Annotated in this window: 39 protein-coding genes (2 of these 39 running past the window's edge); 9 read left to right on the top strand and 30 right to left on the bottom strand. The window is 42.1% G+C overall.

From position 1 onward, the window contains the following. Both PQ461_RS09565 and PQ461_RS09560 read right to left on the bottom strand, forming a co-directional pair. A protein-coding gene (locus PQ461_RS09565; RefSeq protein ID WP_274303683.1) for a SusC/RagA family TonB-linked outer membrane protein crosses the window boundary here: on the bottom strand, positions 1–1,659 show its 5' portion. 1,386 nt of this gene lie to the left of the window's left edge; 1,659 of the gene's 3,045 nt are visible here — the first part of the coding sequence; the start codon lies at positions 1,657–1,659; its stop codon lies beyond the left edge, outside the window. Positions 1,660–1,703: 44 nt separating this feature from the next. Then, positions 1,704–2,594 (bottom strand): inositol oxygenase family protein, encoded by an 891-nt coding sequence (locus PQ461_RS09560; protein WP_274303681.1) that lies wholly within the window; start codon positions 2,592–2,594, stop codon positions 1,704–1,706. A 207-nt stretch (positions 2,595–2,801) separates the two neighbouring features. Between PQ461_RS09560 and PQ461_RS09555 the strand changes: the two genes are divergently transcribed. Then, the gene (locus PQ461_RS09555) at positions 2,802–3,827 is read left to right on the top strand and encodes a LacI family DNA-binding transcriptional regulator (protein ID WP_274303679.1); all 1,026 of its coding nucleotides are present in this window, start codon (positions 2,802–2,804) and stop codon (positions 3,825–3,827) included. A gap of 8 nt (positions 3,828–3,835) precedes the next feature. On the opposite strand, the gene PQ461_RS09550 is transcribed toward PQ461_RS09555, so the two are convergent. Both PQ461_RS09550 and PQ461_RS09545 read right to left on the bottom strand, forming a co-directional pair. Next, positions 3,836–6,106 carry a GH92 family glycosyl hydrolase gene (locus PQ461_RS09550; protein WP_274303678.1) on the bottom strand — a complete coding sequence of 757 codons (2,271 nt, stop codon included), beginning with the start codon at positions 6,104–6,106 and terminating at the stop codon, positions 3,836–3,838. A 74-nt stretch (positions 6,107–6,180) separates the two neighbouring features. Further along, a complete protein-coding gene (locus tag PQ461_RS09545; RefSeq protein WP_274303676.1) occupies positions 6,181–7,725 on the bottom strand; it encodes a glycoside hydrolase family 28 protein in 1,545 nt (514 codons plus the stop codon). Between the two features lie 401 nt (positions 7,726–8,126). Between PQ461_RS09545 and PQ461_RS09540 the strand changes: the two genes are divergently transcribed. Then, a complete protein-coding gene (locus PQ461_RS09540) occupies positions 8,127–8,993 on the top strand; it encodes a PfkB family carbohydrate kinase (RefSeq protein WP_274303674.1) in 867 nt (288 codons plus the stop codon). Between the two features lie 264 nt (positions 8,994–9,257). On the opposite strand, the gene PQ461_RS09535 is transcribed toward PQ461_RS09540, so the two are convergent. The 5 genes from PQ461_RS09535 to PQ461_RS09515 all read right to left on the bottom strand — a co-directional run bounded on the left by PQ461_RS09535 (position 9,258) and on the right by PQ461_RS09515 (position 19,800). Beyond that, a complete protein-coding gene (locus tag PQ461_RS09535) occupies positions 9,258–11,207 on the bottom strand; it encodes a glycoside hydrolase family 97 protein (RefSeq protein WP_274303673.1) in 1,950 nt (649 codons plus the stop codon). Between the two features lie 29 nt (positions 11,208–11,236). Beyond that, on the bottom strand, positions 11,237–13,309 hold the full coding sequence (locus PQ461_RS09530; protein ID WP_274303672.1) for a glycoside hydrolase family 43 protein: 2,073 nt from the start codon (positions 13,307–13,309) through the stop codon (positions 11,237–11,239). 7 nt (positions 13,310–13,316) lie between these two features. Continuing rightward, the gene (locus tag PQ461_RS09525) at positions 13,317–14,909 is read right to left on the bottom strand and encodes a glycoside hydrolase family 43 protein (RefSeq protein ID WP_274303671.1); all 1,593 of its coding nucleotides are present in this window, start codon (positions 14,907–14,909) and stop codon (positions 13,317–13,319) included. Between the two features lie 134 nt (positions 14,910–15,043). Further along, complete coding sequence (locus tag PQ461_RS09520; protein WP_274303670.1) at positions 15,044–16,681, bottom strand: RagB/SusD family nutrient uptake outer membrane protein; 1,638 nt, start codon at positions 16,679–16,681, stop codon at positions 15,044–15,046. Between the two features lie 26 nt (positions 16,682–16,707). Continuing rightward, positions 16,708–19,800, bottom strand: a complete 3,093-nt coding sequence (locus tag PQ461_RS09515) for a SusC/RagA family TonB-linked outer membrane protein (protein ID WP_274303668.1) — start codon at positions 19,798–19,800, stop codon at positions 16,708–16,710. Between the two features lie 494 nt (positions 19,801–20,294). Between PQ461_RS09515 and PQ461_RS09510 the strand changes: the two genes are divergently transcribed. Next, on the top strand, positions 20,295–21,179 hold the full coding sequence (locus PQ461_RS09510; RefSeq protein ID WP_274303666.1) for a helix-turn-helix domain-containing protein: 885 nt from the start codon (positions 20,295–20,297) through the stop codon (positions 21,177–21,179). A gap of 117 nt (positions 21,180–21,296) precedes the next feature. Here the strand turns inward: PQ461_RS09510 and PQ461_RS09505 are convergent, their stop codons facing one another. Further along, positions 21,297–23,000, bottom strand: a complete 1,704-nt coding sequence (locus PQ461_RS09505) for a tetratricopeptide repeat protein (protein ID WP_274303665.1) — start codon at positions 22,998–23,000, stop codon at positions 21,297–21,299. A gap of 568 nt (positions 23,001–23,568) precedes the next feature. Beyond that, positions 23,569–24,015 (bottom strand): YbhB/YbcL family Raf kinase inhibitor-like protein, encoded by a 447-nt coding sequence (locus PQ461_RS09500; RefSeq protein WP_274303664.1) that lies wholly within the window; start codon positions 24,013–24,015, stop codon positions 23,569–23,571. A gap of 529 nt (positions 24,016–24,544) precedes the next feature. Between PQ461_RS09500 and PQ461_RS09495 the strand changes: the two genes are divergently transcribed. Beyond that, positions 24,545–26,842, top strand: coding sequence for a S9 family peptidase (locus PQ461_RS09495; protein ID WP_274303662.1), 2,298 nt, complete (start codon positions 24,545–24,547; stop codon positions 26,840–26,842). A gap of 240 nt (positions 26,843–27,082) precedes the next feature. On the opposite strand, the gene PQ461_RS09490 is transcribed toward PQ461_RS09495, so the two are convergent. From PQ461_RS09490 to PQ461_RS09410, 17 genes are all read right to left on the bottom strand, one after another. Further along, the gene (locus tag PQ461_RS09490; protein WP_274303660.1) at positions 27,083–30,244 is read right to left on the bottom strand and encodes a M1 family aminopeptidase; all 3,162 of its coding nucleotides are present in this window, start codon (positions 30,242–30,244) and stop codon (positions 27,083–27,085) included. A 3-nt stretch (positions 30,245–30,247) separates the two neighbouring features. Continuing rightward, the gene (locus PQ461_RS09485; protein WP_274303657.1) at positions 30,248–31,123 is read right to left on the bottom strand and encodes an ABC transporter ATP-binding protein; all 876 of its coding nucleotides are present in this window, start codon (positions 31,121–31,123) and stop codon (positions 30,248–30,250) included. A 73-nt stretch (positions 31,124–31,196) separates the two neighbouring features. Beyond that, entirely contained in the window at positions 31,197–31,403 is a 207-nt protein-coding gene (locus PQ461_RS09480) for a helix-turn-helix domain-containing protein (RefSeq protein WP_274303656.1), read from the bottom strand. Between the two features lies 1 nt (position 31,404). After that, complete coding sequence (locus PQ461_RS09475; protein ID WP_274303655.1) at positions 31,405–31,917, bottom strand: hypothetical protein; 513 nt, start codon at positions 31,915–31,917, stop codon at positions 31,405–31,407. A 384-nt stretch (positions 31,918–32,301) separates the two neighbouring features. Further along, a complete protein-coding gene (locus PQ461_RS09470; protein WP_274303653.1) occupies positions 32,302–34,632 on the bottom strand; it encodes a glycoside hydrolase family 31 protein in 2,331 nt (776 codons plus the stop codon). 81 nt (positions 34,633–34,713) lie between these two features. Further along, positions 34,714–37,074, bottom strand: a complete 2,361-nt coding sequence (locus PQ461_RS09465; protein ID WP_274303650.1) for a glycoside hydrolase family 127 protein — start codon at positions 37,072–37,074, stop codon at positions 34,714–34,716. After that, positions 37,074–38,870 carry a carbamoyltransferase family protein gene (locus tag PQ461_RS09460; protein WP_274303648.1) on the bottom strand — a complete coding sequence of 599 codons (1,797 nt, stop codon included), beginning with the start codon at positions 38,868–38,870 and terminating at the stop codon, positions 37,074–37,076. The genes PQ461_RS09465 and PQ461_RS09460 overlap by 1 nt, the downstream gene beginning before the upstream one ends. Then, the gene (locus PQ461_RS09455; RefSeq protein WP_274303645.1) at positions 38,870–39,019 is read right to left on the bottom strand and encodes a DUF5989 family protein; all 150 of its coding nucleotides are present in this window, start codon (positions 39,017–39,019) and stop codon (positions 38,870–38,872) included. The genes PQ461_RS09460 and PQ461_RS09455 overlap by 1 nt, the downstream gene beginning before the upstream one ends. A gap of 3 nt (positions 39,020–39,022) precedes the next feature. After that, positions 39,023–39,409 (bottom strand): hypothetical protein, encoded by a 387-nt coding sequence (locus PQ461_RS09450; RefSeq protein ID WP_274303642.1) that lies wholly within the window; start codon positions 39,407–39,409, stop codon positions 39,023–39,025. Beyond that, positions 39,410–41,152, bottom strand: a complete 1,743-nt coding sequence (locus PQ461_RS09445; RefSeq protein WP_274303639.1) for an SGNH/GDSL hydrolase family protein — start codon at positions 41,150–41,152, stop codon at positions 39,410–39,412. A 182-nt stretch (positions 41,153–41,334) separates the two neighbouring features. Further along, positions 41,335–42,975, bottom strand: a complete 1,641-nt coding sequence (locus tag PQ461_RS09440) for a RagB/SusD family nutrient uptake outer membrane protein (protein ID WP_274303637.1) — start codon at positions 42,973–42,975, stop codon at positions 41,335–41,337. Positions 42,976–42,984: 9 nt separating this feature from the next. After that, positions 42,985–46,194: a SusC/RagA family TonB-linked outer membrane protein gene (locus tag PQ461_RS09435; protein ID WP_274303635.1), complete on the bottom strand. Its 3,210-nt coding sequence runs from the start codon at positions 46,192–46,194 to the stop codon at positions 42,985–42,987. Positions 46,195–46,381: 187 nt separating this feature from the next. Further along, positions 46,382–47,551: a FecR family protein gene (locus tag PQ461_RS09430; protein ID WP_274303632.1), complete on the bottom strand. Its 1,170-nt coding sequence runs from the start codon at positions 47,549–47,551 to the stop codon at positions 46,382–46,384. 49 nt (positions 47,552–47,600) lie between these two features. Continuing rightward, positions 47,601–48,185 (bottom strand): RNA polymerase sigma factor, encoded by a 585-nt coding sequence (locus PQ461_RS09425; RefSeq protein ID WP_274303629.1) that lies wholly within the window; start codon positions 48,183–48,185, stop codon positions 47,601–47,603. A 690-nt stretch (positions 48,186–48,875) separates the two neighbouring features. Continuing rightward, the gene (locus PQ461_RS09420) at positions 48,876–49,760 is read right to left on the bottom strand and encodes an SDR family oxidoreductase (RefSeq protein WP_274303626.1); all 885 of its coding nucleotides are present in this window, start codon (positions 49,758–49,760) and stop codon (positions 48,876–48,878) included. An 85-nt stretch (positions 49,761–49,845) separates the two neighbouring features. Next, entirely contained in the window at positions 49,846–50,805 is a 960-nt protein-coding gene (locus tag PQ461_RS09415) for a polysaccharide deacetylase family protein (protein WP_274303622.1), read from the bottom strand. A gap of 85 nt (positions 50,806–50,890) precedes the next feature. Next, on the bottom strand, positions 50,891–51,640 hold the full coding sequence (locus PQ461_RS09410; RefSeq protein ID WP_274303620.1) for an SDR family oxidoreductase: 750 nt from the start codon (positions 51,638–51,640) through the stop codon (positions 50,891–50,893). Between the two features lie 108 nt (positions 51,641–51,748). On the opposite strand from PQ461_RS09410, the gene PQ461_RS09405 reads away from it, so the two are divergent. The 5 genes from PQ461_RS09405 to PQ461_RS09385 all read left to right on the top strand — a co-directional run bounded on the left by PQ461_RS09405 (position 51,749) and on the right by PQ461_RS09385 (position 55,526). Beyond that, entirely contained in the window at positions 51,749–52,180 is a 432-nt protein-coding gene (locus PQ461_RS09405; RefSeq protein ID WP_274303617.1) for a winged helix-turn-helix transcriptional regulator, read from the top strand. Between the two features lie 143 nt (positions 52,181–52,323). Next, complete coding sequence (locus PQ461_RS09400) at positions 52,324–53,256, top strand: heme-binding domain-containing protein (protein ID WP_274303616.1); 933 nt, start codon at positions 52,324–52,326, stop codon at positions 53,254–53,256. A 2-nt stretch (positions 53,257–53,258) separates the two neighbouring features. Then, positions 53,259–53,738: a hypothetical protein gene (locus PQ461_RS09395; protein ID WP_274303615.1), complete on the top strand. Its 480-nt coding sequence runs from the start codon at positions 53,259–53,261 to the stop codon at positions 53,736–53,738. Further along, the gene (locus PQ461_RS09390; protein ID WP_274303613.1) at positions 53,735–54,778 is read left to right on the top strand and encodes a sensor histidine kinase; all 1,044 of its coding nucleotides are present in this window, start codon (positions 53,735–53,737) and stop codon (positions 54,776–54,778) included. The genes PQ461_RS09395 and PQ461_RS09390 overlap by 4 nt, the downstream gene beginning before the upstream one ends. Beyond that, positions 54,759–55,526, top strand: coding sequence for a LytR/AlgR family response regulator transcription factor (locus tag PQ461_RS09385; protein ID WP_274303612.1), 768 nt, complete (start codon positions 54,759–54,761; stop codon positions 55,524–55,526). Before PQ461_RS09390 ends, PQ461_RS09385 begins: the two co-directional genes overlap by 20 nt. 597 nt (positions 55,527–56,123) lie before the next feature. Here the strand turns inward: PQ461_RS09385 and PQ461_RS09380 are convergent. Beyond that, a complete protein-coding gene (locus PQ461_RS09380; protein WP_274303610.1) occupies positions 56,124–56,885 on the bottom strand; it encodes an aspartyl/asparaginyl beta-hydroxylase domain-containing protein in 762 nt (253 codons plus the stop codon). Between the two features lie 20 nt (positions 56,886–56,905). Then, positions 56,906–57,671: the 3' portion of a type I polyketide synthase gene (locus PQ461_RS09375; protein WP_274303608.1), read on the bottom strand. It continues 6,290 nt past the right edge of the window; the window shows 766 of its 7,056 coding nt (coding positions 6,291–7,056); its start codon lies beyond the right edge, outside the window — the gene reads right to left on this strand; the stop codon is at positions 56,906–56,908.

Here is a 57,671-nt window from a genome sequence, read left to right as displayed (position 1 = left end):
TTGGAAACCAATGTTATCTGCGGGGAAGTTGGTGCTCGAAGCCTGGAAGCCCTCACCTACTATGTTATCCTGGTAAGAATAACCTAATACCGCATTGATGTTATGGTCGCCTAACTGCTTATCCCAGGTAAAGAAAGTTTCTACAGTCTTAAATGTATTGGAATAATCGCTGCGCAATGCAGATCCGTTTTTACCGAATAAGTCACCGATCAGGACATGTGAAATACCTAACCCTGGGTCAGGATTGTTGTAAAAGCCAGCTGTTGGGTATCTGTTAAAGTAACTGCTGTAAAACTCTCCATGCATTGATGATGTTTTCTGGTAAGAAAGGTTCACATTGTATTTTAAACCAAAAGGCAGTTTCAACTCAGTCACGAAGCTACCCATCAATACATTGTATTTAGTATTGTCCTGCGCATTATTGATCATGGCTACAGGATTATAGTAACCAGGTATGGCAAGGTTTTCAAAGTAACTGCCGTCCGCATTAGTAATAGGCGACATTGGCAGGCGCTTGGCAGCCTGTAATAATACAATGTTCTGTAATGGCGTGTTGTTACTGTTACTTACCGAATTTGAAACGTTGATGTTAAATCTCAGTTTATCGTTCCAGGTGTATTGATCAATATTCAAGCGCCCGATCACGCGCTCAAGTGAGCTGGCGTCAAGGATACCTTGTTTTTTGAAGTAGTTTAAGCTACCAGAATAGGTACCATGCTCGCCGCCGCCAGATAGTGACAGGTTATGATTCTGAGAGTAAGCTGTGCTGCGCTCAATCGCTTTCATCCAGTCCACATCCGTACCCCCGTCATTCGCACCTGCAATAGATGTACCGTTCGCTTTAGCGTAAGCACGCAATTGGTCAGCGTTCATCAGATCAAGCGTATTGCTCACTTTTTCGATACCGGCGTAACCGCTGTAGGCCACTTGCGACTGGCCTTTTTTACCACGTTTAGTAGTAACCATAATCACACCGCTGGCTGCACGGTTACCATAAATAGCAGTTGCTGCGGCATCCTTTAATACATCTACAGAAACAATGTCAGCCGGGGCAACAGCAGCAATATCTCCACCAGGGATACCGTCAATTACGTAGAACGGACCACCCGGGCTGTTAACTGTAGAAGCACCACGCAGAATAACTGCCGCAGGCTTATTTGGATCGCCGCTGGCAGTAATATTTAAGCCCGGTACCTTACCTTGCAAAAGCTGGCCAACGTCTGCAATAGCACCCTGGTTAAGGCTTTCTGCCTTAACAGTACTAATAGAACTTGACAGCGTTTTGCGCGTAGCAGTACCGTAACCTACTACCACAATCTCTTTTAAAGAAGTATTGGCATCGGCAAGTTGAATTTTGTAATCCTTTTCTCCGGTAACAGTAACTTCTTTAGCAGTGTAGCCAATAGAAGTAATTACCAGCACCTCGCCAGAAGTAGCCTGGATGCTGAAAGTACCATTTGCGGTGGTTGAAACCGCTCTTGTAGTACCTTTAACTTTTACCGTTGCTCCGGGAATAGTTGCGCCTTTAGAATCAGACACTACGCCGGTAATACGGGTGCCTGGTTGGGCAAAGGCAGTTTGAAAAATAAAAATAAATGATAATACTAAGGCTACCGAGGACTTGAACAAGCCTCCGCCATGTTTTAGGTTAAATCTCATAATTGGGTGTAAATTTTAGTTCATATATATTAGGTTAATGGTTTTTAAAACTTAAGGGTTGCAGGCAGGTATTTCGCAACCAGATCTTCATAATACGGCTTTAGTTCTTCCCAGCTTTTTTGATTTGGATTTTTTGAATACAAATCATATGGATTGAACAGATTAACCCATTTGAACATCTCCTGATCATGATCATTCATTAAATGATTGTACGCATGCTCGCGATGTTGCGAATAGAAGGAATGATAGCGAAGCATGTATAAGCCTGGCTCCGGAATGTAGTTTTTCATCATATGGTAAACATACTCATCATGCCCCCATGACATATGTACATTATCCAGCCCGCAATTCGGCTTGTAGACACCGTATTTAGTATTGTATCGTTCGTCATTAAAATCAGGATTCTCCTTAAAAAACTCCGAGTATACGATTTTATCAGAGAATGCGCAACCCACGGGGAAAGTATCCCCTACTACAGCCCACTGCGGTTCGCCGAAAAGGCACAACACTTTTCCCATGTCGTGGATCAATCCTACCAGTACCATCCAGTCGGGATGGCCGTCGTTACGTATGGCTTCAGATGTTTGCAAAAGATGCTGCATCTGGTCCAGGTCCGTATCCGGGTCAGAATCGTCAACTAACTGATTAAGAAAATCAAATGCGTCCCAGATCGGCATTTCCCTGCGATCAAATTTCAGGAAATCAGCTTTGTGTTCAACCACAAAATCATAGGTTTGATACAGGTGATTGAGACGATAAAATTCCCGGACACCGTCTTTCTCTGTCTCCTGATAGTTTCTGAACTCCTCAGCTTTTTTGTCCTCATTAATTTGTGCGGGATCCGGATATCTTTTTAAGATATCTTGCTCCCATTCATCAAGATTTGCAAGCGGTGATGTACTAACACCATCTGCAATTTTGTTTATAGACTCCATTTCTCGGTTATTGTATCTAACAAACTTTCTGTTTCGAAGAAATTGGTTAGATTAGTAATTGGCTTTCGATTTTAAAAATGATTAATTTATCTGTGAGATTTTCTTTTTAGACCGGGAAAATTTACGTAATCGATTAAGTTAAATGTAAAGCCGACATTTTAACCTATATTTTCCGCTCATTTTATAATTGCTGTAACTGTATTAAGTATGGGAAACGTTACCATCAAGTTCTTAGCCGAAAAACTAAACGTATCTACCGCTACTATTTCAAAAGCACTTTGCGACAGTCACGAGATCAGTGAGTTGACCAAGCAAAAGGTTTTAGAATTGGCAAAAGAATTAAACTACATCCCTAACGCTTATGCCAGCAGTTTACGGCGAAACCGGAGCCAGACTATCGCTGTGCTTATCCCTGAAGTTGCTGATAGTTTTTTTTCGCTCGCGCTGAACGGCATAGAAGAAGTGGCGCTTAAAAATGGCTACCACACCCTCATATACATGACCCACGAAAAACTAGAAAGAGAAAAAGCTATATTGAAGGAACTATCCGGCGGGCGGGTTGATGGGGTGATCATGTCTGTAACTGCAGAAACTGATTCTTTCGAGCATATCCATAATTTCAACAGGCAGTTACCGGTGGTGTTTTTTGATCGTGTATGCCCGGATCTGAATACGGCAAAAATCACGACTAACGATTTTGAATGCGGTTATCTGGCTACCAAACATTTAATTGAGGCCGGATGCCGGAAAATTGTATTGCTTGCCGTATCAAACAGCCTTTCTATTATGTCTGAACGTATCATGGGATTTAACAAGGCAATCAAAGATTTTAACCTGGATGAAAATGATTGCCGTATTGTATACTGTGGCGACGATGCTGTATATAATTATCAATTGATAAAAGATTTAATGCAGGAGACCAATCGCCCGGATGGCATACTGGCAACCGTTGAAAAGCTGACCACCGAAATCTACCTGGCTTGTAATCACCTGTCAATTAATATTCCACGACAAGTGAAGGTGGTCTGCTTTTCAAACCAGGCTTCGGCAGTAATTTTGAACCCCAGCCTGACTACCATTACCCAACCTGCTTTTGAAATGGGAAAAACGGCCGCAACGGTGCTTTTAAAATCGTTAAAAAATGACGGACTGGTACTGGCCGAAGAAAGCATGGTAATACCTTCTGCGTTGAATATCAGAAGTTCAACATCTGTTGCAATACAAATCTATTAAAAAGATGCCTATTGCGTAATAGAGGCGGGTTGATCTTTCGCCTTTACGCCCCAGCTTTTATTGGGTTGATCGCTTAAATAAACATCCATTACGCCGCCTTTAGTAATCACTCCATGCTCGATGTAGTTTGCGGTGTAAACTTTGCCGTTAATTTTGATAGAAGCAATATAAACAGACCGAGGCGACTGCCTGTGCGTAACCACGCGGAACTGTTTGCCAGACGGCAGCTTAATCTGATAGCCGTCAAAAATAGGTGAACTTAACAAATACTGACTTGTAGCCGGGTTAAGCGGATAAAAACCCAACGATGCTAAAACATACCACGCCGACATTTGCCCGGCGTCATCATTCCCACTAAGGCCACCCGGACCATCACTGTATTCGTCTTCCAGTATTTGTTGTACCCTTGCCTGTGTTTTCCATGGCGAGCCCGTGTAATTATACATATAAGGGATCTGTTGCCCCGGCTCATTTCCGTGCCAGTATTCACCACTATCAAACAGCTTATCCATGTGTTTTTCCAGCATCTTCGCCCCTCCCATTCTCTGCGCCAGGCCTTTCACATCCTGCGGTACATAGAAAGTGTATTGCTGTGGGGTGCCTTCTGTAATGTAAGGTTCTTTGCTTGTTGGTTTAAAGGGCTGGTACCAGTGCTTATCCTGGTATCGGCCGCGGGCCATACCTACCGACGGATCAAAAACGTTCTGATAGTTTAAACTCCTTTTTAGCAGCAGCTGGTAATCCTTTGTTTTATGGAGGCCCTTAGCTACCTGTGCCAATGCAAAATCGTCGAATGCGTATTCTAACGTTCGGCTAACCTGTTCCTTTTTATGAAATGCCTCGGGTACCGAATCTTCCATGGGTATATAGCCAAATTTCAGGTAAGAATCCAACGCACGGCGACCTTTTCCATCTTTATAGTCTTGCCCTGCAGATTGTTCAAAAGCATTTTTGTGCATCAGCCGGTAAGCTTCGTTAACGTCATAATCTCTTATCCCTCTCACATAAGCCGATGCTATGAAAGCCGTTCCGTGATCGCCGATCATGGCTGCGGTGTAGCTATTCCAGCAAGGAAAAATGGGTAACCATCCCCCCTGTTGCCCCTTCAGGATCATGGATCGTACGCAATCATTGATCAGTTGGGGGTTCAATATCTCGAAGATTGGCAACTGCCCCCGGTAGATGTCCCACATGGAAAAATCATCGTAGTAGTTCCCTTTACTTAAATGTTCTATCTGGTAATTCCCGGCGAAACGAGGGTAAGTACCTGCAACATCATTAAACAAGCGCGGATGCTGCATAGCATGGTATAAAGCCGTATAAAATATCTTTTTTTGTTTTACATCGCTTGTTTTGACCATGATCTGGCCAAGCGCACTCTCCCAACGCTGTTGATTCCTGGTCTTTAGGGCTTCAAAATCCCAGCCTGGTATTTCGGCTTTTAAATTAGCCAGCGCAGCATTCAAGCTGGTAAAGGATGTACCTACACGAATGCGCAATTGCTCACCAGTTTTTAAATACAATCCCACATATCCTCCAACTTCACCATAATGTACGGTGTCTGTTTTTAATATCTTGCCATCGCGATATACTACACCCTTTTTAAAGCCTCTCTGAACTTCGATTACAAAATAACCGCTGAACCCCGCCGGGTTTCCCCAGCCCTGGTAGATGCGGTGCGCAGGATTGTAACCCCAGATCAAGCCTTTTTGCTGATCAACTTTAATAAAGCTCTCTCCCCTGTCGCTATTAGGTGTTATCAGCAGATACAAACTATCTGCTTTATTAGCCGTAAACTGAAACATGGCACAACGCAGTGTAGCTGTCACCTCCGTTTTTACCTGATATTTACGTAATAACAAACTGTAGTAATAAGGCGTACAAACCTCGTCCTGATGCGAATAATGCGTACGATACTCGGCAACCTTAATTTTTAAGTGGCCGCTTACAGGCATAATGGTAAAGCTGCCATAATCCTGTGTACAGGATCCGCTGAGCCAATGGGTGCCCCTGAAGCCCGTTAATACCGTATCCTGATAAACATAAGGCGGCTGGCATTTGGTTTCTGATTGCCGGGTTTCGGGCGTCCACTGCGTCATGGCAAATGGCAGCGTTACCGCCGGGATGGTGTTGGCATTCAGTTCTGTGCCGACGCCGTGCTTAACCGCTGATTTTGTTGTGGACGGCGCAGTACCACACATGGGCTGTACATACGAAACTAAACCCTGCCCATGTATAGCCGCTGAATTGATAAATACGACCGTTAGTGTTAACAGCACCTTCGCTGATAACTTTTTATGAGAACAGCGAAGGTAAAGAGCAGTCAGGATATTGAATAGCATTAAAGTATTCTTTAGCGATAGAATATGTAGTTAATTCGCTTGATGGATACCTTTTTATCTCCCGGTAATTGAAGTGCTTTGAACGACTCGTTCTTCACATCTTTCAATACCATTACAGGGGTAGTCTTCGCTTTCTTAATGGTAAAATCTTCGAGGTTCAAACCTTTCACATCATCAAAAACACACGCTGCGCGCAGATCAGGTTTCTGGTAATCAAAAGTGGTAGACTTAAACGTTAGATTTTCAGCATGCCTTACATACAACGCCCATGCAGGCAGCTCGCCAAACATAGAAAACTCCGGGTAATCAGCAGGTTTCTCTGGAATAGTGTGCAATGAATCAAGGCTGATAGTCGGTATTTTTTTATCATATCCACCTTCATAAGTCACCTTTATATTTTCTATGGTCACGTCAGATACAGGGTGACCAGGTAAACCAGCTATCACACAAGGAAACACATGGTGTTCGCCCGGTACGGGCGGGCCTTCCATCGGGTAACCCTTATCCGGTTTACCAGCCGGCACCTGCACATTCACATTGCTGATAAATACTTTTTTGATGTAGCTGCTAACGCTATCCTGGTTGCGGTGACCGGTACGGATAAATATGGCGTTACCGGTATTTCTGGCATTGATGTTTTTAAGGGTGATATCCTCCATAAAGCCGCCATCTACAGCTTCTATCGCTATTGCAGAACGGTAGGTATCGTATATTTCGATATTCTCCAGCTTTACGTGTTTAAACCCGCCATGCGATGCCGTGCCAAATTTGATAGCGCTGGCGCTTGAACGCACTTTACAATTGGCCACGTAAATGTTATCGCAGTAATGTTGCCTGTTTTCAGATTTAAAACAGATACCATCGTCATCAGCGTTAAAAAAGCTGTTGGTTACCCTAACGTTACGGCAGTCTACGATATCAATACCATCGTTATTCCAGTAGGTATTGCTTTCTACCTTCATACTGTCTACCACCAGGTTTTCGCAGTTACGGTAATCCTGTACCCAATCCAGCGCATTTTTCATGAATACATGCTTAATTTTAATGTTACTGCAATTCCTGAAAAGGACAAGTTTTGGGCGGTTCCTTTCCTCTGGTTGTTTTTGCCGCCACGGATTATACTTTTGCCAGGTAGCATCCTGCAAGGTACCGGCTTTTAATAATCGAAGCAGATCTTCCAGAATCAGGTCGCCCTGGCCATCTATGGTTCCCGGGCCGGTAATTGAAATATCATGCTGACCGTCTGCCGCAATTAATGGCAGCGCATTTCCAGAACTATAATCTAATCGTTTATCACTTCCCAGCAGTACTGCTTTTTCGCTTACAAATAAGTTTACGCCAGATTTGAGGTTAATTGGTGCAGTTAAAAATCTCCCGGCAGGAATAACCACTGTGCCTCCGCCTTTTGAACTGGTTTCGTCAATAGCTTTTTGAATTGCTTGCGCATTATTGGTTTTACCATCGCTTTTTGCGCCATAATCAACAATACTCACTTTGGTTTGCGCATTTACGGCAAAAGGCAGCAACAACATCAGGGAGATGTTAAAAAATTTCATAGTCGGTATATTTCAGGTTTACTAATTTTTTGCATCCGGGCTTAGTACGGAGGCAAATCAGTTTGTAAAATTGGAATTTTTTCCGGGATATGCCGTTTCTTCTGTAAATCAATTTACGAAACCGATTAAGCAAAAACTTATGAAGCCCTTGGGGAATGAATCAAGAAGCCCGTATCTACCTGTTTTATAGCTACTCAAGTACGCTGTTTTATCTTTCTTATCAATTTTTATCTCACAAACGTTACAGTAAGCTTTCAACTGATAAAGTGTATTTTATTATTTGGTAAGAAGCAAAATGTACAACGTTCTCTTTTTGTAAATCAACTTCTTCCTGATCGTCAATGAAAAACTTAATAAACAAATGTATATTTGTTGTTTTTTATTTAACATCTCCCCCTTTTATGTTCGATATATGCTGTATTGGCCACATTACGTTAGACAAAGTGGTAACTCCTTCGGGAACTAAACATATGCCTGGCGGTACTGCCTACTACTTTGCCAACGCCCTGCAGCATATCGATGTTAATTTTGGCCTGGTTACGGCAGTTGGCGAGACCGAGCTGCCTGAGATCGATCAACTGAAAAAACAAGGTACCCAGGTAATTAGTTTCCCCAGTGATCATTCGGTGTATTTTGAGAACACCTATAGCTATAACGAGGATCACCGAACCCAACGTGTATTGCAAAAAGCAGCGCCTTTCAAACTGGAAGACCTGAAAGACTTAGATGCTAAGATATTTCATCTGGGAGCGTTGCTGGCTGATGATATTCCTGCCGATGTGATCGCGTATTTAGCAGGTAAAGGAAAAGTTTCGATAGATGCGCAAGGGTATTTGCGCGAGGTACGCGATCAGCAAGTGCATGCTACCGACTGGCCGCAGAAGATAGAGGCGCTGAAACATGTATCGATACTCAAGGTAAACGAACATGAATTGGAAGCCCTTACCGGTATGACAGATATTGAGGAAGGCTCCAAACAGCTGGCAGAGTGGGGAGTTGACGAAGTGGTGGCTACATTAGGCAGCAAAGGTTCAGTGATTTACGCTGAAGGCCGCTCTTACGTGATACCCGCCTATAAGCCCGCTGTAATCAATGATGCCACTGGCTGCGGTGACACATACATGGCTGGCTATCTTTACCAGCGGATAAAAGGTGCCGACGTGGAAACGGCCGGCAATTTTGCAGCGGCCATTTCAGGAATCAAGGTGGGTGGCTTCGGCCCGTTCAAGGGTACTGAAGAGGACGTTATCCGCTTTATACAACTTTAAGTTGCCTTTATTTTCTGATCTTATATTTTGAAAGGTTTAAAAATAGGTTACCGCATTAAGATGCGGTAACCTGAAGATCGAAGTTCCCGCCGCACATCTTCATCCAGGCGTCATTTCGTTGTAGTTTACTGAAATGCAGCTTGCCGAACTCATTGCTCCCAACGTCTATATAAAACCATAAAAGTTTTTTGGACGGCCAAACAATTAAGTAAGCCTTTAATGATAATCACCTCGATACAATATTGTAAACCGTAATAAAACAACTTATTCTATAACGGCAACAAAGCCTCCACGCGGCAGACAATCTACCTTAATATCTTGATCTTTAAAAACTTGCACAGCGGCTGTTTTGAATGATTTATCATTGTCACCATCTTTTATAACGCTCATTTTTGCATGCTTTTGTTTTACAAAATCCAGCTTAAACTGTAACGTCTTAGCATTATTTTGCCCATTTAAACCACCGATGTACCATTTGCTACCCTGTCTTCTTGCTATTACGACATGGTCTCCCGGATAACCGCTTAGAAGCCTGGTTTCATCCCAGGCAACCGGAACCGTTTTAAGAAAGTTGCGTGGGGCATCTGGCAAATTATAAAAAGCCTCTGGACGGTCAGCAAAGTTTTGCAAACCCGATTCAAATACAACAGACAATGCCAGTTCGTGCCCATAAGAAGTAATATGCGGATGCTGACTATTTGAAAACGTAACAGGTGTATAATCCATTGAGCCGACAACGTTACGGGTAAATGGTAACGTTGTATTATGAACTGCGGCTTTGTTGGTCATTACAGAGTTATTGTTATACCACTCGGCACCATACACCGCTTCAACTGTCATTAAATTAGGATATGTTCTGGCCCAACCACGCGGAATAGTAGCACCATGGAAATCAACCATCAAATGGTATTGAGCAGCATCTTTCAAAATATCCAGGTAAAGTTTCATCATATCTTGCTGATCGCCTGCAAAAAAGTCAACCTTGATGCCATATACGCCTATTTTATTAAGCCATTGAAACTCTTTTATCCTTTTTTCTTCTGTGCGCAACCTATCAAACGGTGTAGCATCAGACCAATCAGTGGTTCCGGAATTGTACCAAAGCATAGGCTTTATGCCTTTTGATTTTGCGTACTTAACGGCATCCTCAACATTGCCGCCGTTACTCATAACATCCCATTCCCAGTCTATCAATACATAAGGCCAGCCCATGTTTTTTGCCAGATCTACATATTCAATAACTTTCTTGTAATCTTTTGAGCCATGATTGTTAGCCCAATAAATCCAGGAAACAGCTCCCGGCTCAATCCAATCTGTATTACTTAATTTATTAGGCTCACTAACATCAGTAATTAAGGTAGACTGTACGATGGTAGCCAGCGAACCTACAATCAGCGTGTGCCATTGTGAAGACCACGGAAGTGACGATAAGTCACCTTGTTGCTGGAAATTTTTGCGAGGTTCGGGATAGGTAACCTTGTAAGTATTAAAGTCATTGTTATTAGTAAGCCTGGCGGCGCAATTAAATTCGCTGTTATTGGCTTCTGATATTAAGTACCAAACAGGTTGATTAACAACCTTGAAAAGAGCAGGGTAAGCCCATTGCTGGCTCTTGTCTCCTTTACCAGTTGTGCTGTATGGATAGAAACCCTCATATCCCGGATCATAAGTCTGCATCCACCTGTCAGTTTTTTCAGGAATATGATAGGCCGTGTATTCGTCCCTAACGTTAATTGGTTGTTCAGACCATTTTGGCATCTGATACCTGAATGCAATGCCATCATTATAAACACGAAATACAATATTGAGTTGCTTACCATTTGCATTAACAAAACTGAGTGTACTTTCATTAGCCGCATTACTACACAACCGGCGTTTGCCGGTAATCATTTTATAATTAGCCGATATAGCTTTGATTACTCCGGCACCTTTTAAGTTAATGTTCTTGAATTGTTCTTTATCCGTTGAAATACCTAACTCGTTATCAGAAATAACCGGTGTATATTTCCCTTGAGATTTATAGTAGATGCTGAAATGAGCCGATGCTACAGAATCATTTCCCTTCTTGTAATGATCTTCGATAATTACTTTGATATTTCCGTTGGGTGAAGTAAGCTTATAGGGTTGTTTGTCTTGTGCAGATACGCTTATGTGAAAAAGCATACTTAGTGTGCATAGCGAAATAATGAATTTTGATTTTATCAATACTTTCATAATCAGGTATGTTAATTAAAGTTTTCGATTTAGTTGATTTGCTGCCAGCTAAAAACGGTGCCGTCTTTCATGCCTGGTAATGTACCCGGCCAGTCAGCCGAATACAATTCTCCGGTTCGAGGATCAAGCCCTACATAGCGGTTAGTTTTCATTGATAAAAGCATACATCGCCCTCTTAGCATATCTTGCCAAATGAACAGACTTGCAGCCGATTCTTCTTTCAAAAGGCGTACATCTGCCGATAAGCCCTGGCCGGTAATGGTAACAAAGCCGGTTCCATTGATAGCCTGTAACGCCACTTTACCGTTTCCACGATCAAGTACCTTAAAGGCATAAGCCGAATCATTTTTGAAAGATCCAGATACCTGCCCGGGACATAACACACCGTGCGGATTGGCCCATACCATTGTGTTGTTAGCCAGATTAGCGAGTGTAATAATTTTACCAATCGGAATATTTTTTGACCGGTCGGCTAATGGCTCTTTTATTACAAAATGACTAAAGCTGGCATAGCCGCCTTCTTTACTTTTAGTATTGTAAGCAAACAGCGCATACCTTGTGCCCTGAAAAGTTTTTAACTGGTAAGGCAGGCGTATACTATCGCCAACACTTTCAAATGTCTTGCCGTCTGTGCTGAAACTGAGTTGGGCAATATCCTCATCAAAATTCCCAAAAGCACGCAGATAAATTTGCGGTGCATTAAGCGGCTTATCAATTGTTTGATGTTTGTATTGATCAAACATCCTTAAAATATAGTGACTGCCTTTTCGCAATATGCCTACCCATGCATAAGGGATGTCCATTAATCCCAAACCTGCGATATCACCGTCATGCATGTTTTTGCCGTTCAGTTCTACAGTGGCGTAAGATTCCGGGCCGATACATCTTTGCGTAAGCGTATTTTTTGCCCATAAAAAATCTTTTGCAGGCATGGTGTGTAATTTAAGTACACCTGCCCCAGATTGCCATTCATTGTTAACCGGGTTGTGGTTCCATTGCCATGCAGAGGCCAGCTTAGCTGAAGTAAAGTCGTCATTACGCTGATATGGCGCATGTGGCAGTTCACCTGAGTCAACTTTAGGTTTAAACCACGTATGTGGCGAGCGCCCAAGATTACCTTCAATGCCAAAAAACGGCCAGCCATCTTTCCAGGTCACTGGCGACAAAAAGGTAGTTCGTCCCACAGAACGAAAGTCCATCATAGAAAAGCCCCACCAATCGCCATTTGGAAGATCAACGATACCTCCCTGGTGCATAGGTACAGAGCCCAACAACTGACTGTTTTGTTTAAAGATCATAAGGCTATCAGTTGACGAAGGCAAGGGCGTAACTAACGAAGCATTCTTTGTAAACCAGCCAAGCGTAGTCCCCATCGTTTCCTTAGCGCTTATTACTGTAGTTTCGTAAGGGCCGTATATACTTGATGACCGCGCGCACTGTAAGCGGCCGTTATCTGCATTGGTGATGTAATACTTGCCGTTGATCTTGTAAAAATGATTTCCCTCTCCCATAGCGTTACCTCTTGGAATAAGTACTCTGTCGGTATTCGGAACAAAGCCGCTCAGATCGGATTTTAATTCGATCATCTTTATCTCGTCTACTCCGTAAACGATGTAGATCTTACCATTCTCAAACAGGGCAGACAGATCATAAATATGGCGGCCCAGATTGTGCTGCGTCCATGGTCCCGCTGGATTTGTAGCCGTAAAAACCTGTAAACCATGATGGTTGATGTTTGAAAAAATATAAAAAGTGCCGTTATGATAACGTATACAAGGTGCCCATATACCCTGTCCATAGGCTTCCTTCCCGTTTTTAAGATCGAATTCATCACCGAGTTTGAAACGTTGAAGTGCGTAACCGATCAATTTCCAGTTCACTAAATCTTTAGAATGTAATATGGGCAAACCTGGTACACTGTGCATAGTGGTGCCTGTCAGGTAAAAATCATTACCTACGCGGATCATATCCGGATCAGAAAACTCATCGTAAAAAAGTGGATTGGTATAAGTACCGTTGCCATTATCTGCCGTCCATGATTGCGCATGCAGGGTGCAAATACTTAAAAGACACCCAATGATAAATGCATAAAGTCTTTTCATAACTATTTCAATATTTATAGTGCAGGTAGTCGACGTCTAAATATCCACTATCAGTTTTTGGGTTGTAATTATAAATTGCCAGCCTGTCGCCTCGGTATGATCCCCATTGTAATTGGTAAGGCTCTCCTATGGGCTTAAATATTTTGCCATCTGTGCTGTAAGTGTAAGTACTTAGTCCATCTAATCCCCAAACAGACCGCAGCCATAAATACTTCGTCTTTATTACAGCGCCTTCTATAGATTGCCCTTTAGCTGTATAAACCAATCTTTTGATACTGCCCTCGCATTCTATGCCACAGGTTGAATAATTAGGGTTACCAAAGTGAGATAATCCGGCTTTCTGGCCATCGGCCATTCCACTTATATCGATTTTTATAGTGGCCTCATTTTTCACCGTACGGTATGATCGTTGTGTTAAAGTGTTTCCGGCATGAAGCAGGTCATCCTTTAAAGGCTTAAACGCGTAAAGACGCAACCAGCCTTTGCGTGCTGTTAATGACCATTTATTTTTTCGCGGTTGATAATTCCACTCCCATTGAGGCTGAAGTGTTAGGCTTGTAAATTCGTCACTGCTTTGCGGTACTACCTTTGGCGTATTGGCAACAGGTTTTGCAGCAGACCAAACCATTTCACCGATACCAGCCGTATTTGGTTTACCTATCACTGGCCATCCATCTATCCAGGTTACGGGCAGCAAACTCAGTATCCGGCCAGACCAATCTCCTGACCCGTGATGAGTTAGGAAATACCATCTGCCCGAAGCGGTTTGAACCAAGCCACCCTGATTCGGCTCATTGTATTGCGGCTGCCCTTCGCTCAATTGCCTTGGCTCTTCATACGGCCCCGAGATATTTTCTGAACGCTCCATCATTAGCACGCGCACATTGTTTCGTACTTCACTGAAAAGATGATAATAATAGCCATTGATCTTATATAACTTATTAGCTTCACTACCATTTGATTGATAAATAACCCTGTCAGATTCTTTGACTAAAGATTTACCATCTGCCGTCATTTTGAATATGTGAATTTTATAGCTATCGGCAAAATGCGTCCCTATCAGGTACCCTTGCCCATCATCATCCCAGAAAGGGCAGCAATCGTCCCATCCTTTTTCTGCCCATACCCGGTGCAATGGTGTCCAGGGGCCTTCGGGCTTTTCAGCGGTACTCATAAAATAACCTTCATCAGGATCACAGAAATAGATCCAAAAACGATGGTCATGGTAGCGAATAGCGCCTGCCCATATACCCTTGCCATAACGATCCATTTGCTTATAACTCATGGCCGGAGATATAACAGAAATATCATTTACAACGTGGCCCAAAATCACCCAGTTCACCATGTCTTTAGATTGGAGGACAACAAAGCCCGGCGAATACTGAAAGGTGGATGAAACTGCATAATAATGAGCACCCACCCTTATACAGTCAACATCGCTGTAATCTCCAGGCAAAACCGGATTGCGGTAAGTGCCATTGCCCTGATCACCCCAGTTTTTCCAATCACCCCATACTGGCGCAGGCTGAGCAGTTTGACTATGTGCATTTAAATAGAATAAAGCACATATGAATATGATGAACGCAGATTTTCGGAGCATTTACTTCAAAGGTTTTGTGCAAATTTTACTAATAGTTAATATGCATTTAGCAATTAATTTTAACAAAAGAGACGACAGGCCTAAGCCTGCCGTCGAAAAACAAATCAATATAAAAAAAACTAAAAAGATGCGCATTAATAGCCAGGGTTCTGAGTTAAATTCTTATTTAAATCTCGTTCAGATTGTGGTATAGGCCACAATTCATTTTTACCGACAATAAAATTTCGTTTCTTGTAGATGTAATAACCATCGGCATCAACCGGAAATGCGGTATAACTTGACGGCGTGTTCGTCAGTTTCATGCCGGTAAACTGGCGATTGTTCTCGGTACCTAATATACCCCAGCGTAAGCAGTCATAATAGCGCAATCCTTCAAAGGCAAACTCAATGTGGCGCTCGCGGCGGATGATCGTCCTCAACGCACTTGGGTCTGTAGTAGTAACCGCCGGCATATGTACTGCCGAGCGACCGCGAACTTTATTAATAGTTGCATCTAACAAAGACTGATCAATTGCTGCACCCGACTCTAACTTTGATTCAAGGTAGCTTAACAACACCTCTGCATAACGGATAAGCGGAAAGTTGTTGCCCGAGTTAAAAGCGCTCGCAACATTTGGGTCATCTTCCAGGAACTTGTAAATGCAATAGCCGCTCCACACGCCAGGATATTCATCAAGACGGTCTGGTTTGTTAGTGCCCGGAGTGGCAGAATAGGTAGTCCCCCTGAAACTTGTACGGCCAGGTATCATAATGTTGAAATCCAATCGTGGGTCGCGGTTATTGTACGGGTTGTTTTTGTCGTATAATGGCGACTGGTCTATCGTTTTTCCATCAATGCACTCATAATCTTTTACAAGTTCGTTAAATGGCGAATACTGATGCCAGCCACCCCAGGTTTCAGGGGTTAGATATTGAAGTAAAACGTGGCTGTAGGTATCCTTGATGTATTGCATGGAAAGAATCACTTCGTGACTGAGCTCTCCGGCATTAAGGAACAATTCACGATAACGCGGATCAATGATATAATAATTCATATCAATAATTGCCTTATAACTAACAGCAGCATCGGCCCATTTTTTCTCAACCATTTGCAAACGCCCCAGAATAGCCAGTGCTGCAGCGGCCGTCATGTGTCCTTGTTGTGCATCCGGCACGTATGCAGGCAATACAGCTGCAGCGGCTTTTAATTCGCTTTCGCAAAATGCCCATATATCTGCCTGAGAAGCCCTTGTTACGCTGTTTGCCTGATCAGTAGTTAATAAATGCTGTACAAGCGGTACCCCTCCAAAGTATAGCCCCAGGTTGAAATAATCATAAGCCCTTATGGTGCGTACTTCTGCAATCATCACATTTTTGGCGGTCGCATCCATACTTACCTGGCCAATATGATCAAGAAAGTTATTGCATCTCCCAATTTGTGTATAAGCCTGTGAGTAAAAGGCCCCAACAAAGCTGTATGAAGAATTCAACGTACCATCGGTGAAATGATCCGGGATTGATTCTTTCTCAGAACCATCACCTGCCATCAGGTCAAGGTTTACCATTGATGTACCACTCCAAAAGTTGTAGCTTGTCCAGCCAGAACCCGAATCATACACCCCGTTAAGCGCCAACGTTGCATCGTTAGCCGTTTTCCAGAACGTAGCGTCGGATATAGAAGATAATGGTTGTTTATCAAGTAAGTTTTTCTGACAACCCGAATTAACGACCGACAACAGACAAACTGCCATAATTGTACCGATCGTTTTTTTGTTGTAAAATCTCTTTCTCATATGTATATTGATTTATAATGAGTTGCTTAAAATTTAACATTTACACCAAAAGTATATATCGCTGTAATGGGGTAATAATTTGGTGAATCACCCGAACCCTGCATGTTTTCAGGATCCCATCCTGGATAGAAATGATTCCAGCTGAACAGGTTTTGTCCTCCGGCAAATACCCTGATCTTACTGATATGAAGCTTCTGCGTTACGCTGGCAGGTAAGGTATAACCAATCTGTGCATTCTTTAAACGAAGGAATGTACCTGATCTGTTCCAGAAAGAGTTGGTCTGAACGTTCTCACTGCCCTGGCTCAGATTAGTAATTTGCGGATACTTAGCATTCGGATTTGGGTTTGCAGGTGTCCATGCATTGTCGACCTGCCATTGTTGGATGTTGCCACCGTTGTAATAAGCATACGCCATGTAAGAACCCATCTGCTCCTGATAGCCACCTAAGCCTGCAAATAAGACAGAAAAATCGAAGCCCTTGTAACCCGCATTGATATTTAAACCGTATGAAGTTTTAGGATTTTGAAAGCCGATAATGGTTCGGTCATAAGCATCAACCTTTCCATCAGGCACGCCGTTTGGCCCGCTGATGTCTTTAAACTTTATTACACCTGGTTTACCTGCAATAGGCTGCGCAGGGTAATTAGCAACATCGTTAGCATCCTTGAAAATACCGTCAGCAACATAACCGTAAATTGGGTTCAACGGCTGCCCCAGGAAGAAGTTAGGTATCACATATTGCAGGTCGCCCGCTATTTTAATTACCTGCTGTTTGTTGTACGAGAAATTAGGAGAAACCGCCAGGCTGAACTCACCAATTTTGGCATTGTAAGTCAGGTTGGTTTCAAAACCTTTATTCCTTAAAGATCCGGCGTTTACTATCGGAGAACTAAGCCCAAGTGTGCTGGATACAGGAATATTATATAGGATGTCTTTTGCAGTTCTTTGGTATAAGCCTAAAGACCCGCTTAATTTTCCATTCCATAAACTAAAGTCGAGACCAAGATCAATAGATGTGGTAGTCTCCCATTTTATATCCGGGTTTGCTGCCGAGGTGACTGCTGCTCCTGGTGCTAAAGTCCCGCCAAAATTATAACCCGTACTTGTGCTGATGCTGTACTGATAAGGGTAATTAGATGGTATATTGGCATTACCAAGAGAACCATATGATGCTCTAAGTTTCAATTCATCTACCCATTTAACTGCATCTTTAAAGAACGGCTCTTCCGAAATACGCCATCCTGCTGATGCACCCGGGAAAAAGCCGAACCGATGGCCTGGTGCAAATCGTGAAACACCGTCTTCGCGTGCATCCAGTTCTAAAAGGTATTTTCCTTTGTAATCATAGTTTAAACGACCAAAGTAAGACTGGAAAGCATACTCATTTGCAGACCCGCTGTTTTGCATGTTTGTAGTAGCTCCGGCATTTAACTGATATAAGAGGTTGTTAGGAAATTTATCACGATAGGCAGAAAATGAATCGTCACGGTGCTCTTCCTGAGAATAACCTAAGAGTAGCGTAAAATTGTGCGACTTAATTGATTTTACGTATTTGGCAAGCGCATTTAAAGTAACCTCATGCCCATCATAAAATGACTCGTTTAAGTTATTTGGTCCAACGTAGGTGTTTTTGTCTAAATAAATATCAGGCACATAGGTAGTATTTACACCCGTATAATAATGATAACCGGCGGTACCGCTTAAAGATAGCCCCTGAAGTATATTCCAGGTTAGCATGGTATTACCATAAAAGTTTTTTGCCCTGAAATTGTTAAAACCGGGGGCGTCCAGCCAGGCCTCGGGCGAATAATTATCCTGGTGCCCGTAAGTTCCGTCGGATTTACGCCCGGCGTAAATGTTGGGTTCACGAACGGCAAAACCAATAATGTTAGTGATACCGCCATAGCTGGATTGAGGTTGATTTTGAATTTGATTGAAACCCGTAATACTGGTTTTCATAGTTAGCTTATCTGTCAATTTGCTATCTATGTTGGCAAGGATATCGTATCGCTTATTATTAGTGCGTGCAGTAATACCATTATCATTACGATAGGTGGTAGAAAACAGGTAGGTGTTTTTATCCGTTCCACCTGAAAAACTCACATTATGATATTGCTGAAAACCTGAACCTGAGTTTAACAGGTCCTTAAGATGATATACATTCGGATAATTATCCGGATCTGTACCGCTTGCATATTTGGCTACCACATCCGGCGTTGCACCGGTAAGCTGTGCATAGGTGGCTGAATTTACAAATTGCGGCAACTCGGTAACTTTTTGCCAGCCTACGTAATTATTATAAGCAATTTGATTGGCTCCGGCTTTACCGCGCTTTGTTTGGATTAAAATAACGCCATTGGCAGCACGGCTACCGTATATGGAAGCAGAAGCAGCATCTTTAAGCACCGAAATACTGCCGATATTATCAGGAGCAACATCGTCAATTGAGCCGGCTATACCATCAATTAATACCAAGGGGCTTCTGCCCGAGTTAAACGTACCAATACCACGTACAGTAACGCTGGCGCCACCGCCACCAGGCTGGCTCCCCCCCTGCTGAATTTGTACACCGGAAGCCAAACCTGCAAGCGCCTGCGAAGTTTGTGTGATTGGCCTGTTATCCAATTGATCTGATGTTACAGTGGCTACGGACCCGGTAAGGTTAACCTTTTTCTGTGTACCATAACCCACAACTACTACTTCGTTGAGCGCCCGGTTTTCTTCCTTAAGTTGTATATTAACTACTTTTTCACCATTTGCCTGTACTTCGCGGCTGGCGTAGCCCATATAGGAAAATACCAGGGTTACATTATAATCCGCAGCATTGATCGAATAATTTCCCTGATTATCAGTAACAGCGCCTGTTGTGCCATTTTTAATTTTTATAGTTACCCCGGGCAAACCAAGGCCATTTGCATCGGTAACCTTTCCGGTAATGACAACAGCCGCATTATTTTTTGACTGATGATTGAGTTTGTTAAATTTTATGTTTGCAGCTGAATTGTTTCCCGATGCCGCGATGGCTGGTGTTATTGTAGCATGTAATAGCAATGGCACACTACAAGTCATCATGAAAAACTTACTCCAGCTTTTATAGATTGGTAAATTACTATTCATAAATTAGGGTTGTTTTATCGTAATTTTTAGACAATAGATCCCACTTCACCCTTTTTAAGGATGTTAAATGGATGAACAGAGCATTGAAAAAGTGTTTTTAGCCCTTTTTACTTGAAATAGTTGTGTTTAATTTCTCATGGTTTTTAATTTTAGGTCTTCTTAATAATTGGTTAATTAGGATTTTGCCACTAAGTATCCTTCTCATTGATACCTGGCATTTGTATTTATTGATATCTGTTTTCCCAAAACTTTGGTTAAGCCTGCACATAATACCATCCGCACACTAATTATTATGCGTAGCTACAAGCTTTACATGAGTTTATGAAAAATTACAATTGGTTATCAGATAAAGCTTAGTAAAGCAGTTGGCTTTAAAAGCGTTATACAGATCAAATCTATTGTGTAGATACCCGATAGATTTATCCAAATCCAACTTTATTTTTAACAAAACAGATATTTTGTGATATTTTTATCTTAATCGAAAATATTTTAAGATGATAAAACGAGTATTACGCCACACATTTTCCTTATTAAATACAGATCATGTAAAACTTGACAGGCGCTGGAATTATAAGAATGTGATCAGCCCTTATCATCGCATATATTATATTGATGAAGGGGAAGGCGAAATATCTAATATGGAAACGGCACTGAAATTAGAAGCCGGTTATTTATACATTATACCAAGTTTCACCTTGTGTAATCTGACCTGCCAAAGTTATCTGAGCCAATTTTTTGTACAGTTTTTTGAAGAATCATCAGACGGTATTTCAATGTTTGCCAATAACAGGTCGCTGTTTAAAGTAAAAGCTAATGAAATAGATGTTATAAATTTCAAGCGACTGGTGACTATTAATCCGGGTAGAGGTATCAACCGGTCTGATAATCCAAGAATATACGAAAAAAATGTTTTCTATAAAGAGTATCAGGATTTAAACAACCAGCAGAATATGGCTGATTTTTTGGAAACCCAGGGCCTGCTGCTTCAGCTGGTAGCGCGGTTTGCTACGGCAGAGGTTTTCAAACAAAAGGAGGTGCGTTATATACCAGTTAAAATTTTGGATTCCATCAGTTATATTTCCGTAAGCTTACATTTACCTCTTTCAGTTTCGTTACTGGCAGAGCGCGCCAATCTTAACCCCGAATACTTTTCCCGCCTGTTTCAGGAGTTTACCGGCATACGCCCTTTAGCTTATATTAATGAAAAGAGAATAGAAAGGGCACAATACCTGGTTGTAACCAGCCCAATGACTTATTCTGAAATTGCTGAACAAACCGGCTTTGAAAGCCTTTCCCATTTTTCGAGAAACTTTAAGCAGATCACAGGGCTTTGCCCACGAGCTTATAAGCAACAGATTTATTCAAATCGTCCACAGTAAGAAATAAGTCGCTTTACAATTATTAGAGTTGGGGAGGAATCGCATTATAACACATTTATTTTTTGCAAAAAAGCCGGGCAGGTCATTACCCTGCCCGGCAGCATCATAAAATGATAATTATTTTTTTGCTGTTTTATTCTCTTTACGGGCAAAATATGCTTTAGCCTCCCTATTGTCCGGAGATGCTGCAAGTGCCTTTTGAAAATCCTCTTCAGCTTTGCTATCGTCTTTGGCAATCAACTCATTATACGTACCTAAATAAGCATAAGCCTCACCAAGGTTTTTTTTAGTACGTTCATCAGTTGGATTGGTATTGCCCTTAAGTGCTACAAACTGCTCATAGAAAGGCTTAGCATAAGCTTTCATATTACTGCGGTCATTTTCTTTTAAATCATTTAAACGTGCCCGATATAAGAAAACGTCTGCTACCGGCCTTGATGCTGTTTTTTGTTGCACATAACTAAAAGCAGAATCCCCTTTTGCAAGTAATGAAGAGTCTGGCGGCACGGTTGTTTTTTTGTTCAAATAATCAAAATACTGATCACTGTAACCATAATAGTAACTCATACCCACACGAAAATAATCATTAAGCTTACCATGATGCGATTTGGCAATATATTTTTCATAAGCGTCGCCTGCTGCCGCGTACTTCTTCTGACCATATAGCATAGTGCCAATCTCTGCATAAGCATCAGCCATTGTACTATCCATTTCAGCTGCTTTTGTTAAATTCAATATGCCAAGCGAGTCCTGATTATTCTTAAATTGAAGGCGTCCGAGATATAAATAATCACGGGCAATTATTCTTTTTGGTGCAGCTTCTGTAATGAACTTATTAATGGCTTCCAGTCCTGCCGGATAGTTTTTGTTTTCATACGCAGCATAACCCAGATAGCGATATATCCGAAGGTTACTTTTGTCAGATTTTGCCAATTCATTGGCAACCTGTTCAAGTGTTTTGTAGTCGCCTGATTCAATTAAAAAGTCGGCATATCGCATTTGTGATTCCGGGGAACGGTCGGTAAGGTCAAGGTATTTTTTGTAGAAAGCAGCCCCTTGCTTTACTTTTTCTGATGCTACTTTAGGATCAGACTGCGCCCATCTTAAGCTTGTTTCAGCAAGTTCACGATAAGCTGGCCCATAATTAGGATCAAGAGCAATTGCCTTATTTAATTCTTCAATAGCACCTTCAAAATTATTAGCCTGTTTCCATAACGAACCTATGGCAACATCAATCTCCGGCGATTTGGGATCTAAGTTTTGTGCCGTAGAATAACTACCGTATGCCTTTGTGTTATCAAGTTTGGCATGATATGCATCACCTAACGTGATATAATATTCAGCATCCTTAGCACCCCACTTTGCTGCTTTTTCTAATGTTGATAAAGCCATATCCACATTAGGGCTTGGTTTCATTAAATAGGCTTTGGCTGTATAAATGTATGGCTGGTCGGATTTGCCTGCATAAGTTGCTGCCTGATCAAAGTTTTGCATAGCCGCAGAATTGTTATTCTCTGACCTGGCAATCTGGCCTAAACCAACATAATTTAAAGCCGACTTATTATTTGCCGTTATACCTTTAGTAAATACTGCCTTGGCAGAATCGGGATAGTCTTGCAATAAATAAACCCAGCCCAGGTAAAAATAATTTTCATCCTTACCCGGATCAGCAGCGGTCATTGATTTAAGCATGGTTTTAGCTTTTTGATACTGCTCTGCCTGGATGGCTTTCTGTGCATCAGTTAATTTTTGTGCAGATGCGATGGTAGTCATGGCGACTGCACCAAGTGTCAGGACACTTGTTTGGGAAACAATCTTCATAATTAATTAAGTAATAAATAAAATTGGAACGATAGCAATATATGAGTTCAATCAACCTTTGAGGCTAATGAGATAATTGCAGAAATAGAATATTGGGGAAAGATGATATCAGATCCGGAGCACACAAAGCCTTAAATAACAGCTTTGCTTTTGATCTGAAATGAATACGAAACTTTTTAATCGGGCAAAAAAGCATGATAACAACAATGCAGCTGCTGCCATACAAAAGAAAATCAACCCTGAAAATTGCACATGGGGAACATGCTGAGCAGAAAGCCGCTCTTCAAATGATTTTTCTATTTGCCGGGTGTATGAATAAGGTATTTTGCCGATTTCACCAGCGGCCCTATTCTCAGAAAGGTGTGTAATTTTTGAAATTATAGCAGCAGACGGATATACGTATTGCGTAAATTTTACAATTACGAATATCGCTACAAACGAAAGAATAAAATATTTAAAGGTTTTACTCCTGATCATTACACTGCTTAATGCCTTAACACAATTATAAGCAATTGTCAATTTAACAACAAACCTTAAAAAATATTATTGCCCTAATGGATAAGTGTTATTACGGTAAGTTATTGTAATGAAAATTCAGGGATACTTTCTCTATGACATGCCTTTCTATTAACTTATTTATATCGGCGTAACCAGTTGTATGCGGAACATCTAATACTATATCTAATGCATACAAATCGAATGTATAGTTACTTACACCGCCATAATACTTGGGGCAGGGGCCTTCGTAACCTAAGGTATTATTTGTACATAGACCCTCTGTTGCGCCTTTGGGAGCTGTGCCTTCTTCTACCCATTTGGTTTGTGGCGGAATGTTAAAAACCAGCCAGTGTATCCTAAAATTATCTTCGCTTTGATTATCCCTTAAAACCAGGAGAAGGCTTTTTGCCTCTTGTGGTACTTCGTCAAAAGTTAGCGGAGGTGAAATGTTTTCTCCGTCGCAGGTATACTTCTCTGGAAATTTTTGTCCGGCTGCAAAATCACTGGTCAATTTCATGGGGTATATTTTATTAATCAAAGTATGTAAATCAATAATTGTTTGTTATGGTTAAACATTAAATTGATATAATTAAAACCTGAAATATGATAAGCTGTTACTTTAAATGCACTTAATACTTTTACCATGTCAATTCTTTTTACTACCCCTATTGTAGCACTTATACTTGCCATTGGCGCTTATTTAATTTACCGCCGAACAAAGCGAAAAGATTAATCATCTGATGCTGCATGCATCGGTCAGCTAATCTAAGATTATGAAGCAGAAGGATATCTTGTGATTTAATCAACAAGGGCTTACTCAGTCAATATTTAAATCTACATTAAGTTAAGATCAATTTTTTCAATTATATCGTTTCTTCTACTGCAATCGAAACCCTGCAAATCCATTAATTATTAAATATTTTTATGGATTCTGTTTCAGCATTGCTTAAAATGATCAGAAGATTTGATAAATGCTTGCTATAATAGGTTAATTTACTAATATAGAAGCTTACATGCCATTGTTACTTTTAATCTTATTTAAAGCAATGGGAAATTACCGGCACATCACTGCAATACTTTTACTTGTATTAATAGCTAATGTTAGCTATTCACAACAGCATAAAGTTCAACCCTATTGGCCAACACATGCAGAAGTACTTAAAAACTATAAGGCGGCTGATGCGCTTGACTCTGCTTTAAAAAAAATACCGGTAACCACCAGTCTTAATGCTAACTGGTCAGCAGGCGCAAATCAGTTTTGGTATCGTAAAAGATTATCTGATAAAAATGCAGCCTATATATGGGTTGAGCCTGAAAAAGGCAATAAACGCCTGCTTTTCGAAAGCGAACCTTTAAGCCAACAAATCAATAAAATGACAGGTAAGGCCATAAACGGGAGCACGCTGAAGATTGACGATATGTTTTTGAGTGCTGATAAAAAGCAGGCGATTTTCAAGACTGATGGAAATTGGTTCGAATATAATTTAGGTACCCTACAATGCACCAGTACCTTAGATACCTTACATATAAAATATGATAATGATAAACCATTGCAAGAGCGCCATGAACGTTGGGAAGGCGCAAATGCAGACTCTGTATCGCCAGATAAACAATGGATTGCACTTATAAAAGGCGGCAACATTATTATTAAATCAAGAAATTCTTCAACAGAGATTAAATTAACTAATGATGGCAGCCCGGAGAAGCCTTATGGTGAATTAACATGGTCGCCTGACAATAAACATTTAGTAGGCTATCTTATCGATCCAAAAAAAGCAAAGCCTGTTTATTACTTGCTTAGTTCAGTACCAGGCACTACCCGGGCTGCATTAAAATCTCATGATTACGAGCAACCGGGGGATGAGTTTACCTCTTATCAGCAATATCTATTTAATATTGAAACTAAAAGTGCGATAAAGACAGACTCGGAAAAGATAGATTTTTTCGGTGCGCCGAAACTTCATTGGCGTAATGGCAACCCTCGTTACTTTACTTATGAGAAAGTAGACCGCGGGCATCAGCGTTTCCGGGTTATAGAAGTAGATGTTACAAATGGCAAAACACGAAATATTATTGACGAAAAAACCAAAACCTTTATTTATGAGCAAAGGCTTTATACATATTATGTTTCAAAGGCTCACCAAATAGTATGGATCACAGAACAAGACGGCTGGCGCCATATTTATTTAGTAGATGAATTGAGCGGCAAACAGAAGTTGATTACTAAAGGAAATTGGGTGGTGCGTGATATTGATAGCGTGGATGTTTTAAAAAAACAAATATGGTTTAAAGGAAGTGGAAAAAACGCTGGAGAAGATCCATATTTTATACACTATTATCGCATCAACTTCGACGGTAAAAACCTTGTTGATCTCACTCCTGAAAAAGGAAATCACAATGTTGTGTTGTCTCCGGATAGAAAATTTTATATCGATACTTATTCTGAGGTTAACCTGGCACCTAAAATCCTGTTAAAAAATACTTCAGATTTAAAAACTGTTATGGAATTGGAACAGGCAGATTTAACTAACCTGCTCGCCACCGGACTGAGGCTGCCAGAGGTTTTTGTGGCTAAGGGCAGAGATGGTAAAACGGATATCTGGGGAGTGGTTTACCGCCCTGCAAATATGGATCCGGCTAAAAGCTATCCTGTAATTGAGAACATTTATGCAGGTCCGCAAGACTCATTCGTGCCTAAAAGCTTTTATGCCGTTAATGAAATGGAAAGTATGGCGCAGTTAGGTTTTATTGTAGTGCAAATTGATGGTATGGGCACTGCTAATCGGTCAAAAGCCTTTCATGATGTATGCTGGCATAATCTTGCCGACGCTGGCTTTGCCGACCGCATACTATGGATGAAGGCGCTTGCTGCAAAATATCCGCAGGTTGACATCAGCCGCATAGGTGTATATGGTACTTCGGCCGGAGGACAGAATTCTGCCGGTGCATTATTGTTCCACCCTGAATTTTACAAGGCTGCTGTATCGGCCTGCGGATGTCACGATAACCGCATAGATAAACAATGGTGGAACGAACAATGGATGGGCTATCCGGTAGGCCCACACTATGAACAGCAATCAAACATTACCAATGCAGGCAAGTTGCAGGGTGATCTGATGCTGATTGTTGGCGAAGCAGACACCAATGTTCCGCCCGAGTCTACCTACCGTTTTGCAGATGCCCTGATCAAAAACAATAAGATGTTTGATTTACTGGTTGTACCAGGCATGGGGCATAGTGATGGTGGCCCTTACGGACGTAAAAAGAAGCGGGACTTTTTTGTAAAACACCTGCTTAATGCAGAGCCGCCTGCACGAAACACAAATGAATTAGCGCAAAATTAGATTAAAAGCGAAAGCTTGACCAACAGGCTTTCGCTATGATAGCATTTTGCTTTTACCCCTCCCCCTGCTTAATGCTAACCGGCATTTGAAAAACGCACTGTAAGTGTCCATTCCTGACAATTAACAGAACTAAACAGTTCAAACCTTATCAAATAATGAATATATGACAACGTACGACTTGTGACCTCCTTTGTAAACTTGTTATCTGATAAAGTATGTTTATAAGTATTGGCACCATCTTTACATGAACATTTTCCTGATCAGAGCTTGTTGCCTGGGATTGCTCACCATACACAATTCATTAATGAGGTCTGTAGATGTAGGCGCCAAGCTGGGATAACGATGTTTCATCAATAAGTTCTTTAACGCCCTGTTAGTTTTTTCTTCGCCGATCAAATTACTCACCTGATGCATGATCAGCAGCCCTTTATCATAATAAAGATGAGTGTCTTCCGGTCTTGCCTTATACAGTGGCGGTTCCTTAATGAATCCGCGTTCAGACAGATATATTTGTTGATGAACTGCTAACTTTTCAGCCACGGCTTGTGGCCCGAGTTCATGTTTTGCCAACATAAGCTCGGTATACATCGCCAAAGTTTCAGTCAGTAATTTTGAACCTTCACGTTCATCTGGAGCCAACTGCCCGTTGCCCCACCATTGGTGCGAAAGTTCGTGTGCGGCCAGTTCGTTGATCACATCCTGTCCACGGTCGGTATGCAGGTTATCATGAAAAAGCATATGCTCCGTCATAAAGATCGTTGCCGGATAAGCCGTGCCGGCAAAGCCGTCAGTAAAGGAAGATACTTCCGCAAAGCGGATGGTTTTATAGGGATAGGGCCCGAAATTAGTTTGGCAATAATCTAATGTATGAGCTGCATTTTCGATGAGGTGCGCAACATTCTCCGGATGCTTGCTGTCATAATATACGGCTATCTCTGTTCCTTTGTATTGTATTTTTTTGATCTGATAGGCGGCCGCCGACAGTCCGAATCTGAAAGGTATCGGCATTCCGGATAGATATAGATAATAAGAGCGGTTACCAGACTGCCATTGCTTTGCCAGATTCCCGATACCAACCACTGATTGCCCTTGTGGTACCGAAACCGTCATGTCCAGATCAATGAACTCATTGATAACTCGCGGCGCTTCTAACCTGGTTAACGGGGTTAAAGCACCTAACTTTCTTTTTCTTCTTTCGGCAAGGGAGGATATTTCCTGATCGGCTTGATAGCCAAAACGTGGAAAATAATTGCTGATACGTAAGAACGTGCCGTTATGTACAATTGCATTAAACGATTGATGACCGGTGAACCCGTTCCATCGGTAAGCGAATGAAAATACTAAAGTTGCACTGTCACCCGGCATCAGGTTATCTTTCAAAGATACCAGGCCAGTGTGTGTATTTAAGGGTTGTTCAGGCCCGCCTGCGCGGTAAGTAATTGCCTTAACATCTATGTCTTCATCAAAATTAATCAGTAACCTGTTTATAGGAGTCACACCTTTGTTTTCCAATAAATAGCTACCCCAAACCCGGTAAGCGTTGCGGCCGGGTTCCAGGTCAATTTTTGTTATCACCCGGGTGATAACCGGCTGGTTAATGCGTGACAGCTTACGGTAGGCCCGCTCATATTTTTCACTTTCGTCCAGCTTTTGTTGCTCACTTACCGGAGGTACTTTACTATAAATATAAACGCCTGTAAATACGCACAAAGCAAGCGGAAACAGGAGATAAAGCACCTTTAGCTTAGTGAGACGCTTAAGGCCATAACTCATCATTAGCCAGGCAAACGTTATCAAGCTTGCACCATAGATTACCCTCCACAGAAAACTCCTGAGATAGGCATCCCATCCGTTCATTTCACTATACCTGGCTGCATAAGCAGCCGTAAAGCGCAGTAACGGATGTGTAACGCCAACGCTTTTACCTGCAGCGGTGGTCAGTAAAATCATAACTATGCAGGTGATGAGGAGCCCCAGCCATTTCCGGTTGATAAAATGCTGTATCATCAATATAACACCTGCACACATGATTAAGGGAACATCGATAAGCCAGTAAAGCATAACATATACCCGCCAGTCTATCCGCATGTATTGATACACGACTTGAAAAACAATCCCGGTGAGAATAATCAAAGTTGTTAACACAATAATTATTATTGCGAGCGAAATCCACTTGGAAAGTAGTAAATGGTTTTTACTTACCGGGGTACTGCTTTCAATCAAATCAAAACGTTGGTCAGTACTCCGCCAATACAGTTCGTGCGCATAAAACAATGTCACCAGCAGCAGCAAGCCCGGCAGATTATACAGTATCCTGTTGACGATAAGGCCGCTGGTTGCATATTGTTCGGGTAAACGGATACCCTGATCTATGCTGCCATAAAACTCCATGCTCATGTAAAATACCAGGCCTATGGTGATCATAACCAACCCTATGCTTTTGCATAATGGCCCGGTGGCTTGTTTGATCAGGCTGGTAAGTACCATCCTTGAATATCTGACGCCATAGGGTTCGCTTGTCAAAGCCTGATAGGCAGGTAACGAGTTATTGGATTTTTGAGGTAAAATCTTTTTATACTTACCTCTTTCGTGCAGCGTAAAATTAAATTTAAGATAAGATAAAAACAAAAGCATCAAGCTAAGTACCGTATACATAAACCTGTTATACAATAGGTTACCTGACAACAACATCACAACATTGTTCTTTTGCGTAACTGTCCACAAATTCGTTTGCTGGTAAAATGCGGACAGGCCAAATGGATCAACCTTCGCGGCAAGCTCAAGCGCTTTAGCTGATTGTGGCAGACTACCCGCCATCATGGGCGACCCAGAATAGGTCAGGATGATGAGATAACTGATATAAATAAATAACCCGGAAATAAAGATCATCAGTTTATTACGGGTAAGCCACGCTACCGAACTGATAAATACCACGCAATAGAAAATATTCGGTAACGCGATAATTAACATTGGCTGGATGTAAAACCAAAGATTAAAAGACCGGTAAGGAACCCTGTCTCCGTCAGCAATATGGCCCGACATAAAACCAGCTACGAGCAGGATAATACAGATCGTAGTTAATATAAAAACAGCACCAAACCGGCTCGACAGATAGGACGCTTTACGCATAGGCGTTGCATAGAGAATGACATCAAACCGCGCATCAACTTCTTTAAAAAGTATTTGAGAAGCAAACAAGGTAGTGATAAATATCCCGGTAAGGCTAAGCAAACCGATCATTTGAGCTACGCTGTATGGGGAGTTACGATAAATATCATTACCTGCACTAAATGACATTTTTAAACCGACAACAAACCCTGATGCGCAAAGTAATAATAGGGCAATATAAATGCCGGGCTTCTTAAAATAAGCGCCCAGTTCAAATTTCAGTAAATTAAACATGCGTTAGTTTTTGGCAGTTAATAAATGGAAGTATACATCCTCTAAAACTGGGTTTACTCGTTCAAACCCATTATTGGGCTCTTTATCATCATAAACATGTATGCGGAGCCTTCCCATAATCAGTTGTGAGGATATAAGGCGAAACTGCTGTTCATATACAGCTTTATCCGCTTTATTAATGGTTTTCTGCCACACCTTACCTTCCAGGCCTTTGATAAGTTCAGCAGGCTCGCCCTGGGCAATAATGCGTCCTTTATGCATTACGGCCATCCGGGGACAAAGATTTTTCACATCCTCTACCAGATGTGTAGAGAGAATAACGATCCTTTCTTCACCAATCTCACTAAGCAGGTTATTCAAACGGTTACGCTCCTCTGGATCCAACCCTGAAGTAGGTTCATCAACGATTACCAGTTTAGGATCGCCCAGCAAAGCCTGAGCCACCCCGAATCGCTGACGCATGCCGCCGGAAAAAGTATGCACCTCCTTATTCCGCTGTTCATAAAGATTTGTCTGGGCAAGCAAGGCCAGCACCTGCTCTTTTCGGGAAACAGCATTGGTGAGTCCCTTTAGCACAGCGATGTGGGTGAGCAAGTCATATGCGGACACTTTGGGATAAACCCCAAAATCCTGTGGTAAAAAACCGAGTTGCTTTTTTAATGCTGAAGGGTCCTTCAGAACGTTTGTATCATTAAAGTATACCTCGCCTTCATCAGCTTGCTGCAAACCGGCCAGTGTCTTCATCAGAGATGATTTTCCGGCACCATTGGGTCCTAACAACCCAAACATACCATTACCTATCTCCAGCGAAAGACCGTCCAATGCTTTTACGCCATTGGGGTATATTTTACTCAGGTTTTTAATGGAAAGTGTGTTCATATTTAAATTTCAAGACATAGTAATGGCCGTCCCTGGCTTTGCCGGGGGCTAACTAATTGGTTATAAGCAATGATTAATCTGCGACGTACTCCAGTATGTCGCCTGGCTGACAATTAAGAGCCTTACAAAGGGCTTCAAGGGTATCGAAGCGTATACCTTTTGCTTTACCCGTTTTTAAGATCGAAAAATTAGCTGGCGTCATATCCAGAATCTCTGCCAGCTCCTTACTTTGCATTTTGCGCCTGGCCAGCATCACATCTACATTTACTACTATGGCCATATCACAGAATGAGGTCGTGTTCGCTTTGTAAATGATATCCTTCTTTAAAAATAGCAGCCATAAAATAACTGAATACCCCCAGCAGCATATGCAGGATAACCAGAATTTGCAATGGCGATTCCACATCATATACTATTGAAATCAGTAACATCGCCAAAGCCGGTATCACCAGGTTGCCGAGATAAAATATTCTCAGTTGACGAATACCGTAGGCCGTAAACAGCTTTGTTTGTGTAAACACATGAAACACGTTACCTACCAGCAGAAAAAACAAAGCATACAAGCCCAGCAGTAAAAGAAACATGATGATGTATCCGTTGTTGTACTCGCCCAACAGGTAGGGAATGTGTGTAAAAGGATAATCAATCTCAAAACGGCGACCGCTATCAATCAAGTTCAAAGACCAACCGGTATATAATGAAACTGCTGAAAGCAGGAACGATAACAGATATCCTACTGCTGCTATCCTGCTGACGACCGAAAGTATTCTGGCGATAAAACGAACTATCTTCATATTATTAAAATATACTGCAATAGTACAATTAATTATTGTAAAACAATAATTAATTAAGAAACAAACGATTTAATAGCGACCAGCGATTAGCATATGATGCTTCAGAATGTTTTCATCAGATTTTGATGATTGCAGCGACGGCAATTATACAGGATTCTGAGCGGTGGATTTAATTAACTTAATATCAATGTACTCTGCCACCAACTTGTGGGATTATTAAGCATCGTATTACAGGAACACTAATATGACGTATGCATGCATTGTATCTCTACAAATAAGGGGTGTCGAAAGATTCGGTCAATTAAGGGTTCACAATTACTTTTAGCAGTTTAGTGAGACCTAATACGAAAGGGCGCATAGGTCTCGCTTCGATGCCTTAGCACTTTAGAAGGCCACCGTTTTAGTTTTTCCTGTATAAGCTACTGTTTTGTAGGTGTTACTGTCTTCATTCATGTCTTTCAGCGCAGGGGCTATGGTTACCCTGAACTTACGGCTTTTGAGCAAGCCCGGGAAATCACCATGACGGTCGCCAATCGTTAGCTTTTTCTGCTGGTTATCCCAATGAAAGGTGATGGTACTGTATTTACCCTGCTCATAGTTGTAGCTGTCGTTCTCGTCTTCATACAAGGTAAAATCGCCATCCGCACCGGGATAGATCCGGATATCGAGCGCATCCCACTTCTTTTCGGCAGCATACTGAACTTTTGGCCCCCATGGAATAATCGATCCTGCTTTTACGTAAAGCGGTACTACATCAATAGGCGCTTGCTTTTCTATCGTTTTTCCGCCAGAAATTTGCTCGCCTGTCCAGAAATCAAACCATGATGAGTTGTCTGGCAGATAAACCGATCTGGATTTTGCTCCCTTTTCAATCACCGGTGCCACGAGGAATGATTTACCGAATAAAAACTCGGTATTCAAGTCCAGCACTTTTGTATCAGCAGCATAATCAGCCGCTAACGGACGTAAAAAGGATGCGGCTTGGTTCGTCACACTCCACCCGGTGGCATACAGGTAAGGCAGCAGGCGATAGCGCAGATTGATACATTTTTCCTGTGCATCAAAGGCCCAATCGCCTCGTTTGCCAAACTGGTAGATTTCGCGTGGTATATCCGTTCCGTGCGAGCGCATCATCGAAGTAAACGTCGAAAACTCCATCCAGCGGACATACAGCTCCTGAAAATCCGGGTTCATGGCTCCCCCACCCTGTCTGAAACTGCCTGCAAAGAAACCGCCGATATCCACGTTCCAGTAAGGCAGGCCGGTAAGGCCAAAATTAAGTACTGCCGGGATCTGCCTCCGCAGGTTTTCCCAGTTAGACCCTAAATCGCCGCTCCAGGTATCCGAGCCGAAACGTTGCTGCCCTGCAAATGCAGAGCGGGTTAATAACATCACCCGTTTTTGTGTTGATGTTGCGCGTTGATGTTCATACACCCCTTTGGTATGCTGAAGCGGAAAAGCATTTAGCCAGTTGCGATAAGTACCCAGGTAAGTGGGCTGATCCCAGTCGCTTTCTTTAATATTGATATGATCAGGTTCGGTTGAATCGAGCCACCATGCATCCGGACCAAGTGAGAATATGCCTTTATTCAGGTAAGACCAGTAAATATCCCTTGCCTCCGGGTTGTACACGTCATAAGGTTTTGCACCGCCGTTCGGCGGCCAGGTATCGAAGTTGATCAGCATATGTTTCTTGCTGAACTCTGCATACTGCGGCGTTTTTGGGCCGAAGCCGGGCCATGAAACGATGAATAAGTGTGCATTCATCCGGTGTATACTATCGATCATGGCTTTAGGGCGGGGATATGTTTTCGGGTCGAAAGCCATCGCATTCCAGTTGCTATCCGGACCCCAGTATTGCCAGTCTTGCACAACGCCATCTATCGGAATTTTTAATGCCCGGTATTTTCTGGCCACTTCTACCAGTTCAAACTGGGTTTTGTAACGCTCGCGCGATTGTATAAAACCAAAGGCCCACAATGGTTTCATGGGTACCTGCCCGGTTAGCGTACGCATTTCTGCAACCACGCCGTCTGTGCCGCGACCTGCCATCACGTAATAGTCGATGTTATCGCCGCGCTCAGAATCAAAAGAAGTTTCCTGCTTGTTATCGTTAAAAGTAGTAGGCGAATAATTGTCCCAATACAATCCGTACCCTTTAACAGACTGAAAGAAAGGGATACAAACGCGGGTATTCCCTTGTTGCAGAAACACTTTTTCGAAACGTTGGCTCAACTTACCGTTTTGCTGCTGCCCTAAGCCATAGATCACCTCGGTAGTATCTAATTTAAAAGCCTGCCTCACTTCAAAAGTTGCTTTGCCCTTGTCATCTACTTGCGTAAACTGCGCGCCATAATCTTTTTCTGATAGCAGCGGCTGACCTGCGGATGTTTCGAACCATACTTTACCCGTTGCAAGGTTTAGATTAGCAGTTAACTTGCTGCTTTTAATAGTTACTACATTACTATTACGCGTAACAGCTAACGGAACATTCTCCGGCTGTTTAATTACCGCGAGGCTGTTCTTTGTAAAATGATGCCCAACAGGAAACTTTTCTACCCGGGCAATAGCCGGCGAGTAGAATACAATGTTCACAGAAACGCCGTCTATTACAGCTTTCACACCTTCTTTAGATTGCTGATAGTTCTGCGCAAAAAGAACAGAAGGCATTGTGATAAAGGTTACGAATAACCATTTATAAAGATTTAATTTCATTGTTTATACGTTTAGATGTATGTTAATTATCAGGCCCCTACCTATGTTGAATTTTATCTTAATAGTTTTACACTATAAATTTTATCTTAATAGTTTTACACTATAAATGGGTGCAGTTCTTTTGCCACCTGTTGCAACGAATTTCACTTCCAGTACCTTGTTAGTTTTTGCTAATCCATCCGGCAGTTTAAATTCTTTGGTAACTACCGCCTCGGCAGCATTATCCGCTACATTAATGTGTGCGATGTTTTGCCCGTTAATGTACACCTCAAACTGCCGGTCACGGTCTTTGCCCGAATAGCTGATCTGTAGTACGGTAGTTTGTGCATTACCCCCAAGCTTGTAACTAAAGAAATCACCTGCATCGCGCCAATGCCTGTTGTTAATAATTCCTGTGTTTGAATTTTGCGAGTTAAGTGCGTGGTCAACTTCGGGTTGCTGTTCACCGGCATTCACACCATCTACTATCCTCGAAGCAAGGCGGGTACTTAGCTTGTCTTCAGCTTCCAGTTGCTGTTCGCGCTGTGAAATGGAATCAGCTTTGGCCACGGGCCAGTAAAGCATATAACGCGCATCGTGAAGTTTATAAAAAGGGATCAGTTTCAGGTTTTTGTATTTCGCCTGGTATATCAGCGGTGAGATGCTGAAGTTTGCATTACTGCCTTTTACCGGTGTCAGCGCGGCAGAAAGATCGCCGCCTTTATCAACGATCAACGGCGCCTGGGTGAAATCATACAGTTTACCCCTGGCGATATGTCCCCAGCGGCTGTCGTCTGCTTTCAGGCCTAATAGATCGGTCGTATCGGTTGGCGCGGCCAACACAATCGGCCCATGCAGAAACGATACCCATTCTGAATGGTCCGGCAGGTATTCTACAGAATTCTTCATGGGTAGGGCAATAGTTACCACATCGCCAGTTTTCCACAAACGGTTAACGGCCAGGTAACCTTTAATCCCGTTCTGTGCTTTTACGCTTTTGCCATTAACCTTTATATCAAAGCCGTTAGCAGCCCATGATGGTTTGCGTACATACAGGTTAAATTGTTGCGGCTTTTTAACCGTTACCATCAGTCGGGTGCTTTCGCGATCTGGAAAATTATTCTCCTGCTTTAAGGTTATTCCATTACCGCTCCAGTTCAATACCGATGGGATGAACAGGTTGACATAGATATCTTTCCCCTGGTGTGCATAGATCAGCTCGCCATACTTGCCGTGGTTTTCCATACCGGTACCTACGCAGCACCAGAAGCTTTCATCGGCCGTGGAATATACCCTGTAATGCCTTGGATGGATCGGTGTAAAGTAAACGAAGCCACCTTCTACCGGATGCTCTGATGACAGAATATGGTTATACAACAACCGCTCGTAAAACTCCATATACTCCGGCGAGTGGTCATCCAAAAACAGCATTTTGGTCAGCTTCAGCATGTTGTTGCTGTTGCAGGTTTCTGGCCCCTGTTCAGATTCGAGCATGGGCAGGAAGTTATCAGAAGGGTTGAAATGCTCGCGCACACTGTTGCCGCCAATGGAGATGGTACGTTTATCAACTACGGTTTTCCAGAAAAAACGGGCAGCAGCATGATAAGCAGTATCCTGGTTGAGTTCGGAAATACGTTCAAATCCTATAATCTTTGGGATTTGGGTATTCGCGTGCAACCCGGTAAGTTTGTCCTGGCGTTTCTCCAGCGGTTGCAGAATCGCCTGATGACAAAATCGCTGTGCCAGTTGCAGGTATTTTTTATTCCCGGTAATATCAGCAACATCTGCAAAAACTTCATTCATGCCGCCGTGCTCGGTATTCAGCATGCGCTGCATTTGCTCAGGCGTTAACCCGGCGGTTTCTTCGTCTGCCCAGTCTGATAATTTAATCAGCACTGCTTTAGCTTTTGCATTATGCGCCAGCAACCAGCAATCACGTAAGCCCGCGTACAGTTTATGCATATTGTACCAGGGCACCCACTTTTTGTTGAAGCTGCTAAAATCGCCGTTCTTCACCTCGGCCCACATAGCCATCCCGCCCGGTACACCGCCTACATAGCCATTCTTATTATTCTGCTGGCAGCGGGCCAGCTCGTCTACCATGTAATTAAGCCTTTTTAAACACTGTGGGTCCCCGGTAGCGGCATACATCTGGGCCAGAGCGGTAAGATAATGCCCGGCAGTATGCCCATCCAAACCGCTATCTTCCCAGTTGCCATAGCTTTTAGCTTTAGGCGCTAAACCGCTTTCCCTTAAAAAAGGAGCCAGCAGACGATCCGGATCAAGCTTCAACATATAGTTGAGATCGGTTTGCTGGGCAACCAAAAACGGGCTTGATAATAGCTTGACATCTTCTAACGGGAATAATTCGATTGGTTTGCTTTGGGCTGCAACCCGCGAATTGATCATTCCGCACGCCAGCGCGAGCATCAAGCCATATCCAATTCTTTTTCTATTTTTCATTAGTGAATATTTAGGTTCTCAGATTTGTAAATCAATATATTTTCAAATGCCAGCAGATCCATATCCGTTTTCAGGAAGCATGATACTGCATCGTCAGGCGTACAAACAATCGGCTCGTCCATTACATTAAAGGAGGTATTGATCAGCATAGGGCATCCGGTTACAAGATAGAAAGCTTGCAGCAAATGATAAAAGCTTCCGTTAAGTTCGTCCACCGTTTGTACACGGGCAGAATAGTCGACATGTGTAACCGCCGGAATCGTAGTTCGTACTTCGTTAAGCGTATTTACCCCAACTGCAAAGCTATCGTCTTCATCCCCATCTAACTGCCCTTGTGATACAGGTGCGGTGAATAACATATACGGACTGGCAACCCGCAGATTGAAATATACATGGCAATACTTTTGTAGAACTGCCGGAGCAAAAGGCCGGAACGACTCGCGGAACTTAATTTTAAGATTCAGCTTTGATTGCATACCCGGATCACGCGGATCAGCCAGTATACTTCTTGCACCTAATGCGCGCGGCCCAAACTCCATACGGCCCGAAAACCATCCAACTACCATCCCTTCGGCAATTTTCCCGGCCACAGTTTTCAGGTAATTATCGGGGTTAAGCTTATGATACCTGATGTTTAACTTATTAAGCGTTTCCTCTATTTCTTTCACATTAAATTCCGGCCCCAGCAACATTTGCTGCATCTGATTTTCATTGCCGGCTTGCCGCTTATTTTGCAGATGTTGATAATAGACGAACATTGCCGCACCTACCGCTCCGCCTGCATCCCCGGCTGCGGGTTGTACCCATATATTTTTGAATATCCCGCTTCTGAGCAGTTTGCCGTTGGCTACACAATTTAATGCGACACCGCCTGCCATACATAAGTTTTCGCAGCCCGTTTTCGCTTTTATATCCCATGCAATTCTTAGCAATATTTCTTCAGTGACGTTTTGTATTGATGCCGCCACATCCATGTGAAACTTCGTGATGGTTTCATCTTTCTGCCTGATCTTGTTACCAAACAGCTTCACAAAGTTTTGATTAACCATGGTCAGCCCGGCTGCATAATTGAAAAAATTCATGTTGATGCGGAAGGAACCATCAGCTTTCACGTCCACCAGACATTTATAGATGAGTGAGCTGTAAACAGGTTTTCCGTAAGGGGCAAGCCCCATCACTTTATATTCATCGCAATTTACCTTAAAACCCAGGTAGTAAGTAAAAGCAGAATAAAGTAAGCCAAGCGAATGCGGAAAATTAATATGTTTAATCCGGCTGATGTTGTTTCCGTGGCCAACAGCAATAGAAGAAGTCACCCATTCCCCGGCCCCGTCAACGGTTAAGATAGCCGCCTTTTCAAATGGTGATACAAAAAAAGCAGATGCTGCATGCGAGAAATGGTGTTCGCAAAATAACAATGCCCCTTCCCTGTATTTCCAGTTTTGATCTATCTGTTGCAGGGCCTTACTGATATTTCCCTTGGTAAACAATTTATCTTTTATCCATATAGGCATTGCTTTCAGGTAAGCCCTTAAGCCGTACGGGGCAAATGCAAAAATGGTATCCAGCAAGCGTTCAAACTTCAGGAAGGGCTTTTCATAGAATACCACATGATCTACTTCTGTTAAGGCAATACCTGCTGCAGAAAGGCAATACTTAATTGCCTCTTCAGGAAACGACGCATCATTTTTAATGCGGGAAAAACGTTCTTCCTGCACAGCAGCCACAATAGTCCCGTCTTTTATAAGACAAGCAGCGCTGTCGTGATAATAAGCAGATATGCCCAGAATATACATTAGAAAAGAGAGTAGATAAAGGTGGACAATGCGGTGCTTTGGGCAACAAACAAAAACAGGCTGAGCAGGATTATCAACGCCAGAAAAGGCCACATCCAGTATTTTTTCCGCTTTCCTAAAAATATCCAGAATTCGATCAGCGTATTCATTACTTAATATTGTTTAGTCGGGTCAATAGGTTCCTGCGGATCTGTTATCCAGTACGACTGGGCCTGCTCATTAAACTTTAACTGCAAAGGATCTTTTTTAAATACTTTATTGAACAAACTTAGCGGCGTAACCACCAGAAAATAAAGCAACGTCAGGATCACGGTGGTGAAAACCCGGGCAACCGCCCGTCCACACCGTTCTATCAGCATGCGCGGACCTGCCAGTATAACCGGCGAAAACAGCGTGATCAGTAATAGGCAACACAGTGCGCCTACCAGCCACAGGTTAACACTCCCTGTTCGGTACCGGTTCAACATAGTTGCCGTTGTTATCCCGAAAGAGATACCCAAGCCGAACCGGCGGTTATCATTCCATTTCTTCGTCTTCATTTACCTGTAATTATTAGCCACCTGTGGCTCCCCCATTTTCTCGTAATACCCGGCTATCTCCATGCGCAGATTTTGATTTCGCGGTTGTGCCGTCAGTTCCTTTTTTGCTTGCACCAGCCTAGTCATTAGCTTCAGCATGGGCTCATAATCGGCATTCATGCCATTTTTTGCTTCTACTACTTTCAACCAGTTCATCGCATCTGCGGGCTTGTCCAGCTTCAGGTAAAACAGGTACAGGCTCTGCGCGTTTTTGTAAGACGGGTCTATCTGATAGCAGCGTAAGAAATAATATTCAGCTTCCTTTACTTTTCCCAAATCGTAATTAAGACGGGCGGCATACATGTAATAAGTGGTATTGTCAGGGTTCTCCAGCATTACTGCCTCTGTGGCTTTCAATGCCTGTAACTTATTGCCTGTAGACATACTGCCCTGAAAAAGCTGATCCATCGCCGTTGCCCATGATATGCGGTTTACTGAAAGCTGGCCTGCCAGCCGCTCTTCTATTGATTGCCCTAAATTGAAATCTTTAGAAATAGGTTGGTTAAAAGGCCAACCGGAACGCAGCATCATAATCTGGTAACTGCCAGCCAGCGAATCTACTTTGGTAACGGGCATATTGGCCAGCAATGCTTTAAAAGACATCTCCCGCGCGGTATCTATACGAACGACGCCTATTTTCTTCAGGGCTTCATAAAAGCCGTCTGACAGAAGGGCATAGCCTAAGAGATTGGGATGAACATGTTCCAGCAGGGTTTCGTTACCTAAAATACCGTTGGCAGAATGCGCTTCAAAAAGATTACGGGCGTTCACTACGTAAACACCGGGTTTGCCTGCCGCCTGTATAATCACCTGGTTAATGGCTTCCGGCGCACGGAACCGCAATTCATCAAAATCTTTAGCCAGTAGAAAATGCTTCTTCGCTTCTGTATAATCACCTTTACTTAAGGCATCGGTGCCAGAGTTAAACTCCCGGTTAGCAGAATAACGGTCTGTTGAAGAAGTGCTGATAAATGGCTTCAGGTCTTTTTCATTACTCACCAGGTTGCTGATCAGTAACGGAATGTGCTTTTCAGAAAACAGCGTGGTTAGCTGCTGCATGTTGGTTTCAAACTGCGTGATACCTTTTTTATAGTCGTCGCCATTGAAAGGCATCTGCTGTTTACCCACCATCCGCTTCATCAGGTTTTCACTCAGATTAACCCCGTTTGAAGGTTTGCCGCCCGAGCGTATGCTGAACAAAAGGTTCTGCACCAGTTGCACTGTTCTGAAATGGCGCAACCACACCAGTGAATTAATTAACCCGCTGTTGCTCCCGATACGGCTGGTAGAACCGACACCTAAAGCGCCATAATATTCATTGTGCCCTACGTATACCAAAACAGCATCAGGCTGGTAATTCACTACCTGACGCGCGAAGTTTAGTACCGTATAAGAGTTAACCGCGGTTAGCGCCAGGTTAATCACCTCAATTTTATGATCGGGCAATGAATGCATTAAACGGTAAGCCAGCCACCGGTGGAAAGAACCATTATGAAAATAGGGATACCCGGCAGCGGTAGATTCGCCCAGTACAAAAATCCTTAAGGTTCCTGGTTGCTTCTCCTTTTCAAAAGGCTCGTAGAATCCTTTGGTAGCATTGATGGTATCAGAAAAAAATGGATCAGACGCGTACCTGTTCATCACCAGCTTTGAATGGTCTGTAGGATATTCCACAAACAAAGAGGTATCATGGCCATATGACATTAACCGTAAACAAAGCTCTATTAAACCCAATAATATAATGGGAATAATAAAAGTAATTACACTGAATATCCTGTTTTTAAATTTTTGCTTCGACACGGTCATGGTTGCATCATTTTAAAAGCATATGGAAGACTAAGCCTCCATATGCAATTTTAAAAACCAACTAACAATCAACTTCTATTTTAATAACCAGGGTTTTGCTTTAAATTACTATTGGTATGCAAAGCATTGGTTGGTATAGGCATTAATGTTCTGTATGCACCGTTGGGCGAGTGTGATAACCAGGATTTTGTAGTAAGGCATCCAAACCTGATCATATCCTGCCTACGGCGCCCTTCCTGGCTAAATTCCCATCCCAGTTCGTCCAGAAAGCGCCCGTATTGAATATCCGAAACAGACTCATGAGTAGTGGCCAGGTGGTTTCGCAAGCCATAGTCATAAACGGTAGGGCCAGCCAGTTGTGCCGCTGTAACTGTTGCTTTAGCCGGATTATTAATAAAATTCCGTTGCCTTACCTGGGTAACTAAAGTAGCAGCCGTATTGCCGTCTCCGCTACGTAATGCAGCCTCGGCTTTCATCATCAGCACATCTGCATATCTGAAAAGCGGAAAATCATTGCTCATGCCCACCAGTTCGCCACTTTGTATCTGGTATTTACCCAAGCGGAAACCGTGTACTTCCTGAGAGGAATCTACACCCGGCAATTCATTAATATAAGCTAAAGGCTTACCGCTGAATTTATCCATGGTACCAAGTAAAATGGCACCGCTTGCTGTATATTGCTGGCCTTGTATCCAATTACTCTTAAGCCGGTTATCATCCGGGTCAAACGTGTTTATAAATTGTGGTTCGGCACATATCCCCCCCCACGGCGAATTCTGAAAATTATAGGTAGCCTGATTTTCTGGCTGTAAGGTTTCCATATGCAGTGTCCAGGCGGTAGAGCCATCTGAGGTATACAGATTATCAAATGGTATCGCAAAAACAATTTCCTTTGATCCCTGATTTTGGGTGGCGAACACGTTAGCCTGCACCGCCTCCAGGCTAAATAATCCGGAGTTGATGATCTGATCGCAGGTGCTGATACAATCTGCCCAATGTGCAGTACCCGTATAAACCTGTGCATTCTGGTACATTTTCGCCAACAATGCCAGCGCAGCCCATTTATTAAAACGGCCGTACGTAGTTCCATCATTCTTCTGGCTTAACAATGGCAGGTTGGTTGTAATTTCTGAAACAATGAAATTATAAACATCGGTGCGGTTGCTTTGAGTGGGCAGATATCCGGCCGGAACATCAAACTTGGTGATAATAGGCACATTACCGAAAAAATCACACAAAGCATAGTAAAACGATGCCCTCAGCACTTTTAGTTCGGCTACCACACTGTCTTTGCCGGTTGTAATTGGTATCAGGTTGTTTTGTAATTGGTAAAGCAGCCTGTTACAATTTGTAATACCTGCATAAGCATTTGTCCAGATGGTATTGCTGTTGTCATCATCAGCCGTCCATTTAAACTCGTGCATACGGCGGTAAATACCACCATCAACCCAGCCATTCGGTCGTGCAGGGATTACTTCTTCATCGCCGGCCAGTTCGTTTGTCCGCCAAATTGCGTTTGCACTGCGGCCCAGTTCAAGGGTACGCCAATTGGTATAAGGCACGCCTATCAGCGAAGCAACATCGCTTGATGTAGGATTAAATTTGCTGGATATAATGGTAGCAAAGTTCTCGTCATTTAGCTTAGTGCAGGAATATCCTATCATAATCGTAAGGATAGTCGCAATAAAAAGATATACTTTTTTCATTTCAATTCTCTTCATAATTAATACTTAAAAGGTTGCTGAAACACTAAGGTTATAGATACGCTGCGATGGATACACATCCCTTGCATCTACACCAGGCGTTAAGCCACTGACGTCAACTTCCGGGTCGTTTCCTTTATATTTTGTAATAATGAAGGTGTTGAGCGTAGAAAATGCAATACGTGGGTTATGGATATATTTAGATCTCAGGTTTCTAAAGGTGTAGCCAATATTTATGTTATCAATCTTCCAGAAATCACCATTTTCTATATAATAGCTATTAAATTCCTGGGCTACGTTTTTGTTCAATACCGCAACACCATAAATTTTGTCATAAGCGCTTGCCATCCGGTTATAATTCATAATGCCCGGCAGTTCAAAATCAGCACGTTGCAGGTTAGCTATCTGGAAGCGGAATGCACCACGCATAGTGACGCTGAAGTCCCAGTTTTTGTAATTAAGTGTATTGTTCCAGCCTGCATAGTACTTAGGCAAACCATTGCCTACTACTTGCTTGTCTTCAAATGCATGCTTAAACTGGCTGTAAGGGACTACCGTACCGTTTGGTTCCTGGTAAAGCCAGTAACCATCATTGGTGATGCCCACCACTTTAAAGGCATAAAAATCGCCTATGTTTTGCCCCACCTGTACAATATGTGTAAAGGTTGTTGCAGGCGGGCCGGTAGAACCAGCTGTAAAATATGGAAGAGTTGCCTGGTAAAGGTCGTTTGAAAGACTTATCAGTTTATTAGTATTGGTTGAAAATGTTACAGTACTTGTCCAACTGAAATCCCTCTTTTTAACCGGTACAAAATTGATGGCCACTTCCAAACCTTTATTGTTCATTGTACCTACGTTGGCTTGTGTAGTTGGATAAAGATTAGGCGGGCTTGGTACCTGATAGTTATAAAGTAACCCGGTAATTCGCCTGTTATATAAATCAATGGTACCACTGATTCTGTTTTTTAGCATACTAAAATCTAAACCAAGGTTGGTTTCATGCTTTTCTTCCCAACGCAGGGCCGGATTGGCATTCTGACTTGGTGAGATAGTTTGTATCCACTGGCCGTTATACAGAATGTAATTACCGTAACCTAATAAACCTACCGCAAGGAAGCCGGCAGAAGGCTGATTGCCGGTAACTCCGTAACCTGCACGTAATTTCAGATCATCAAAAAGCTGCTGATCTTTCATAAAGGCTTCTTTGGTGATGCGCCAGCCGGCCTGAACCGAAGGGAACTTACCATAAGGTTTACTTGCGCCATAAAGCTGGCTTGCACCGTCTATACGTAAACTGGCCAATAACAGGTATTTCTCCTTGTAGTTATAAGTACCGCGCGCAAAATAGCTGATCAGGTTTGACTGAGATCTACCACTGTTGATATAATCCTGTCCTGTTTTTTGAGCTGTACCTAACTGGATCTGGTTATAGCCAAAAATATCAGTTGGAAATCCATGATTTGAAATTGTTGTTCCAAAGTTATCATTGTCCTGGTACTCATAACCAGTAAGTACACTGAAACGATGATCGCCGAAAGATCGTGCATACTCTGCTGAAAGATTAAGAAAGCGGTTAATGCCTTGCCCCTGATAAATATTTGCAACACCGTTTTGGTTGTCGCGCAAAGTGGAAATATTTTGATGATTTTGGTAAGAAAGGTTTTGATACCCACTTTTAGTGTATGATCCGGTTGCAGCAAGCCTTAAGCCTTCTATAGGCAGAAAAGAAATAGTTGCATTGTACCTGCTGTTATAGGCGCTGTTGGGAGCATCATTAGTATAAGCATCAGATACAGGATTTTGATATTCGAAGTTATTTGGTTCCTGATAGTAAGTACCATCCGGCATTTTTACAGGCGCTGTAGGGTTCATGCGCATGGCCTGACGATAGTCATAATAGCTGAAGTTTAAACTATTAAAGTTAGTCTGTATCATCCCCAAATTAAATTTGAGTTTACCATCGAACATGGAATGATTGATATCTGCACGCCCCGTTAATTGTGCATGATTTGATTGCAGGAACATGCCGTTTAAAAAGCGGTAGTTGAAAGATGCGGTATAATTAGTCTGGCTGTTACCACCGCTAAAACTTGCGTTTTGTACAGTAGATACCGGTGCGCGTTTTGTGATAGCATCAAGCCAATCAGTTGATGTACCTTTATCATAAGACGGGTCACGTAGCCCTGCTTTAATCTGATCACGGTAATCCTGCGCTGTAAGTAACTTAGGCCGCCTGGTTATTTGCCCTATACTCACGTTACCGCTGTAATCCACATGTGCATTAACCACCCCCTTGCCTGATTTGGTAGTGATGATGATGACACCATTAGAGCCTCTTACACCATAAATGGCCGCAGAAGAACCATCTTTAAGTACAGAAATTTCTGCGATATCTTCTGGTGCAACAGTTAAAAGGTCTCCGGGAACGCCATCGATAATAACTAAAACACCTGTATTTGCACCATTAATGGTATTGGTACCACGCAATTGGATTTGCGATTGAGCGGTTGGATCGCCTGATGGATTGGTGATATTTAACCCTGCTACTTTGCCTTTTAAAAGTTCGGCAGCATCAGTAACAGGCCCGGTCACAAAGTTATCTGCTTTCACTGTGGCTACCGCGCTGGTAACGTCTGCCTTTCGTTGCTGGCCATAACCGATCACCACTACTTCACTCAACGATTTCAGCTGTGTGTGCATTTGTACGTTGTAAACGGTACGCCCGCCTAATATCTGTACTTCCTGCGTAACAAAACCAATAAAAGAAAAAAGCAAATTACCCTTACCATCCGGTACATTGATCGTGAATTTTCCATCCACATTGCTTTGAGTCGATGTAGTTGTTCCCTGTAATTTAATAGTTACACCAGGCAGGGGCTGGTTGGTATCGTCCGTAACTACACCGGTTATCTTTACATCGGCAGCTTGGGTTTTCTCTACTACCGGCTTGCGATAAATAACAATCAGGTTTTCTTTTATTTCATAGCCTAACGGCTGGTTGGCAAAGCACTCTTTCAATACATTATCCAGCGGCTTATTCTTGAATTTTGCTGTAACGTTATTGGTTTCAGCCAACATCTGGTCTGTAACCAAAAAATGGTAGCCGGTTTGCTCCTGGATGTGTTCCAACACCTGTGCCAAGGGCATCGCTTTTGCTGAAAGGGTTAGCCGCTGGGCATTGCCGGCAAGCGATACCTGCAGAAAAGCTGTCACCATTAAAACGTAGGTCAATTTCATTATAAGGAGGAATTTTCGGACACAACAAGAGCTCGTATGCCTTTTGGAAGCATAAAGTTTCATATCTTTGATAGTTTGGTTTAAATTGGTAAGTAATCCTATAAAAATTAAGTACTGTAGAACCAGACATTCAGGCCCGAGATGTTCGAGCATCTTGGGCTTCTTTTCCGTTCTACTTCTGGTAGAATCATTTCATAACAATTATCCTCCTTCCTTCTATCTTAAAATGAACGGTTCTGGTTAGTTCTAGTAAATGAAGTACATCTTCTATTTGGGCCGACCGTGGGATTGTGCCTAAAAAACCCTCATCCGTAATCGTGCGCCTATAATCAATTTCTACGTTATACCATCTGGATATTCTTCGCATAATACTCCGTATATCCTCATGATTGAAGTTGAAATTTCCGTTCTTCCATTCTATTGCTTCATCAGCGACTACCTTCAACAATTTGATGTGACGACCTACGCAGGCCTGCTGCCCGGGTTTCAGCATTTTACTTTGCATTCCCTGACTAACTTTTACAGAGCCTTCTAACAGTGTTGCTTTTGCAATGGGTTCATCAGCATAGGCGCTTACGTTGAAATGTGTACCAAATACCTGCACCGTCATCTTTTCAGATACCACCTTAAAGGGCCTGCTTTTATCTTTTGCAACCTCGAAATAGCCTTCTCCATGAAGTTTTACAATCCGTTCGTGGAAGGGAAACTGTACCGGTGTCTCTAACTCAGTAGCGGCATTTAGCCACACTGCAGAGCCATCTGCAAGCACAATTTTATACTGCCCGCCTTTAGGCACTGTTACTTTTACCTGCCTGGCATAGCCGATTTTTTTAATAGTTTGACGAAAACGCACTTCTCCGTCTTTCACCTTTACAATAGTGATACCGCCATCCTCTGCCAAAACACCGTCGGGGACATGTTCAAGTGCAATTTTCTGTCCGTTGTCCAGTGTCAGGTACGCCTGGTTTCTGCCCGGTTCAATGCGTATCGGTTTTACTGCTAATTGTTGTTTTGTGGGCGCTTGTTCCCGACGTTGATAGAATAAGACACCAATACCGATAAGTGTAAGGACGGCGGCAGCTTTAAAAAGAAGAGAAACGATGGGATGTTTGCGTGAGCTTGTTCCCGATTCATCTAATCGTTGTTCTATGCCACGTTTCAGCCTGTTCATGAGCACATCGTTTTCTTCGTCTGTCTCATCAACGTCAATGGTATAAGCGGCAAGTTCATCAAGCACATCAGCAAGCTGATCCGAAGGAATGCTCTCCAGCCACTTTACAAATTCGGCATGCTCCTCCGGGGTAAAGTTGCTATCCCTGAATTTTTGTAAGAAAAGTGCGATTGCCCTCCGTTTCATATCATGAATGACGAAGCAAGGCAGGGAAAGGCCCCCTTGGTCAGAAAATTTATTTGAAAAGAATAAAGAAAATTAAAATGACCAGATCCAGCTGTATCCTGATATAACTGCGGATGAAATTCAAACCCTGATAAAGTTGCTTTTTAACAACTGATTTTGATATTTCCATGTCTGCAGCAATTTCATCTAATGATAGCTCCTCTTCCGTTCTCATCAGCACAATCTGCCTCCGTTTATTAGGCAATAGGTTAATAGCTTCACGCATGATGTGCAGATACTGGTTAAAAATGATGCGGCTGTCGGCCCCGTCAGCAACTGCTTCTTCTTTAGGTAATATTTGCTGATAAACACGCGCTTTCAACTGCTCTTTTCTTAGATGATCTAACAGCATGTTTTTTGCACATTTGAAGATATACGACCTTATGCAGAGCACTGTGTCTAACCTTTCCCGGCTCTCCCACAGTTTAACAAATACCGACTGTGTGATTTCGTCTGATATTTCTGTATCTCCGCATACCAGGAAAACATAGTTGTAAATACTTTTAAGGTACCTGGCATATAACGCCGAAAAGGCATGCCTATCGCCTTTAGCAATGGAGCTACTCAGCATTTCATCATTTAGCTGCCGTTTCATAGGGGTCGTCTCTAACGTGTAAAACTATAAGTGTTTTAAACACACTTATTCAATAGGCCGTGCGGCTTTACTTATAATTGGTACAGCAATTTAAAACAAAAAAAATCAATACTGCAAAATTTGCAGCAACAAAAATTGATTTACCACCAGCGACGCGCCTGTTATTCCATTTTTATGGTCGGTCCTGTCATGGCCAATCCGGATACACATTCCACCAGGTCAGCTATAACACAATTAGCCAATATGACAAAGGAGAAAAATCCCATAATATCTGATTTATAGTATTTTATTGAACTTTGGTCTTACAAACAAGCCCGATAAAAAGCGGCTTCTGAAGTGGTCGTTGTCATCATTCATTCGGATATCTTGAAGATTTATGACTGATAATTGACACAAGACACTCAGATCTTCTGCAACGCCCCTGCTAACAAGTCTATTCCTTACTTTATTGGTCTATTTGTCAATAGCTATGCTTGCAAGCACATACGTGCAGCTGTTAAAATGGTAAGCCCTTACCTAATTACCACATCAAAAGCAGGACTTACCTTAACGTTATTTTTAATAGGTACAGGATTAAAGAAAGGTTTTAGCAGGTGTTGGATTCAACCCCCTCCTGCTAAGTATTATGCTTGGATTTTATCTCTGGTACAGCATTATATGCCATTATACACTGGGCATAACTATGTAGATTTATTCTTTCACCTGTTTATTAACGTTTGATTCGATGTACTCTTTGAAAGTTACTGTCCTTCTACCTAATAAGCGTTCTAAATCGCCTGATCGATGTTCAAATTCACCTTCGTCAATTGCTACTACCCAATTTGTTAGAAATTCTGCAACATGGCGGGGCGTTCCCTTTGCTATCAAACCGTCAATGTATCCCCCGGTTGTGATAGTAGTAAATGGAACAGGCTTTCCTTGTATTTCTGCAAGAATATTAGCGATGTCAGCAAAGGAAATAGCTTCACTCCCACCTAAGGAATAGGTTTTATTCTCGTGTCCCGGTGTAGAAAGTATTTCAGCATGGGCCTCAGCCAGTTCATTTCTTGTTGCTGGTGCCATTTTACCGTTAGCCGCCGGGACTCTTATGCCATTTTTATGCGGGCCCGAACCATAATAAATATATAACAAGTCTGTAAAGGGCGGGTGATATAAGATGGTATAATCAAGTCCTGATGATTTCAGCACTTGTTCAGTAAACAAGTCGGAGTCTGTAATCCCAGGCATAATACGGCCCGAACCTTCTTTTCGCATAATTGACATATAAACCACATGCTTAACACCAGCCTGGCGGGCAGCAGTAATTACATTATAATGTTGGGTGGACCGATCTGAAAAAGCAACTGCGCTGGTAAGCATTATTTTATCAACGTCTTTAAATGCATTAAGCAGAGAATCATAATCGAGGTAATCACCAATACGGACTTCAACACCTTTGGTAATCAGGTCATCAAGCCCATCCTTTTTTCGGGCTAATCCGATGATCTCGCTTGCAGGCACTCCTTTTTTTAATAGATGTTCAATTGTACCTTTTCCAATAACACCTGTTACTCCTGTTACTAATATTTTTGACATGATAAATTCAATTGGTTTTTAAAAATGACAGTAAATAATATTAATGCCTAATAAAATTAAAGGCTGCACAAAAGCAGCCCTTAGTTTATATATAAGATTGTTCGTGTAAACTTGTTGGATCTTTTAACGTCATTTCGGCTATTTCGTCTTTGCGCTTAAAGGCGACACCGGGATGTTTTTGCATGTACTTGATCAATTCCGTTGCAGCTTTTACCATCTGCGGCGTACCACTTACACGATCATGAAAAGTTAAGGATAGTTGCCTGCGACGGGTAGCTGCTTCTTCGTAAAGCTGATCAAATTCCATCTTGATTTGCGTGATATATTGATCAGGCGAAAAATTCCGTAACTCAATCATGCCTAAATCATTATTACGTACGGTATATGGAACAACAGCAAAATCTTTCTGATTGACTTTTATAATAAAAGGTTCGTCACGGCCCAAGTCGTCAATATGATAAATACATCCCAGCTCTTGTAAAATTTTCAGCGTGTTTTCACTACGGCGAAGGAAATTGGCGTTATAACCTATTGCTGTTTGTCCGGTTACTTTTTTTATCGCATCTAAACCGTCTTTGATGAATTTCTTTTCCTCATCGTAAGACATGTCGTACTCATCTTTCCAGGTCATGCCGTGGCCCGATGCTTCGTGCCCGCGGTCTACAATCTCCTTAGCCAAAGCAGGATTTTTTAAAACAGCGGAACCTACCATGTGTGTGGTAACCTTGATGCCTAATTTATCCCAGTTGTCCAGCATGCGGGGAATACCTTCCTTATAACCATACTCGTACCAGGTGGCTGCAGGTAAATCCTTAAAACCGGGCTTCATATTGGGCGGAAATGGACTTGGTGCGTTATCTGGTTGTCCGCCTGCTTCAAACAGCATGGTAGCAGATACCACCAACCTTGAGCCATCTGCCCATTTTGATCGCGTAGGTGCATAAAGTTTACTTGGCTTTTCAGCACTTGCGATTTGATTTGCTCCAATAATACCGGCCATTGATAGCAGGCCGGTTTGTTTTATAAAATTTCTTCTGTCCGTCATAACAATAATAATGTTAATGCATTGGGATTAAATTCCTCTACACTGTTCCGTTTATCGCGTGGTGCAGAGGAATCGGCAATGCTATCTATGAAAGAAAAGGCTGATTAAATTTTGCAACGGCTGCTTTAGGGTTTGCAAAGTAGTCTGCATACTGCTGGCCAGCTTCGCCTACAAATATTTCATAACGGTCTTCGTTAATGCCATTATAAATATCCTGGGCTGCTACTTCCGGTGGTAAACCATGCTGCTCACCACCCATATCCTTAGTGGCATCTGTATTGATCAGTGAAGGCATTACCTCAAAGATTTTAATATTGGTATCTGATGACAAGGTTAAACGCAATGCTACAGAATGAGAATGTAAAGCTGTTTTAGCATCTGAATACGTTGGCAAAACCACCAGCGGATGGAACGCTACGTTAGACGTTATGTTCACCACGGCTCCCTCAGGCTGCTTCTTTAATAACGGCAACAACGATTCTATTAACCTAACCGGAGCAAAGTAGTTGGTCTCAAATTCCTGTCTTGCTTTTTCAACCGCATTGGCGCCTTCCCCCAGTTTATAAACAAAGCCTACACCGGCGTTGTTAATTAATACGCTAAGGTCGCTATAACCAGCTTCTAATTTTTTAACAAGGTTGGTAACTGAATCTGCATCGGTCACATCACTAACGATGTAATCTATGCCTAATTCTTTAGCGGCTTTTTCCAGTTTTTCTGCATTACGGCCGGATATGATTACCCTGTTACCTTTTTCTTTTAAAAGTTTTGCGGTTGCATAACCAATTCCTGAACCACCTCCGGTTACCAATACTGTTTTCTTTGTGATTTCCATGACTTTTATATTCTAATATTAATCTTTAAATTTGCTTGCGACTTGCAAGTAAGCAAAGGTAAATTAATTAACTTGTAAATTGCAAGTATTATTTATAATTTTATTGTCATGAAAGAAATTCAGCATAGATCAGAATGTCCGATATCATTTTCACTTGATTATATAGGCGATAAATGGATATTATTAATCCTAAGGGATTTGATATTTACTAATAAATGCAGTTATGGGGATTTTCTGACTTCTGATGAAAAGATCGCCACCAATATTCTTGCAGACCGGCTTAAGCTTTTGGAAGCAAACGAATTCATAAAATCTGAAGTATCACCAGAAAAGAAGAATAAGTTTATTTATAGTCTTACAGAAAAAGGTATCGATCTGATCCCGGCAATTGTCGAACTGATGATCTGGGGCTCAAAATATAATCCCCCCGGTGCTAAAGAAGTCATCAAAAAAATTAAAACAGATAAAGAGGGTACCATACGCCAACTTAGAGAGAAATTATTGGCGAAGGTTAAAAGTAATGCTGACTCAATGCAATAGCTTTTAAGCGGCTTACATACACCGATACAAATATTCGACAATCAAATTGCCGGATTCAACTGCTTATTTGCCTTATTCACCGCTTTTCTCTTTTAAAGTAATTTGACTACCCGGTACTTTACTTCAAGTTATTTAAATATAATATGAAAAAGTTTCTGTTGATTTCAGCATCTGTAGTTGCAGCGGTGTGTATCTGTTTGCAGTTTTTCAGGCCCGAGATAGGTAATCCTCCGGTAACCGGAGATTTGGAAGCGCCACCAAATGTAAAAGCGATCCTGGTAAGGGCATGTTATGACTGCCATTCTAACCAAACCAATTTGCGTTGGTTTGATAAATTGCAACCCGTTTACTGGCAGGTTGCCGAACATGTACGCGAAGGCCGCAAAGGCTTAAATTTCTCCAATTGGAATAAGCTATCTCCTGCTGATAAAAAGGGCAAACTTTGGGAAGCAGTAAACCAGATTGAGCAAGGAGCTATGCCTATAAAAAGCTATGAAATTGTGCACACCGAAGCTAAAATTTCCAAACAGGATCTTGCTGTACTTAAAAATTATTTAACAGGCTTTGTGCATGATATACCAAACGACACAGCCAAAATTAATGCGCGGGATAAACAACTTAAAACGATACCTACTAACAACCAACAAACAAAATTACCTGAAAGCTTAAATGGCATTTCTTACATTCCTGATTATAAAAACTGGCAGGTAATTAGTACGTCCGACAGGTTTGATAACGGTACTATGCGCGTTATTTATGGAAATGACATTGCTGTAAAGGCTGTTAAAGAACACCATATTAACCCATGGCCCAACGGAACCATATTTGCCAAGGCAGCTTGGGACAAGTTGGAAGATGCTAAAGGCAATGTATCTACAGGTGCATTTAAACAGGTAGAGTTTATGATTAAAGATGCCGAGAAATATAAATCAACCACCGGTTGGGGCTTTGCCAGGTTTAAAACGCCTAAACTAAACCCATATGGCAAAGATGCTATGTTCACTACAGAATGTATCAATTGCCATAAACCCATGGAGAAAAACGACTTTGTATTCACTTTCCCAATCAAAAACTAATCATGAAATCTATATTTAAAATCATAGTCGCGGCCATTGCTGTTTTCAGCAGTTGTAAGCCGGCACCTAATGCTGATGAACTGATTAATCAGAAAGCCTCATTGCCAGATCACTTTAAACTTTCGGAATTACACCAAAAGGTAATCACTTCTTTTATTAATAATCGTAACCATACTACGAGTATTTTATATGGAAACGAAAAAGCGCTTTCATCAGCAAGTTCAGATAAGCTTAATGAATTGCCGGGCGAATCATTTACGTTGGTAACCTGGAAGCAGCAGGATGATGCCCATTGGTTTGGTGCACGTATACCTGGAGATCTGATCTCGGCAGAGAGACTTGATCTGACTGATTCAAATTCCCGGATAAGTTATAACTATCAAAGGTTTTCAGGCAAAGATTTAGTTAAGTTAGCCGATACAACCGAAAATAGTGAACGGATCAAATTTATATTAAATCAAAAGGCATCCATCATTCCATGATCTTTGGAAGATATATAAAGGCAGAGAGCTCAAAAGTATTTCTCATTTCACAGAAAGTGATCTGGCTGTCTGCCCTGTTTATGGGCATTCTGGCCTCTATTCCTAAAATACTACAATTAAGGGTAAGTTTAACCGAGGTTATTGTTGATTGTATTATTGCTTTTTTTTATTCGCTTTTTGTATGGTTTTATAATTTATATACGCTGCCCCGGTATGCGAATCATGCCATCACAACAAGGTTCTTTGGCGCCCGCCTGATTAGGAGTTTATTACTGGGCATAGTTGTGATGGGCATATTGGTGATAGTGAACCAACTGTTGTTTAAAGACCGGTTGATCGGCACAATGATGCTGATGTACCAGTTCAGGGGAATTTTAATTAACCTGACCATTTACATGTTCTTATACCTGCTTTATCAGAGCTTTATAAACCGGATAATTGCTATTGAGCTGGAACGCACCAAATCCGATCATATAGAAGCACAGTATGAGTTATTAAAGCAACAGGTTAATCCTCATTTTTTGTTTAACAGCTTAAACACGCTCAAGTCAATGGTGGAAATTGGCGATGAGCATTCGGCGGATTTTATTGTAAAACTCTCTGACTTTTATCGCTATTCATTAGAGAGCCGTAAAAAAGACGTTGTACCTATGCAGGAAGAACTGAAGCTGCTTGAAGCATACTTTTATCTGTTACAAGCCAGGTTTGAAGAAGGAATTACCCTGCAACTTGATATTTCGCCCGAACACAAGAAAACCATGATACCTGTATTTACGTTGCAGTTATTGGTTGAAAATGCGGTAAAACATAACATCGTATCAATTGATCAACCTTTAAAAATTGAATTGATATCATCAGATAATAATTTAATTATTAAAAATAACCTGCAGCTGAAAAGCATCCCCGAGCCATCTACAAAAATTGGCTTAGAGAATATTAATCAGCGTTACCTGCATTTAACAGGCCGCCAAATAGAAGTAAGGGCAGACGGTTACTTCTTTACTGTAAAGCTTCCGATAAATGAACATATTAGTCATTGAAGACGAATTAAAAACGGCAAGGTCGTTGATCAGGCTGATCAGTTCGGTTCGCCCTGACACTAAAATTGATGGCCCATTGCAGCGAGTGTCGGCGGCGGTTAACTACCTGTCGGCTCATCCTTCGCCTGATCTTATTTTCATGGATATTCAATTGGCGGATGGATTATCATTCGAAATTTTTGAAAAAGTAAAAATTGACGTACCGGTAATTTTTTGCACCGCCTTTGATGAATATGCTTTGCAGGCATTTAAAGCAAACGGTGTAGATTATATTTTAAAACCTTTTTCTGAAGATAGCATCAAGGCCGCATTTACTAAGCTGGAAAAAATTGGAAACCTCACAGGAACCAATGCCATACCTGCATCTTTAATTACACAACTACTGCAAATTAACCAGCCAAAAGCTGAAAAGCAAAGTTTTTTGGTATTTAAAAACGGCAAGTATACTACTGTGCCTGTGCCGGATATCGCCTACATATTTGTTCGTAACGAGCAAACTACCCTGGTTACGTTTCAAGGCGAAATGTTTATGATAGACCAGTCGCTTGAAGAGACAGCCAATCAGTTAGATCACAAAAGCTTTTTTAAACTGAACAGGCAATACCTCATAGCCTTTAAAGCCATTAAGGAAGTAGAGCATTACTTTGCCCGCAAACTGCTGGTTAAACTTACCATACAGACCAAAGAAAAGCTGTTAGTTGGAAAAGATAAAACGACAGCTTTCCTGAAATGGCTTGAAGAACGTTAATTAATACCTAAAAATTATATCGCGCAATATATGATGTTAAAGCGCGGATATTGGATTTGAAACTATCGGATCATGGCATCCAGCAATGCAGGATCTAAGCCTACCGATTCATAATGCTTACGTGCAATTTCAAGTATGGTAAAGCCATCATCATAGGCTAACATATTGCCCATCATTAAAAGTCAACGTCAGGAAACGCATTATGGACATCAGCTTGATAGACCGTAGCCTGAATGTGAAGAAAATACAACAAGTAGACCTGGTTGAACTTATAAAAATTTGATCGGGCGATTCCATGTTTTAGATAGTAATACGATCAATTTCAATTATAATAGTTCCGAAATACTTGTATATACTGAACCTTACAAGATCGAAACCATTTTAAGTAATCTGCTTGATAATGCATCAAAGTGTGCCGGGGCCAAAGCTCATATATCGGTTGAAATAATTAATAAGCCCGATAATTGGCAACTTATTGTAAGTGATAGCTGGAATTTCTGTTACGCGGAGTATTAATCGATATCATGCCGCACACTCAGTAGCCAAAGCGCTGAAGGAAGCCCATCCGGTCAACCGGCACTTAATGGCTCCATAATACTATATTACCGCAAATAAACGCTGCACTGGTAAAAATCCCAGGATCATTATCCTGGAGGTATGGTACAAAGCTTTTTTAAAATACCCCGACCTTCGTCCCAGGAAAGGATACGATTGATACAACATCTGCAATATCGACGAAGCCAGCACGTGTGCGCAAATACTATTTTCTTTTTTTGAGAATTGGGGCCGCATTACATCCAGTATCAGAATAATGCGTTTTTTATCGGTATTGTTCCATGCAGTATGGGTATGAGCATCGCAAAATGGGAGAGTTATCCCGTTTTCCCAAGGCCGTATTTCTTTACCGACCTGGAAACCGCAGTCGGGCAGAGCGCCAGGAATGTCGATGCCCACATGGCAGCGAATAATAGCATCGGTATCGCCCTGATGAGGATTGATATTCGAGCTTGCTTCCAGCACGCTCAATGAAAATGAAGTAAGGCCGGGGATGGACTTTAATATCCTTACCGTTTCCGGACATTTTTTATAATTCTCGCGGATAACGAACTTCCAAAAATATATCCCCATCGTTTTCCACCTTTTCGGCGGGAACGACATGCTTTTATTTATAAAATAAGGCCGCAGGTTTTGTGGTTTTTCCAGCATCAGCCCCAATACTTCGTCTTTTATTACTTCCCAGTTGTCTTCTATTACCTTCGTCCAAGGTAGGTCCTTCCTTTCGTAAAAAAAAGGCTGGCTGCCCATATAGCGCCCACCTGAAAAATTATACCAGGGTTCCGTCTCTTTTACGCTGCTCACTTTATTACATTAAATTTTGATTAAACAGTATAATTATCATTATCATCCACCCCGAGGCCGCTTTTAATAATGCCTGCCAGCTCAGGGCCGTGCTCCTTCACCAAGTCGTGGCCGCCGTTGATGTACTTCATGGTAAAATCGGCATTGGCCAGGGTCAGCCAGCTTTTTACCAGCGTGGCGTCTGTTATCCGGTCGTGTGTACCAGCTATTACGGTAAGCGGCACGTCGATCCTTTGATTCTCGGACTGGTATAACTCTAACACCTGTACATCCGCCCGCAGCAACGCCGGGTTGTTACTTAGTGCTCGTTTCCTTTCTAACACATCGCCAGCATTGTCATATTTATTGATGATCTCATCTATAAACTCTTTGTCGGGTAGCTCATGCAGCCTGCTTTTTGAAGGTGATAAAGGCGCCTCGCAGCCCGACAGGAACAGCTTTAAAGGTAGTTTCCTGCCATGTTCCTTTAACGCATTATAAAACTCATAGGCCACCAGCCCGCCAAAACTATGGCCGAAAAATGCAAAGTCGCCATCCGGTTCGGTGTATTCCGTAAGCAGCGCATCGATCAGTTCGTGCATGGAAACAAAAGGAGCCACGTTGCTGCGCTCCTCCCTTCCGGGTGTTTGCACCGCTACCAACTCATAATGGTCATCAAAAAATGCTGCCCATTTTTCGTAAACGGATGCGCCGGCGCCAAGATAAGGGAAACAAAACAGCCTGATCTTTGCGTTAGTTGCAGGCCGGCTGATCATTTTATATAATCCCGGCTCACTATCTGTTACC

Source organism: Mucilaginibacter sp. KACC 22063 (genome assembly GCF_028736115.1).
In the GTDB taxonomy this organism is placed as follows: Bacteria; Bacteroidota; Bacteroidia; order Sphingobacteriales; family Sphingobacteriaceae; genus Mucilaginibacter.
The sequence above is the reverse complement of the archived record's forward strand: the minus strand, read 5'-3'. Positions and strand labels throughout refer to the sequence as shown.

What these genes read in the sequence shown, in the direction of transcription:
- PQ461_RS09560 (WP_274303681.1), bottom strand. Translation starts at nt 2,594, where the DNA reads ATGGAGTCTATAAACAAAATTGCAGATGGTGTTAGTACATCACCGCTT.
- PQ461_RS09555 (WP_274303679.1), top strand. Translation starts at nt 2,802, where the DNA reads ATGGGAAACGTTACCATCAAGTTCTTAGCCGAAAAACTAAACGTATCT.
- PQ461_RS09545 (WP_274303676.1), bottom strand. Translation starts at nt 7,725, where the DNA reads ATGAAATTTTTTAACATCTCCCTGATGTTGTTGCTGCCTTTTGCCGTA.
- PQ461_RS09540 (WP_274303674.1), top strand. Translation starts at nt 8,127, where the DNA reads ATGTTCGATATATGCTGTATTGGCCACATTACGTTAGACAAAGTGGTA.
- PQ461_RS09535 (WP_274303673.1), bottom strand. Translation starts at nt 11,207, where the DNA reads ATGAAAGTATTGATAAAATCAAAATTCATTATTTCGCTATGCACACTA.
- PQ461_RS09530 (WP_274303672.1), bottom strand. Translation starts at nt 13,309, where the DNA reads ATGAAAAGACTTTATGCATTTATCATTGGGTGTCTTTTAAGTATTTGC.
- PQ461_RS09525 (WP_274303671.1), bottom strand. Translation starts at nt 14,909, where the DNA reads ATGCTCCGAAAATCTGCGTTCATCATATTCATATGTGCTTTATTCTAT.
- PQ461_RS09520 (WP_274303670.1), bottom strand. Translation starts at nt 16,681, where the DNA reads ATGAGAAAGAGATTTTACAACAAAAAAACGATCGGTACAATTATGGCA.
- PQ461_RS09515 (WP_274303668.1), bottom strand. Translation starts at nt 19,800, where the DNA reads ATGAATAGTAATTTACCAATCTATAAAAGCTGGAGTAAGTTTTTCATG.
- PQ461_RS09510 (WP_274303666.1), top strand. Translation starts at nt 20,295, where the DNA reads ATGATAAAACGAGTATTACGCCACACATTTTCCTTATTAAATACAGAT.
- PQ461_RS09505 (WP_274303665.1), bottom strand. Translation starts at nt 23,000, where the DNA reads ATGAAGATTGTTTCCCAAACAAGTGTCCTGACACTTGGTGCAGTCGCC.
- PQ461_RS09500 (WP_274303664.1), bottom strand. Translation starts at nt 24,015, where the DNA reads ATGAAATTGACCAGTGATTTTGCAGCCGGACAAAAATTTCCAGAGAAG.
- PQ461_RS09495 (WP_274303662.1), top strand. Translation starts at nt 24,545, where the DNA reads ATGGGAAATTACCGGCACATCACTGCAATACTTTTACTTGTATTAATA.
- PQ461_RS09490 (WP_274303660.1), bottom strand. Translation starts at nt 30,244, where the DNA reads ATGTTTAATTTACTGAAATTTGAACTGGGCGCTTATTTTAAGAAGCCC.
- PQ461_RS09485 (WP_274303657.1), bottom strand. Translation starts at nt 31,123, where the DNA reads ATGAACACACTTTCCATTAAAAACCTGAGTAAAATATACCCCAATGGC.
- PQ461_RS09480 (WP_274303656.1), bottom strand. Translation starts at nt 31,403, where the DNA reads ATGGCCATAGTAGTAAATGTAGATGTGATGCTGGCCAGGCGCAAAATG.
- PQ461_RS09475 (WP_274303655.1), bottom strand. Translation starts at nt 31,917, where the DNA reads ATGAAGATAGTTCGTTTTATCGCCAGAATACTTTCGGTCGTCAGCAGG.
- PQ461_RS09470 (WP_274303653.1), bottom strand. Translation starts at nt 34,632, where the DNA reads ATGAAATTAAATCTTTATAAATGGTTATTCGTAACCTTTATCACAATG.
- PQ461_RS09465 (WP_274303650.1), bottom strand. Translation starts at nt 37,074, where the DNA reads ATGAAAAATAGAAAAAGAATTGGATATGGCTTGATGCTCGCGCTGGCG.
- PQ461_RS09460 (WP_274303648.1), bottom strand. Translation starts at nt 38,870, where the DNA reads ATGTATATTCTGGGCATATCTGCTTATTATCACGACAGCGCTGCTTGT.
- PQ461_RS09455 (WP_274303645.1), bottom strand. Translation starts at nt 39,019, where the DNA reads ATGAATACGCTGATCGAATTCTGGATATTTTTAGGAAAGCGGAAAAAA.
- PQ461_RS09450 (WP_274303642.1), bottom strand. Translation starts at nt 39,409, where the DNA reads ATGAAGACGAAGAAATGGAATGATAACCGCCGGTTCGGCTTGGGTATC.
- PQ461_RS09445 (WP_274303639.1), bottom strand. Translation starts at nt 41,152, where the DNA reads ATGTCATATGGCCATGATACCTCTTTGTTTGTGGAATATCCTACAGAC.
- PQ461_RS09440 (WP_274303637.1), bottom strand. Translation starts at nt 42,975, where the DNA reads ATGAAGAGAATTGAAATGAAAAAAGTATATCTTTTTATTGCGACTATC.
- PQ461_RS09435 (WP_274303635.1), bottom strand. Translation starts at nt 46,194, where the DNA reads ATGAAATTGACCTACGTTTTAATGGTGACAGCTTTTCTGCAGGTATCG.
- PQ461_RS09430 (WP_274303632.1), bottom strand. Translation starts at nt 47,551, where the DNA reads ATGAAACGGAGGGCAATCGCACTTTTCTTACAAAAATTCAGGGATAGC.
- PQ461_RS09425 (WP_274303629.1), bottom strand. Translation starts at nt 48,185, where the DNA reads ATGAAACGGCAGCTAAATGATGAAATGCTGAGTAGCTCCATTGCTAAA.
- PQ461_RS09420 (WP_274303626.1), bottom strand. Translation starts at nt 49,760, where the DNA reads ATGTCAAAAATATTAGTAACAGGAGTAACAGGTGTTATTGGAAAAGGT.
- PQ461_RS09415 (WP_274303622.1), bottom strand. Translation starts at nt 50,805, where the DNA reads ATGACGGACAGAAGAAATTTTATAAAACAAACCGGCCTGCTATCAATG.
- PQ461_RS09410 (WP_274303620.1), bottom strand. Translation starts at nt 51,640, where the DNA reads ATGGAAATCACAAAGAAAACAGTATTGGTAACCGGAGGTGGTTCAGGA.
- PQ461_RS09405 (WP_274303617.1), top strand. Translation starts at nt 51,749, where the DNA reads ATGAAAGAAATTCAGCATAGATCAGAATGTCCGATATCATTTTCACTT.
- PQ461_RS09400 (WP_274303616.1), top strand. Translation starts at nt 52,324, where the DNA reads ATGAAAAAGTTTCTGTTGATTTCAGCATCTGTAGTTGCAGCGGTGTGT.
- PQ461_RS09395 (WP_274303615.1), top strand. Translation starts at nt 53,259, where the DNA reads ATGAAATCTATATTTAAAATCATAGTCGCGGCCATTGCTGTTTTCAGC.
- PQ461_RS09390 (WP_274303613.1), top strand. Translation starts at nt 53,735, where the DNA reads ATGATCTTTGGAAGATATATAAAGGCAGAGAGCTCAAAAGTATTTCTC.
- PQ461_RS09385 (WP_274303612.1), top strand. Translation starts at nt 54,759, where the DNA reads ATGAACATATTAGTCATTGAAGACGAATTAAAAACGGCAAGGTCGTTG.